The organism is Amycolatopsis silviterrae (assembly GCF_042684085.1).
Lineage (GTDB): Bacteria > Actinomycetota > Actinomycetes > Mycobacteriales > Pseudonocardiaceae > Amycolatopsis > Amycolatopsis silviterrae.
Genome location: NZ_JBHUKS010000040.1, coordinates 115344 through 172016, shown reverse-complemented (window position 1 = coordinate 172016; position 56673 = coordinate 115344). Strand labels below are relative to the sequence as shown.

Below are 56673 nucleotides of genomic sequence, written 5' to 3'. Positions count from 1 at the left end.
ACGCCGCCGTACGCCAGGCGCTCACCAGCCATTGCCGCTCCCCCGTCGCGTCCACGAGCACCGCTCCGTCCGCATCGGCCACTGTGGACCGCAGCCGGTCCACTGTGGAGCGCCGGATGCCGGGCAGATCAGCGGCCAGGAGCACGACGATCTCTGTGTCCCCGACGGCTTCCAGCCCCGCCGCCAGTGCGGCCACCGGCCCGGCGCCAGGAACTGCCTCGCGGGTCCAGACGACGCTGTCGTATCCCGGCCGCCGCGGCCCGCACACCACGACCGGGTCCGCTCCGGCCAGCGCCTCGACGGCCCGGCCCAGCAAGGACATCCCGCCGACCCGCAGCTCCGGCTTGTCCACTCCGGACAGCCGGCGCGCGGCTCCGCCGGCCAGCACGATCCCGGCGAACTGGTGAGTCATGGGACCAGCCTGCCTGCCGCCCACCTCGCGCGCACCAGGGGGTCGTGAGTGGCAATCCCGGTTAGAACCGTGATCGCCACTCACGAGAAACCCGCGCGCTCCGGGTCGGGCCGCGCTAGGTTGCCGAAGTGCCCGATGCCGCTCTGTTGCTCGCCGCTTACGACCGCGAGGTCCGGCAAGCCGAGCTGACCCAAGCCGAACCCGGACAGCAGCTGACGCTCGACGGCCCGCTCGCCCGCCTCACCGGCGGCCGCCGCGGGTTCGTCTCCGGACCGCCCGACCTCGGCGTGACCGGCGGCGCGCTCGACGAGCTGATCGCCCGCCAGCGCGCGTTCTTCGCCGCCCGCGGCGAGGAGTTCGAGTGGAAGACCCGCAGCCACGACCGTCCCGCCGAGCTTCCCGAGCGGTTGCTTGCCGCCGGATTCGCCCCGGAGGAAACCGAAACCGTCCTGGTCGCCCCGCTGGACGCCGTCGCCGCCTCGGCTCCCCCGTCGACCGACGTGGTCGTGCGCGAAGCCGACGGCCGCGACGATCTGCTGCGCATCGCGACGCTCTCGGCTTCGGTGTTCGGCCACGACGAGGCCGCCGTCGCCGCGGATCTGCTCGCCCGGGCGCGCGCCGATTCCGGGACCACCACACACGTCGTGGCTGAAGCGGAGGGCCGGTTCGTCGCCGCGTCCCGCCTGGAACTCGTGCCCGGCACCGGATTCGCCGGACTCTGGGGCGGCGCGACCCTGCCCGAATGGCGCGGCCGGGGCCTCTACCGGGCGCTCGTGGCGCACCGGGTCGGCACTGCCCGCGCGCGAGGGGTGTCCTATCTCCAGGTGGACGCGCTGCCGACCAGCCGCCCGATCCTCGAACGACTGGGCTTCACCGCGGTCACCGAAACGACGCCGTACGTGTGGAGCCCGCTCAGCCGATGAGGCGCGTCGCGTACGGCATGATCCCGCCGTAGCGGACCGACGTCACGCGCACGTACGAACCCGACTGCGGGGCCTCGACCATCTGCCCGTTGCCCAGGTACAGCGCGACGTGGTGGATGCCGCCCGAACCGCCCCAGAAGAGCATGTCGCCGCGGCGCATCTGCGACAGCGGCACCCGGCGGCCCGAGGTGTACTGGTAGCCGCTGAAGTGCGGCAGGCCCTGAACGCCGGCGAAGGCGTAGATCATGAGGCCGGAGCAGTCGAAGCCGATCTTGCGGTAGTCGCCGTAGCGGTCGGCCACGCCGCCGTCGCGGATGCCGCGGGTCGGGCCGCTGCCGTTGCCGCCGCCCCACGCGTACGGCATGCCCACCTTCGACAGCGCCCGCGCGATCACCGCTTCGATCGAGCTGCCCGCCGCCGGGGAAGGACGACGGCCGCCGCCCCCGCCGCCGTTGTTGTCGTTGTCGTGGCTGTTCGCCGCCGCCCGCAGCGCCGCCTGCCGCGCGCGCTCCTCGTCCTCGCGCTGCTTCTGCGCGAGCCAGTCCTGGTAGCGCTGGCGCTGCCCCTGCAGGCCGTTGACCTTCGCCTGCGCGGCGTACAGCTGCTGCTCGACGGAGTTCTTGTTGGCTTCCAGCAGCGTGTTCTGCGCGGCCTGGGACTGCTGCGCGGACACGGCGGCGGACTGCGCGGCGTCCGCGGTGCCCTTCGCCCGGGTGGCCGCGTTCTGCTTCTGCTCCGCCAGCTCCAGCGCCTTGCGCGCGGCCGAGTCCTTGTTGGCCTTCTCCGTCTGCGCCTGCTGGAGCCGGTCCATCGCGTTGAGCCGCGAGCCGCCGATGGCGTTGAGCAGCTGGGCGCGGGCGAGCAGGTCCTTCGGGCTGTCCGAGGTCAGGTACGCCGAGACCGACCCGATCGTGCTGCCCTGCTCGAAGCTCGCGGCGGCGAACTTCTTCGCGTCCGCGCGGGCCTTCTCGATCGCGCCGACCGCCGCGTCCGCCTCCTGGCGCGCCGACTTCGCGTCGTTCTGCGCCTGGGTGGCCTCGTCCTGCGCGGTCTGCAGGTCGACCAGGGCCTTCATGGCCTGTTCCTGCTTCAGCTCGACGTCGTCCTGCAGCGCGCTGAGCTTCTGCTCGGCCTGCGCGAGCTGGTTGGTGAGCCGGCCGACCTCGCCCGCCTTCGCGCTGGCGGCGCCCTTGGCCGAGTCGATCGAGGAGTCGCTGGGGTTCGGCGGCGGCGGGGGCACCGCGAGCCCGGTGCCGGTCGCGCCGAGCAGCGCCACCAGGGTGACCGTCGCGATCGTCAGGCCACGCCGCGCACCGGCGCCGCGCACCAGCGCGCCCGCCGTCCCGGACCGTCCACGCCGGACCATCACGCCCGCCACCTCCGCTTCCTGGCTGCCGTGCGCGGGCACACCGCGCACCACTGCAGTCACACCACTATCACAAGCCTCAGGAAGAACTTACACATCGCGGAGATCATTTCCCCTGTTCGGGGGACGTGGCGGCGCGGCGCGTCGGGATGGCGCACGTCACTCCGCGTGTCGTCTTGAACGAAATACAGGACACGCGTACTGTTTGGGGAGACGGACGAGGTGTGCCCTCCCGGTTCCGGTCCTACGGTGGGGGTGCGCAAGACTCGCCTGGGTCGACCCGACGACCCGGATTACGACACCGAACTGACCCGGGAGGACACGCCGGCGGCGGCGTGGAATCCATGCCACTGGAGTTAGACGTGACTGCACCTAGCAAGGACAGCTTCGGCGCCAAGGACACCTTGCAGGTGGAAGAGAACTCGTACGAGATCTTCCGCCTGGACAAGGTCGAAGGCGCCGCGCGGCTGCCCTACAGCCTGAAGATCCTCCTCGAGAACCTGCTGCGCACCGAGGACGGCGCGAACATCACCGCCGACCACATCCGCGCGCTCGGCGGCTGGGATCCGAACGCGGACCCGTCGATCGAGATCCAGTTCACGCCCGCCCGGGTGATCATGCAGGACTTCACCGGCGTGCCCTGCGTGGTCGACCTGGCCACCATGCGCGAGGCCGTGACCGCACTCGGCGGCGACCCGGACAAGGTCAACCCGCTCGCCCCGGCCGAGATGGTCATCGACCACTCGGTGATCATCGACGTGTTCGGCCGCGCGGACGCCTTCGAGCGCAACGTGGAGATCGAGTACGAGCGCAACCGCGAGCGCTACCAGTTCCTGCGCTGGGGCCAGGGCGCCTTCGACGAGTTCAAGGTCGTCCCGCCGGGCACCGGCATCGTGCACCAGGTCAACATCGAGCACCTGGCCCGCACCGTCATGGCCCGGGGCGGCCAGGCGTACCCCGACTCCTGCGTCGGCACCGACTCGCACACCACCATGGTCAACGGCCTCGGCGTGCTGGGCTGGGGCGTCGGCGGCATCGAGGCCGAGGCGGCCATGCTGGGCCAGCCGGTGTCGATGCTGATCCCGCGCGTCGTCGGCTTCAAGCTGACCGGCGAGATCCCGGCGGGCGTCACCGCGACCGACGTCGTGCTCACGATCACCGAGATGCTGCGCCGCCACGGCGTGGTCGGCAAGTTCGTCGAGTTCTACGGCGAGAGCGTCGCCCAGGTGCCGCTGGCCAACCGCGCCACCATCGGCAACATGAGCCCGGAGTTCGGCTCCACCGCGGCGATCTTCCCGATCGACGACGAGACCGTCCGCTACCTCAAGCTCACCGGCCGTTCGGCCGAGCAGGTCGCGCTGGTCGAGGCGTACGCCAAGGAGCAGGGCCTCTGGCACGACCCGTCGCACGAGGCGCAGTACTCCGAGTACCTCGAACTGGACCTGTCGACGGTGGTCCCGTCGATCGCCGGCCCGAAGCGCCCGCAGGACCGCATCGAGCTGTCCGACGCGAAGTCCTCGTTCCGCAAGTCGGTGCACGACTACGCCGAGGACGAGCAGCCCACCCCGCACACCAACGTCGACGAGACCGTCGAGGAGACCTTCCCGGCCTCCGACCCGGCCGCGCTGTCGTTCGCGGACGAGACCGCCGTTCCGGTGCAGTCCGCGGCCAACGGCGCCACCGGCCGGCCGAGCAAGCCGGTCAAGGTGTCCACCGCCGACCGCGGCGAGTTCGTGCTCGACCACGGCGCCGTGGTGATCGCCTCGATCACCTCGTGCACCAACACCTCCAACCCGTCGGTCATGCTGGGCGCGGCGCTGCTCGCGCGCAACGCGGTCGACAAGGGCCTCTCGGTCAAGCCGTGGGTCAAGACCTCGATGGCGCCGGGTTCGCAGGTCGTCACCGACTACTACAACAAGGCCGGTCTCTGGCCGTACCTGGAGAAGCTGGGCTACCACCTGGTCGGCTACGGCTGCACCACCTGCATCGGCAACTCGGGCCCGCTGTCGGACGAGATCTCCGCCGCGATCCAGGAGAACGACCTCACCGCGGTCTCGGTGCTGTCGGGCAACCGGAACTTCGAGGGCCGGATCAACCCGGACGTCAAGATGAACTACCTGGCGTCCCCGCCGCTGGTCATCGCGTACGCGCTGGCCGGCACGATGGACTTCGACTTCGCGACGCAGCCGCTCGGGCAGGACACCGACGGCAACGACGTGTTCCTGAAGGACATCTGGCCGTCGCCGCAGGAGATCCAGGAGACCATCGACTCCGCGATCACCCAGGAGATGTTCACGAAGGACTACGCCGACGTGTTCGACGGCGGCGAGCGCTGGAAGTCGCTCCCGACGCCGACCGGCAAGACCTTCGAGTGGGACGGCGAGTCCACCTACGTCCGGAAGCCTCCGTACTTCGACGGCATGACCGCCGAACCGGCCCCGGTGCAGGACATCGCGGGCGCCCGGGTGCTGGCGAAGCTGGGCGACTCGGTCACCACCGACCACATCTCCCCCGCCGGCGCGATCAAGGCCGACACCCCGGCCGGCCGCTACCTGACCGAGCACGGCATCGAGCGCAAGGACTTCAACTCCTACGGCTCGCGCCGCGGCAACCACGAGGTCATGATCCGCGGCACGTTCGCGAACATCCGGCTGCGCAACCAGCTGCTGGACGACGTGCAGGGCGGCTACACCCGCGACTTCACGGTCGAGGGCGCCCCGCAGGCGTTCATCTACGACGCGGCCCAGAACTACGCGGCGGCGGGCACCCCGCTGGTCGTGCTGGGCGGCAAGGAGTACGGCTCGGGTTCGTCGCGCGACTGGGCGGCCAAGGGCACTTCGCTGTTGGGCGTGCGCGCGGTGATCACCGAGTCGTTCGAGCGCATCCACCGCTCGAACCTGATCGGCATGGGCGTCATCCCGCTGCAGTTCCCGGAGGGCGAGTCGGCGTCGTCGCTGAAGCTGGACGGCACCGAAACGTTCGACATCAAGGGCATCACGAAGCTGAACGAGGGCGAAACCCCCCGCACGGTGCACGTGACCGCCACGAAGCAGGACGGCACGAAGGTGGAGTTCGACGCGGTAGTCCGCATCGACACCCCCGGCGAAGCGGACTACTACCGCAACGGCGGCATCCTGCAGTACGTGCTGCGCAAGATGACCCAGTCCTGACAGCCTGACCCAACAGCTGTGGCCCGCCCCCGTTCAACGGGGGCGGGCCACACTGCTTCCCGCCACCACCAGACCCACCCCAGCGAGGCACCCACACCACCCCCGCACCCCGATACGAAGCCTCCCTGCGGGCGGCGGGTGTTTGTCAAGGCATCTTTCCCGCCTTGACAAACACCCTCCGCCCGTCAGCACACTTGGGCTTCGGGGTGCCCCACGCAAGCTCTCGGTCGCAATGTCGCCGCCAGGCGACGAGCCGCCTACCCCACCACAGCCCCAGTCCGAGGATCCACCTTCACCGTCTTCGCCCGAGGATGCGAAAAGTCGAACATCCCGCCCAACGACCCCGCCATCACATCGAACGACCCGCCGCCAATCCGCCCCAAACGCCAGTTGTCCTCAACAAACCGCAACACCGAAGTCTGATCCGTCATCGTGTGATCAACATAATTCACCTTGCTGTACGGCGAAATCACCAGCAACGGCAACCGAGGCCCATACCCGCACCGATCCGCGAACCCGCCCAGCTTCACCGGCTTCGAGGTACAGACCGACGCATCCTGCCCCGAGTCATGGGACCCGTTCACGACCTTCGACGCGACGTGGTCGTACCACCCGTCCGAATCGTCATAAGCCAGCACAATCGCAGTGTTCTTCCACTGCGGCGAAGCCTGGATCCGGTTAACCTCCTCAGCCACAAACGCCTGCTCGTCCAACGGATCCGAATACCCAGCATGCCCGTCCTGATATTCAGGCGCCTTCAAAAAACTCACCGCAGGCATGACCCCCGCAGCAAGTGCGTCATTGAAGTCCCGAACGTCATACTGATGGTTAGCCTGATCCTGCTGCCCCACCGCATGCAACGACGACGGCGGCAGATGCTTCCGATTCGAAGTCGACTGGTAGTACTGGAACGGCTCGTGATGCGGGCTGTAGTCGACCGACGCCTGCCCACCCACATTAGGATGCTTAGTCCCGCAAACGGCATACCCGTTCGCCTCACCAGTAGGCCGGAACCCACCCTCGAACCAGCCCCACGTAACCCCACGCGCATTCAACAGATCCCCGACATTGCGGCCCTGGAACGCGCCGAGATTGTCCGTCGCGGTGTGGTTCTTGTCCGAGCAGTCGTCGAACGCCGGGTCGGGGTCGGTGATCATGGTGCCGACACCGTGGGAATCGGGCGACGCCGCGGTGTGCGGATCGACCTTCGGCTCACCAGTGACCGAATCGACCGGCTGCAGCCCATGCGTCTGCCCGGAAACAAGATTGATCGCACCAGGACTGGACGGTCCGAACACAGTGTTGAAGGAGTTGTCGCTCAGCGCGTAATGCTGAGCATAATTCCACATCGCGGTAACCGTATTACCGTCGAAGTAGTTCATCACCAGCCCAGGCTCACCGAACAACACTGGCTGCCCGGTGCACTTGTCCTTCTCGGTGTACTCGACGAACTTGTCCATCTTGCCGCCGTTGAACGCGGCCTGTTCCTTCTTGTAGTCGTGCGCCTGGTCGCAGGTGAGCGCCTGGTCCGGGCTGAGTCGCTTCGGGTTGTAGGCGTTCGGGTTGTGCTGCAACAGCTCCGGAGTCAGCCCGTTGACCTTCGGCGTACCCGGCGCCGCATGGAACGGAGTCCCGTTCTCATTCGTCGCATGAGGATAAGTCCCGAAGTAATGATCAAAAGAGATATTCTCGCCAAAGATCACCACCACATGCTTGATCGGCGTAGCAGTCCCGAACGTCTCCGCGGCGACAGCACTCCCCGGCACCGGAGTCGACGCCGAACTGCTCGCGCACGCCGCCGCCAGCGCCGCGGTCGCTGCCAGCGCGGCTGCCGCGGTGGCCCTCCTGGTCCGCATCACTCCGTGCTCCTTCCGCTCAGCCCAGCACCGCCCGGCCGTAGTGGTCGGCCGGACCCGTCACGCCCGGGAACAGGTGGAAATACCCGCCCCCGAACGGCGAGACGTAGTCGGTGAGCGGCTCGCCGGCGAGCCGCTTCTGCACGGCCTCGAACTGCTGCTCGAGATCGCGCTGGTAACAGGTGAAGACGAGGCCCATGTCGAGGTTGCCGTTGGCGTCCACGCCGCGGTCGTAGTTCACCGCGCGGCGCAGGATCCGCTGCCCGTCGGTCTGCGGGGTGCGCGGGTTCGCGAGCCGGATGTGGCTCGTCAGCGGGACGACGGTGCCGATCGGGTCCTCGCCGTAGCGCGGCACGTCCTGCTCGGCCGCACCGTCGAGCGGGGCACCGGTGTCGCGGCGGCGGCCGATCATGTTCTCCTGCTCCGACAGCGACACCCGGTCCCAGAACTCGACCAGCATCCGGATCAGCCGGATCACCTGGTAGCTGCCGCCGTCCTCGGTCCACACGAGACTGTCCGCTTCGGACGGTGCCGGGTTCGCGGTGCCGTCCTTGAAGCCGAGCAGGTTGCGCGGCGTCCCGGCCGGGCGCGGCGGCGAGCTGAACCCGTCGATCTTCCAGCGCAGCTGCATCCCGCCTCTGGTCGCGCGGGCGATGTCGCGCAAGGCGTGCAGCACGGTGTCCGGTTCGGCGGCGTTGAGCACGAGGCTCAGGTCGCCGTGGCACCACTGGGGATCGAGCGCGTCGTCCGGGAACATCGGCATCTGCTTGAGCTTCGGAGGCTTGCGCGCGGCGAGCCCGTACCGGTCGTCGAACAACGACGCGCCAGCGCCGACGAGCACCGACAACTGTCCTTTCGGGACTTCCGGGCCGAGGACGCCGGAGTCCGCAGGCGGTCCGGAGATCCCGACCGACGCGGGAGCGCCGCCGCTGGTGAGAAACCGCGCGCGATCGGTAAGGTCCTTGAGCAGGGCGGTGAGTTCGGTGCGAGTCTCGGCGACGACGTCGAACGCGGCGACCACCGAGTGTCGCGCTGGTTCCGCCAGTACAGCCGTCTGACGCGGACCGTGGAACGGGACCCCGGCCGCCGTCGCGCTGCCGGACAGCCCGAGCAAGCCCGCGCCCGCCCCGGCGGCGGCCGCTCCGCGCAGGAACGCGCGCCGTCCCAGCGTCACGACACCCTCCTCGGCTCCGCGATCGCCGCGACTGGCGCCAGCCGTTCGGTCAGCTCGGCGACGTCGGCGTTGATCCGCTGCCGCTGCTGCCGGTCAAGCGCGGAGAGCGGTTTCCCGGCGACCGCGTGCAGATCGCGATCGGTGCGGGCGATCCACGCGTCGAGGTCTTTCAGGCCCGGGAACCGGGTGGTCAGGAGGGGACGCAGCACGTCGAGCACGGCGCGGGTGCCGGTGAGGTTCGCGCCCGCGGTCGCGAGGTTCGAGCCGCTGCCGTAGTCGGTGCGGCCGGTCAGCTCGAACTGGAGGGTGTTCTCCATGATCTCGTGCGCGCGCAGGCCGAGGTCGTTCTGGTCGATCTGGGCGTCGGCGAACGAGGAGCGCAGTTTCTGAACGGCTTGGTCGAGCTGGTCGGCGACCGGAGCCAGCGCGGGCATCGATTCGTTGTGCCACAAGCCGTTCTCAAGTCGGTGGAAGCCGGTGAAGCCGGGATCCGCGGCCCCGTCGGGCAGCCCGGCGGTGGTGCCGTTGATCGCGCCGTCCGAGTCGCCGAAAGCGTCGTAGGCGGCGCCGAGCCGTTCGTAGGTGAGGTGTGCGGTGAGCCAGGCCTGCTGTGCCGCACCGCGATTCCCCGACCGGACGGCTTGGGCCAGCGCGGCGGTCTGGCCGGTGAGGGTGCCGAGGCCGTCGGCGACATAGCCGTGGTACTGCTTGAGCGGCCTGAGGAGATCGGCGTTGGTCACCGGCACCACCGCCGGCCCCGGCCGGTCCGCGCCGCCGGTGACCTGCACAGCCGGCCCGACGAACGGCGTGCCGTCCTCAGGCGCGCAACGCAGGGCGTACGCGCCGTTGCCGAGGTTCACCGGCAACGCGCGCGTCGTGCCCGGGCCGACGCCTTCCAGCTCCCCGAAAACCGTGCCGGTGGCCGGGTCGACGAGGTCGATCTCCATCGTGACGGCCGCGTTGTTGCGGACCTGGAGGGTCTGCGGCCCGGCCGGCGGCGCGGTCCAGCCGTCGCCGCAGGCCGAGCGCGAAACCTGGACCGGGCCGGACTGGGCGGGCGAGCCGGAGCAGCCGGCGAGCAGAGCGGTCCCGGCGAGGACCGCCGTCCACCTGGCCGCGCCGAACTCGCCCGCCCAGCGCCGCACGTCAACTCCCCTCAGGTGAACTTCTGGCGGACACTTTCACCGATCCGCCGACAGCTGACAAGAGGGTCGTGCCGTTATGCCCGGTTCCGGGCGGAAGATCAACCGATCAGCTCTGCGCGGGCGAGGTGAAGGGCTGCCGGTCCGGCTGGAACACCTGCCCGTCGGCGGGCACCTTCAGGTCGATCAGGTACGCGGCGGTCGCGTCGTCCACGCCCCGCGCCCGGCCGAGGATGCAGTGCCCGAACGAGTCGACCGACAGCAGCCGGGAGTTGCCCAGTTCCTCGGCCATCCGCTGGCCGTACCGGTACCGGGTGGCCGGGTCGTAGAAGTTGCTGACCACCAGCACCGGCGTCGCGGTGTTCGCCCGCCACGGCCCGCGGTACGGGTCGGACGTCTTCGCCGCGGGCCACACCGGGCAGGCGGCGATGTCGGAGAACACCTGGTAGCGGCCGAACGTCGGCGATTCACGGTCCGCCTTGGCCGCGATCCCGGGCACCTGCTCCTGCTTGATCCGCATCGGCTTGTCCGCGCAGTTCACCGCGAAGTAGGAGTCGTTGCCGGTGTACGGGCTGTCCGGGGCGAGGTCGACCAGACCGCCGCGGCCCGCGGAGAGCGTGCCCTTTCGCGCGGACTGGGCCTGCAACGACGGGTGCAGCACCGAGTACGCCTGCTGCAAGCCCGCGGCCAGATCGGCGAACCCGTCCGGCGAATACAGCGCGCTCGACGTCGCGCCGACGAGCGTGCCGAGATCGACCTTCGTGCCGTCCGGCAGCGTGATCGGGTCGGTGCGCACGTGCTCGCGCAGTTCGTCGTACTTCGCGCGCGGATCGCCGCCCGCACTGAACGCGCACTTGTCGCCGACCTGGGCACAGCGCTTGAGGAAGCCGTCGAGCGCGATCTCGAAGCCCTGCGCCCGCCCCAGGTCGTAGGTGACGCCGTCGTTGGTGCGCAGTTGCGGGTCGACGTTCCCGTCGATCACGATCGCCCGCGTCTGCTTCGGGAACATCGCCGCGTAGGTGGAGCCGACGAGGGTGCCGTAGGAGAAGCCGGTGTAGGTCAGCTGCTGGTCGCCGACCGCGGCGCGCAGCTTGTCGAGGTCACGCACGACGTCGCGGGTGGACATGTGGTCCAGCAGCGCGCCCGCGTTGCGGCGGCAGAACTGGCCGTAGTCGCGGTACCCGGCAAGCGTGCCGGAGATTTCCTTGCGCGACAACGGAACCGGCAGCAGCTGTCCCTGGACGTCCGCGGCGTCCTCGGCGGTGGTGAAGCAGCGCAGCGAGTTGCTGGCCCCGATGCCGCGCGGGTCGAACCCGACGAGGTCGAAGCGGTCCATCACCTGCGGGCGGAAGTAGCGGTCGCCGGAGATCGGCATCCGCAGCCCGGATCCGCCCGGACCGCCCGGGTTCAGGAACAGCGACCCGATCCGCTGCCCGGGCACCTTGGCGGCGCGCTTCATCAGCGCGATGTCGATGGTGCCGAGCGACGCGTCGTCGTGGTCGATCGGGACGCGGTACCGCGAGCAGCTGTACAGCTTCAGCTGGTCTTCCGGGACGCCGCGCAGCTGGTCTTTGGTGCACTCCTCCCACTTGACCGGCGCGGTGCGCGCGATCTCCGCGGGTTTGGCCTGCTGCGCCGCCGGGGCGGCGGGCGCCGCGACGGCGGTTCCGGCCAGCCCGGTCAGCGCGGTCGCGACTGCCGCGACCAGTGCTCCGGTTCGTGCTCTTCTCGATCCGCGCACGTGGATTCTCCCCTGTTTGCGCGCCCGCCTGATTACGGGGCGTCACCGAGACTGGCATAATCCGGCCAAGGCGGGCACCGGCCAAACGGAGGAACTCAGGGTTCCGACGGGCGATCGACGCGCGGCCGGGCTCCTGGGGAGACCAGGCCGGACCGCCGGGAAACCGGCGCGGCGCTCTCGCCTCCCGCCGCCACCCCAGGCATCAACGCCGCCGAAATGCCCGATTGACGCCCCGCCTGGCCGTATTCGCAGGTCCGCGAGGGCCGCCTTGAGGGAATCAGGTTCCCTCACGGACGGCAATCCGGCGTCGGACGCCGCGGTGCTCCGGAGCGTTCAGGAGCGGGACAGGACGAAGACCGGGAACTCCCGCCCCGCCTCGTTCCGTTCCATCTCGTAGCCCGGCCAGAACTCGAGCAGTTCCGCCCACATCCGGTCGTACTCCTCGCCTTCCAGCTCGCGCGCCTTGACCTCCATCTCGCGGCCGCGCAGGGCGACCGTCGCGCGCGGGTTCTCGCGCAGGTTGTGCGTCCACGCCGGGTTCTGCGGGCGGCCCCAGTTGGAGCCGGTGAGCACGAACTCGCTGCCGTGCGGGTAGTACAGCAAGTTCGTGCTCCTCGGCAGGCCGCTGCGCCGTCCGGTGGTGGTGAGCCGCAGCGACGGCAGCCCGGCGAGGCCGACCAGGGTGACCCGGCCGCCGAACCACCGGTGCAGCTGCCGGTCGGTCGCGATGATGGCGCGCGAGGCGCTCATCAGCAGGGGCTGGGTGCCGAGCTTGCGGGCGAGTGCCGCGAGAGGGTTACGCACGCTCTGATCTTGCCAAACTCACCCCGAACCGCTGCTGTGAGTCTGTCCACCATTGCTCCAGCGCGAACCCGGCGGCGTTGAGTTCCGCCTCGACGCCGTCCGGCCGGAACTTCGCCGACACCTCGGTGCGGACGTGCTCGCCCTCGGCGAACGGCACGATCAGGTCCGCGCCGGGGATGCGCACCTCCAGCCGATGCCGGGCGCGCAGCCGCATCTCGATCCACTCGTGGTCAGCGTCCCAGTACGCGACGTGCTCGAACTCGTCCGGGTCGAAGTCCGCGCCCAGTTCGGTGTTGATCACGCGCAGCACGTTGCGGTTGAACGCCGCCGTGACGCCGGCCGCATCGTCGTACGCCCGCTCCAGCGTTTCCCGGTCTTTCACCAGGTCGGTGCCGAGCAGCAGCCACTCCCCTTCGCCGAGCACGTCCCGCACCGAACGCAGGAACTCCGCGCGTTCGCCGGGCAGGAAGTTGCCGATCGTGCCGCCGAGGAAGGCGACCACCCTCGGCGCGGTGCCGGGCAGCAACTGCAGGTGCTGGGTGAAATCGCCGACGACGCCGCGCACGTCGAGCTTCGGGTAGTCCGCCGTGATCGCGGCGGCTGCCTCGGCGAGCGCGCTCTCCGACACGTCCATCGGCACGAACGCTTCGAGCGTGCCGTGCGCGGTGAGCGCGTCCAGCAGCAGCCGGGTCTTCTCGCTCGACCCCGAGCCCAGCTCGACGAGCGTGTGCGCGCCGGTGCGTTCGGCGACCTCGGCCGCCCGCCGCGCGAGCACCTCGCGCTCGCTGCGGGTCGGGTAGTACTCCGGCAGCGCGGTGATCTTCTCGAACAGCCTGCTGCCTTCGGCGTCGTAGAACCACTTGGGCGGCAACCACTTCTGGTCGGCCGTGAGCCCTTCGCGCACGTCCGCGCGCAGTTCGGCGGCCACGTCGCGGCGATGGCTCTCCAGGTCCGCTTCGGTCATCGGGCGGTGCTCCGTTCCAGGGTCAGGGGAAGGATGTCGACGCCGGCCGCGGTGGCGCGCACGGCGTGGTGGTCGGGCACGGCGGTCCAGGCCGGGTCCGGATCGCACGGCTCCGACGCCAGCACCACGCCGGTTTCCGTGCGGCGCACGGACAACGCGTGCGTCCAGGCGGTGCCGACGAGCAGTTCGCCGTCGGTGAGCAGGAGGTTCAGCCGGGAGCCCGGGGCGACCGCCTCGACCTCGCGCACGAGGGCAGTCACCGCTTCGAGCGGCTCTTCCCCCGCGCGCAGCCGGGCACGCAGCAAGGCCCACAGCAGCGCGGAATCCGTGGGCGCTTCGAGCGTGAACAGCTCGGTGACGTCCAGCCGTCCGGCGAGCCCGCGCATCGAACCGGGCCAGCCGCGCACCACGCCGTTGTGGCTGAACAGCCAGCGGTCCTGCGTGAACGGCGCGGCGGCCGCTTCGGTGACCGGCATCCCGGTGGTTCCATTGCGCACCGCCGCGACGAACGCCGTGGTGCGCACCGAAGCGGCCAGCGCGGGCAGCGTCTGGTCCGTCCACAACGGCTCGCGGCGGCGGTACCGCTGCGGCGGCGCGCCCGGCTCCGGGTACCAGCCGAGGCCGAAGCCGTCGGCGTTCACCGAACCGCCGCCGCGCATGTCGAGCGGCGCGTACGACTGCACGAGCAGCGCGTGCGGCGCGGCGAACATCAGCTCCGCCGGGGACACCGGCGCGCCGAGATAGGCGAGATGACGGCACATCCGGCTAGCCCGCCTCGCCCGGGCGCGGATCGCGCGCGCACCGGAAGCCGGAGAAGATCTGCCGCCGGATCGGGTAGTCCCAGTTGCGGAACGTGCCCCGGATCGCCGCCGCGTCGGTGCCGAACGACCCGCCGCGCAGGATCTTGTACTCCGGCCCGAAGAACACCTCCGAGTACTCCCGGTACGGGAACGGCGCGAAGCCGGGGTAGCCGTGGAAATCGGTGCTCGTCCACTCCCAGACGTCGCCGATCAACTGGTGCACGCCCAGCGGCGACGCCCCGGCCGGGTACGCGCCCGCCTCGGCCGCGCGCAGGTGGCGCTGCCCCAGGTTGGCGTGCTCGGCCGTCGGTTCCTCGTCGCCCCACGGGAATCGCCGCGACCGGCCGCTCGCCGGGTCGTGCCGGGCGGCCTTCTCCCACTCCGCCTCGGTGGGCAGCCGCTTGCCCGCCCAGCGCGCGTACGCGTCGGCCTCGTAATAGGAGACGTGCACGACCGGCTCGTTCTCCGGGACGCGCTCGCGCACGCCGAAGCGGACGCGCCACCAGCCGTCCGGTTCGCGGTGCCAGAACCGGGGCGCGGTGATGTCGTGCTCCTGGCGGTACGCCCAGCCGGGCTCGCTCCAGAACCGCCGGTCCTGGTAGCCGCCGGACTCCAGGAACTCGACATACGCCCCGCAGGTGACCGGGGCGGTGTCGAGGACGAAGGCGGGCACGTCGACCTCGTGCGCCGGGCGTTCGTTGTCCAGCGCCCACGGTTCGGCGGTGGTGCCCATGGTGAACCGGCCGCCGGGCACGAGCACCTCGGCGGGCAGCTTCCGGGCGGGCGCGCGCGGCGGCTCCGGCGCGTGCAGCACCGGTTCGCCCTTGCGCAGCTGGTGCGTGGCCAGCATGGTCTCGTCGTGCTGCTGCTCGTGCTGGGTGATCATGCCGAACGCGAACGCGCTCTCGGTGAGCCGCCGTCCGTCCAGCGGGGCGGTTTCCAGGACATCGAACGCCTTTTCGCGAACTTCCTTCACGTAGGCGCGGGCCTCGGCCGGGCCGAGCAGCGGCAGCGCCGGACGGTCCGCGCGGGCGTGCTGGAAGGCGTCGTAAAGGTCGTCGATGTCCGGCCGCAGCGGCTCCCGGCCGCCGACGTCGCGGACCAGCCACAGCTCTTCCTGGCTGCCGATGTGCGCGAGGTCCCACACCAGCGGCGACATCAGTTTCGAATGCTGCCGCACGAGGTCTTCGTCGTCGACCGCGTCGGTGAGGGCCACGCTGCGCTCGCGCGCCCGGGTGAGGGCGGCGGCCGCGTGCGCCCGCAGGTCCTGCGGGCTCAGCTCCAGCAACGGGTTCTGTTCGGGGATGGTGCTCATGGCTCCTGGCTCCTCGAGTCCGGTTCGCCGGGCGCCCGGCCCGGCGGTGATCTCGGTCCTGCTCATCGGTCCTGGCGCGGCACTCCGGCGGCCCGCGCCCGCAGCCGCGCGGCGAGCCCGGCGACGGTGTCGTCCGGGAGCCCGGTGGCGGGCAGCTCGGCGATGCCCAGCTCCACCAGCTCCCTGGCGGCCGCCGCCAGCTCCGCGTCGGCCATGCCGCACCGGGCGGCGTCGGCCCAGCGGTCCGCGACCGGCGCGCACCCCGCCCGCACCTTGTCCACAGTGGACTGATTCGCCAGCAGCGCGGTGACCAGCGCTACCGGCGGCAGCCATTCCCCCGGCGGCTGCCCGTCCAGGTACCTCAGCTCGAGGTAGCCCTGCGGCCGCACCGGGGTGAACATCGTGGTGAGGTGGTAGTCGAGGTCCGCCACCGTCGGGCGGCGCAGCATGGCGGCCGCGCCCCGGCCGGCGATCCAGTCGGCGAAGGTGAGCCCGTCGGGGGCATCCCACGGCAGTTCGCCGCGCGGGAACACCATCAGCGGGGTGTCCATCATCCGGCGGGCCCATTCGAGCGCCGGGTCCGCGCCGGGTTCGGGCGACTGGGTGCGCACCGGCTCGGTTTCCCGCACCGCGAGCCAGCGCGCCGACGCGAATCCGGTGTCCGCTCCGGCGTGCACGCGGGAATTCGCGAACAGCGCCAGCAGCGGCGGCCCCATCGCGTGCGCGGCCGCCCAGCGCGCGGCGGCCTCGTGCGCCTCGCCCGCGTCGACGCAGATCTGCAGGCCCGCGGTGCTGCACATCATGGTGATGCCGCCCGCCCCGATCGGGGCGAACCGGCGTTCCATGGCGGCGTAGCGGGGGGTGCGCAGAATGCGCCGGGGCGGACGGTGTTCGTCGATGCCCGCGGCCCCGAGTTCGAGGCCGTGGCGGGCGAGAAGACCGGTGAGATGAGCGAGATCGGCCTCGACAGCCGCGTGCAGCGCACGCAGCGAGGCCTGCGGCGGAGCGGAAATCTCCACCTGGCACCCGGGTTCCAGGCTCACCGGCGAACCGGCCGGGAGCGGGAGCGCGGGACTGTCGGGGCGCAGCGTCCGCGGGGTGTGCGGACCGAGCGCCGTGGCGAGAACGTCCGGGTCGAGCGGGCGGACCGGGTCGCCGGCGTGGTGCACGGTGAACTCCAGTTCCACCCCGAGCAGTCTCGGCGGGCCGTGCTTGAAACACACCGACGCTACGTACCGCTCTCCTTCCGCGCGGTCGGAGAGCACCCGCGCGGTCAGGTTCGCCGCACTCCCGGATCTGTCCGGAAAATCGTGCACTGCAGTCATCTGTAGCCGTCCACATCGGGAGGTCCGCGGGGCCGGACCTCGTCGCTTCGCGACGCTACACGCGGGGTCCGACAAAAACAGGGCCGCGAAGGCTCAGCGGCGATCGATAAGGATCCCGTAATCCATGTTGACCTGCGCGTTCACCGAACAGATCACCCTCGGCCCCGCTGCTCCATCCGGGGCGCCCCGTCACGGCAGCGCGGGTTCCGTGCCCAGCCCCAATTCGGCCGCGGCGTCCTGCACCGCGCCGACCACCAGGTGCAGCGCCGGACGCCGGATCTCGGTGCGGCGGTAGGCGATCGACACCGTCCGCAGCAGCGGCGGGGCGAGCGCGACGACGTCGATCCCCGGCGGGCGCAGCAGCCGCAGCCCGAGATCGGACACCAGGGTGACCCCGAGCCCGGCGCCCACCATCGCCATCGCGGTCGACTGCTCCTCGACCTCGTGATTGATTTTCGGCTGGAAACCGTGCCGCTGGCAGGCAATCCGGATCGCCCGGCCGAAATGGGACTTGGGGCTCGCCAGGATCCACGGATGCTCGGCCAGCGCGTCGAGCGGCACGGTGGCGGACGGCAGCGCGCCCGCCGGCACCGCCGCGTGCAGCCGCTCCACCGCGACGACCGCCCGTTCGAGCCCGTTGTCCCACTCCATCGGGGCATCGGAGTAGTCGATGACGAACGACAGGTCCAGCGTGCCGTCCCGGACGGCGTCCGCCGTCGCCTCCGGGGCGAGTTCCTTGGTCCGCACCTGAATTCCCGGGTAGTCGGCGGCCAGCGCGGTGAGCGCGGTGGGCAGCAAACCGGACGCGACCGACGCCCACACGCCCGCGGTGAGCCGCGCGGACATCGAGCCCTGTGCTTCCTCCAGCGCGAGCGTCGCGCGCTCGACCGAGCCCAGGATCTCCTCGGCGTGCTCGGTGAGCAGAATGCCGAGTTCGGTCAGCTGAACCCGGCGGCCGAGCCGCTCGAACAGCTTCGCGCCGACGTCGCGTTCCAGCTGCGCGAGTTGCTGCGACACCGCCGAAGCGGTGTAATGCAACGCCGCCGCGGCCGCGGTGACCGTTCCCCTGCGGCGCAGCTCGCGAAGCATCCTCAAGCGGTGCAACGAAAGCTCCATGTACGAACCCTAAACAACTTCGTCCAGATTCAGTAAATAGACGCGCGCCCCGAACGGGCAGCACCCTCGGAAGCAGGCGGCGAGACGCGCCGCCCGGGACTCGAGGAGGTGAGTGGCTCGATGGACACGCGGATCGCCGAACCGCTGATGAAGCTCACGTGGACGGACCCGGTCACGGGCGCGCGCGGCTACCTGGTCGTGCACAGCCTGGTTTCCGGCGTCGCCACGGGCGGAACGCGAATGCGCGCCGGCTGCACGGTCGACGAGGTCGCCGACCTCGCCCGCGGCATGGCGAACAAGACGGCCGCGTTCAACCTCCCGGTCGGCGGCGCGAAGGGCGGCATCGACTTCGACCCGAAGGACCCGCGCGCGACCGGCGTCCTCACCCGCTTCTGCGAGTTCCTGCGCCCGTGGCTGGACGCCAGCTGGGTGACCGCGGAGGACCTCGGTGTCCCCCAGCACCTCATCGACGAGGTTTTCGCGACGCTCGGTCTGGAGCAGTCGTACCACGCCGCGATCCGCCGCTCGGCCGATCCGGCGCGCACCCTCCGCCGCGTGCAGGCCGGGCTCAACGCCCCCGTCCCCGGCGGGCAGCTGCTCGGCGACGTCATCGGCGGCTACGGCGTGGCGCAGGCCTGCCTCGGCGCCGCGAACACGTGGGGCTGGGAGGTCCCCGAAACGACCGTCGCGATCCAGGGCATCGGCACCATGGGCGGCGGCGCAGCCTGGTACCTGCACGAAGCCGGAATGAAGGTCGTCGCGGTCGCGGACGCCGCAGGCACGCTGTACGACCCCGAAGGCCTGGACATCCCAGCGCTGCTGGACCTGCGCGACCGCTTCGGCGAGGTCGACCGGACCCGCCTGCCGGAAGGCGTCCAGTCCCTGCCGCGCGAAGCCGTCGTGTCCGCCGACGCCGACATCTTCGTACCCGCCGCGATTTCGTACGCCCTGCGGGTAGACAACGAAAACCTCGTCAAGGCGAAGGTCGTCGTAGAAGCAGCCAACGCGGCCACGACCCCGGAAGCTGAGGCGGCGCTGTCCGCACGCGGCGTCGCGGTGATCCCGGACTTCATCGCCAACGCCGGTGCCGCCGCCTGGGCTTGGTGGCTCCTTCTGGGTGAAGTCGGCGCAGACCCGGCTGACTCGTTCCTGCGACTGCGCAACGAAATGCAGGCAAAGGTCGCACTAGTCCTGGCCGAATGGCACCTGGACCGAGTCCCGCCACGCGTGACCGCCCTGCAGCAAGCCGAGGCGACGAGGGCAGCCCGCACCGCCGAATCCCTCAGCCCGCGCGGCGCCCCCGCACTCATGATCCCGTGATGGAGCCCGCTCCGCTCCGCCCACGCGGCGGTTTTCAAGTTCCGTGAGGGGAACCCAAGGGGAATCAGAGTCCCTCAGGGTTCCCCTCACGGACTTCTGCGATCCGTGAGGGGAACCCTTCACCGACCTAGATTCCAATGCCAGGGACTTAACCGGCAGCCTCAGCCTCCGACCGTCCATAAAGGACACCCACGTCAGCGATATGCCCGACCGATGCCCGCACGTCCGTTTCTTCAAGTCCGTGAAGGACTCCTTGAGGGAACCTGATTCCCTCAAGGAGTCCTTCACGGACCTTGGCCTGAACCACCGCCGACGCACCCACCGAACGAGGCACCCAGCCCCTCCCCCGCACCCCGATACGAAGCCTCCCTGCGGGCGGCGGGTGTTTGTCAAGGCATCTTTCCCGCCTTGACAAACACCCGCCGCCCGTCAGCACACTTGGGCTTCGGGGTGCCCCACGCAACCAAAGCCCCCGCTCACAAAGCGAACCGATCCGTAGCCGCAACCAACGCATCCTCCATCGAAGAAACCGCAGTAGTATGCCCAGCCCCACCCACCAAAACCAACTCCGCCCCCGGAATAGCCCGCTCCAGCAACCAAGGCGTCCCCACCAGATTCCCCAAATCCAGCACCCCCTGCACCAACACCACCGGAATCCCCGCCAACCGCCGAGCATCCCGCAAAATCCCCCCGTCCTCCAAAAAACACCCGCGCGAAAAATAATGCGTAACCAACCGCGCGAACCCCAACCGAAACCGAGGCTCCGCAAACCGAGGAGAAGGCGGCACCCCAGGCAACATCGCCTCCTCCCAAGCACACCACCCCCGAGCCGCAGCCTCATGCACCGCCGGATCCGGATCCACCAGCAACCGGCAGTAAGCCGCCGCCAAATCCCCTTCCCCCTCCGGCACCCCGTCCCGGAACCGCGCGAACGCCTCCGGAAACATCCCGCCCAGCCCGCCCGTCAACAGGTCAATCTCGACCTGCCGATCAGTAGCCAGCCCCATCATCACAATCTCGGAAACCCGCTCCGGATACCGCTCCGCATAAGCCAGCCCGAGCACACACCCCCACGACCCCCCGAACAACATCCACCGCGAAATCCCCAGCATCTCCCGCAGCAGTTCGAAATCAGCCATCAAATGCGCCGCCGTATTAGCCGCTAACGCATCAACGGTATCCCCGGCATGCGGCGTACTGCGCCCGCAACCCCGCTGATCCACCAAAACAACCCGGTACCGCGCCGGATCGAAGAACCGCCGCATCCCCTCGCTGCACCCCGACCCGGGCCCGCCGTGCAGCACCAGCACCGGTTTCCCGTCCGGATTCCCGCAGGTCTCCCAATACACCCGGTGCCCGTCGCCGACGTCGAGCAGCCCGCTGTCGTACGGCTCGATTTCCGGATAGCGCAACGCTTTCCCCTCAGTTCAGGGTGCGCTCCAGAGCCCGCAGCGCACCGCACAGCTCGGCCGGGCCGGCCGGCCCGATCCGGATTTCCGCGTCCGGCCCGGTCCCGACGGTGTAGCTGAGGTACCTGCCCCAGTCCGTGTCCGCGTAATGCAGGGGTTCTTCCAGCCGGACGTACCGGCCGACGTCGTCGCGTCGTCCCGCGTACAGCTCTCCGCTGCCGTGCACCGGACGCTGCACCAGGGTTAGCACGTCCGACAGCACCGGGTCCAACGGAAAAGCGTCCTCGCCGCGGCGGGCGGCTTCGGTGAGGTCCGCGACGCGCACGCTGCGGACGAACCCGCCGCCCGGGCCGACCGCGGGCAACTGGTCGACGAGCGTTTCCAGCACGCGTTCGCGGTCGATCTCCTGGACGCCGACCTGTTCGCCGTCGGACACCGCGAGCACCGCCTGCAGTCCGCTCGCCGCGGCGAGCACGCCGTACGTGCGATCGCCGGTCGCGACCCATCCGTAGTACTCGATTACCGGGCGCACGAGCAGCGGCAGCCAGTCGAGGAAGTCCACGGTGGCCCTGCCCCGCGAGTCGACCAGGCCGGCCAGCGCCAGCGCGTCGTCCACCCGTTTGGCCGCTTCGTCGTGCTCGGTTTCCGACAGCCACGCCGGATCGGGCCGCAGCGTCACGTGCAGCCGCCCCACCTGTTCGCGCTCGGCGAGCGCGGCGAGCGCTTCGACCGGGACATCCACCCGTCCCGCCGGATCGGCCACCGGCTACTCCTCCTCGTCGCCGAGAACCGGCTGGGCCGCCGAGCCGCCGGGACCGAACGCCCCTTCGGGATCGGCCTCGAGGAGATAGTCCGGCCGCCGGTGCAGCCCGTCGCCCGGACCGCCCTGCACTCCCGGGGCACCGCCGACCGCCGCGCCCGAGCCGCGCTGGGACGGTTCGCTCACCGCCGTCGGCAGCACCGCGGCCCCGGGGCCGTTCCGGTCGTGGCTCGCGGCGGCCTGCGTGGTCGTGCCGTCCGAAGTGGTCCGGCGGACCGGGGCGCCGTCCGGGACGACCGGGCCGTATTGCTTCGGCAGCACGCGTTTCGTGTTCGCGGTGACGCCGTGGTACTGCTCCATCACCCGGACGTTGTTCTCGTTCGCCCCGTGGAACCGGTCGATTCCGTCCTGAAAGGACACTGGCGCGGCCGACGCGGGCAGCACCGCCTGCAGCGGACCGGCCCACGGCTGCGGCCGCTCCGGGCGCGGCGGCACGTCGACGACCGCGTGCCGGGAGCTTTCGAAGCTGCTGGCCTGGGTGTCCATGGACGCGCTGGTGAGGTCGAGCGGATCGGCGGACTCCCGGAATCCCGCCTCGACCGGTCCCGCGCCCGCCTTGGCCGCGTCCGCGGTGTCGCCGGTCCACGAGCGCGCCATCCGCTCCTGCAGGTCCTTCACGCTCTGTGCGCGCTCCAGATAGGCCGCCGAAAGCTCCTGGACCTTCGCCGCCGCGGCGCGCAGCCCGGACGTGTCGCCGCCGCGGAAGTTGTCGAAGATCTGCTTGCCGTCCACCTGGTTCCCTTCGTGCGCAGCCGGGTCCGCCCGGCTACCGGCCGCCGCTGAGGCCGGCACCCGCCTGGTCCGCCTCGGCTGTCCGGTCCCGCGCGGTGCGCAGCTTGTCGAGGTATCCGGCGGCGTACCGGCGCAGCGCCTCGTTCTGCTCGCGCAGCGTGCGCAGGGATTCCGCGCCGGCGGCGGCGTACTCCGCGCTCGCCGGATCAGTGCCGGGAGCGGCGAAGACGGCGAGGATCTCGTCGATCGCGCGGCCGTCGGCGGTGATCTTGCCGAGCTGGTCCTCCCACAGCCGGATCACGGCGGTCAGCTCGGCCGCGTCCATGGCGAACCCGCCCCGCGCACGGCCCGACTCGCCGATGACCAAGGCCGCTCCCTTTCCGGTGCTCCACGTCCGTTCACGTCGTGATGTGCACAGCGTAGTCAACCGGCACGGTCGTGTCAGCCGAGAACCCGGCAGTGTGACGGCGCGCATTTCACCCGGCGGGATGTCACAGTACGTACGTACGGATTGCGAGAACCCGGTCCGCGATGTCAGGATTTCAGGATGCCACGGGTCAGCCAGGATCACCTCGACGCACGCCGGCGCCAGATCCTCGACGGCTCGCGCGTGTGTTTCGCACGCTACGGCTACGAGGGTGCCACGGTACGCCGCCTCGAAGAAGCTACCGGCCTCTCGCGCGGAGCCATCTTCCACCACTTCCGCGACAAGGAGTCGCTCTTCCTCGCCCTCGCCGAGGACGACGCGGTGCGGATGGCCGACGTCGTCGCCGAACAGGGCCTGGTCCAGGTCATGCGCGACCTGCTGGCCGGGAACAGCGAGCACCCGGCGGACTGGCTCGGCACCCGGCTGGAGGTGTCCCGGCGGCTGCGCACCGACCCGGAGTTCCGCGGCCGGTGGGCGGAACGCTCGCAGCAGCTGACCGAGGCCACCCGCGACCGCCTCGAATGGCAGCGCAAGGCCGGCAACCTGCGCGACGACGTCGACGTCAGCGTGCTGACCGCGTTCCTGGAGCTGGTCCTCGAAGGACTGGTCTCGCACCTCGCGATGGGCCTGCCCGGCGACGATCTCGGCCCGGTGCTGGACCTGGTCGAGGAGACCGTGCGGCGGCACCGGCCCGGCGCGCGGGCGTAGGGTCCGACGCGATCGGCCGGGTTCGTGTTCAATGTGCCCCGTGGATCTCCTCGCCGCCCACGGCAGCGCACTCGACGTGTTCGACGCGGCCGTGCGCGCGGCCGGGCCCGGAGACTGGTCGCGCGGCACGCCGTGCGCCGAGTGGTCGGTACGCGATCTGGTGAACCATCTGGCGGCCGAACAACTCTGGGTACCGCACTTGCTCGCCGGGGCGACGCTCGACGAGGTCGGCACCCGCTACGAGGGCGACGTCCTCGGCGACGACCCGCTCTCGGTGTGGGAGAAGTCTTCCGCCGCCGCCCGGGAAGCGTGGCTCGCGCCGGGCGCGCTGCGCCGCACCGTGCACGTGTCGTTCGGACTGGTGCCCGCCGAGGAATACGCCTGGCAGATGACGCTCGACCTCGCCGTGCACGGCTGGGACCTCGCCACGGCGCTGGGCAGGCCGAACCCGGTGCCGGACCGCCTCGCCGGGCGGCTGCTCGACGTGCTGCGCCCGATGATCGACGACTGGCAGGGGCTCGGCCTGTTCGACCCGCCGGTCGCGGCGGGCCGCAACGCCGCCGCGAAGGACCGGCTGGTCGCGCTGCTCGGCCGCCGTCCGCGCTGAACGCCACTGTGGACAAAGCCGATTCGGCTGTCCGTGAAGGGAACCCGGATAGCCGCTGAGTCCGTCGGGGTTCCCTTCACGGACGGCGGCGGGAGCGAAAAACCCGGGCCGGATTCGCGTCCTGTCGCGGCGCGGCCGCCCGGACCCGGTACGATTGTCGGCATCGTCGCAGTACAAACCAGTTTTGCCCGAGGAGTGACTTCCACCCGTGCGCGCTGCGCCATCGCCCGGTGACAGTACCGGGCCGGGTCTCCGACGACCCGGCTTCCCGTCCGCCGTCCGTTTCGCCGTCCCGGACGGTGCGGCATGATCCACGTCCTGCTTTCCGTGCTCGGCGTGCTGCTCTTCCTTCTTCTCACGATCGGCACCGGCCTCGCCGTGGCCGCCGAGTTCTCGCTGACCGCGCTCGAGCGCAGCACCGTCGACGCGGACGTCCGCCAGGTCGGTGACAAGCGTTCGCGCACCGTCCAGAAGGCGCACCGCACGCTGAGCTTCCAGCTGTCCGGCGCGCAGGTCGCGATCACGCTCACCACGCTGATCACCGGTTTCCTCGCCGAACCGCTCATCGGCGACCTGGTCCGCCCGCTGCTCGACGCGACCGGCCTCCCGGCTTCGGCGACGTCCGGGGTCTCGGTGGCGGTCGCGCTGGTGCTGGCCACGTTCCTGTCGATGATCCTCGGCGAGATGGTGCCGAAGAACATCGCGATCGCGCGGCCGCTGCCGACCGCGCGCGCGGTTTCCGGGTACCACGCCCGGTTCTCCGCGCTGTTCCGCTGGCTCATCACGCTGATGAACAACAGCGCCAACTTCCTCGTCCGCAAGTTCGGCATCGAGCCGCAGGAGGAGCTGCGCTCGGCGCGGTCGCCGCAGGAGCTGGGCTCGATCGTCCGCTCCAGCGCGGAAAGCGGGAAGCTCGACACGTCCACCGCGGAGCTGCTGGACCGCTCGCTGCGCTTCGGCGACCGCACCGCGGACGAGCTGATGACGCCGCGCGTGCAGGTCGAATCGCTCACCGTGGACGACACGATCGACGACCTCATCGACATCTCCCGGCGCACCGGGTTCTCGCGGTTCCCGGTCTACACCGAGGATCTCGACGACGTCCAGGGCGCGGTGCACGTCAAGCAGGCGTTCGCCGTCCCCGCCGCCGACCGCGCGACCACCCGGATCCGCTCGGCGATGCGGCCGGTGCCCACGGTGCCGGAATCGCTGCCCGGCGACGATCTGCTGAACCGGCTGCGCGATTCGCGCTACCAGCTCGCGATCGTGGTCGACGAGTACGGCGGCACCGCCGGGCTGGTCACGCTGGAGGACGTGGTCGAGGAGATCATCGGCGACGTCCGCGACGAGCACGACGACCGCGAGGCCCCGGCCGCGCAGCAGCTCGGCGCGGACCGCTGGCTCGTGTCCGGGCAGCTGCGCGCGGACGAGGTCCGCGACATCACCGGCTTCCGGATGCCCGAGGGCGACTACGAGACCATCGCCGGGCTGATCCTGGAACGGCTCGGCGCCATCCCGGCCGAGGGCGACGAGGTCGAGGTCGACGGCTGGCGGCTCGCGGTCACCAGCATGGACCGGCACCGCGTCGCCGAGGTCCAGGTCCGCCCGGCCGAACGCGAGGTGACCGCGTGAGCGACTGGCTGAACATCGCGCTCGTCGTGGTCCTGCTGCTGGCCAACGCGTTCTTCGTTGGCGCGGAATTCACCCTGATCTCCTCCCGGCGCGACCGGCTGGAAGCGTTGCTGGAGCAGGGGAAGACCCGCGCGCAGATCGTCATCAACGCGAGCAAGCACGTGTCGCAGATGCTCGCCGGGGCGCAGCTCGGGATCACCATCTGCTCGCTGCTGCTCGGCCGGCTCGGCGAGCCCGCGGTCGCGCACCGGCTGTCCGGGTTCTTCGACCTGCTCGGCCTTCCCGACCAGCTGCTGCACCCGATCTCGTTCGCGATCGCGCTGGCGTTCATCACGATGCTGCACGTGCTGATCGGCGAGATGGTGCCGAAGAACCTCGCGATCGCCGAGCCGGAGCGGCTGGCGCTGTGGCTCGTGCCGGTGCACGTGGCGTGGGTGAAGCTGGCGAACCCGGTCATCGCGTTCCTCAACTTCGTCGCGAATTCCTTGCTGCGCCTGATGAAGGTGGAGCCGAAGGACGAGCTGGAGACCGCTTACAGCTCCGACGAGCTGGCCGAGCTGCTCAGCGAATCGCGCCAGGAGGGGCTGCTCGACCAGTCCGAGCACCGGCGGCTTTCGCAGACGCTGTCGTCGGTCGCGAAGACGGTCGCCGACGTGCTGGTGCCCACTTCGGAACTCACCACGCTCCCCTGCGGGCCGACGCTCGGCGACGTCGAGCGCGCGGTGTCCACCACCGGGTTCTCGCGGTTCCCGGTGTGCACCGACGACGGTTCGCTCACCGGCTACATCCACGTGAAGGACGTCCTGGATCTTGTCGGCCAGGACCCGGCCACGGTGGTGCCGGACGACAAGACGCGGCCGCTCACCGAACTGCGCTCGGACGCCCGGCTGGACGTCGCGCTTTCGGCCATGCGCAAGGAAGGCAGCCACCTCGCGCGGGCGCTCGACGCTTCCGGCGCGGCCGTCGGCGTGGTGGCGCTGGAAGACCTTGTCGAGGAGTACGTGGGGACTGTCCGCGACGGCACCCACGTGGCGGCATGAGCGCGCCAGTTGTGCTCGCCGAGGCGGACTGGAAGGCCCGCGAAGCCGCGCACGTCGAGCGGATGCGCGCGTGGACCGGGCCGCACCAGGAACGCCGGGCGCGGGGCGAGAAACATCCCGTGCTGGACTTCCTGTTCACCTACTACTCGCACCGGCCCGGCCATCTCGAACGCTGGCAGCCGGGTCCGGGAGTGGCGCTCGCGGGCGCGTCCGCGCGGCGGTTTCTCGACCGTCCGGCCTACGTCGAGACCGAGGCGGGCGTCATGCTCGACCCGGCGGCCTTCACCGGCCGCCGGGCGCGCACCGCGGAGTTCGTGCTGAAGCTGCTGACGGCCACCGCGTCCCGGTCGCCGCGGCTGAGCTGCTTCGGGCTCCACGAATGGGCCATGGTCTACCGCGAGCCCGCGGACTCGGTGCGGCACGCGCAGGTCCCGCTGCGGCTCGGGTCGGCCGGGACCGACGCGGTCGTGGAATCGATGGACATCCGGTGCGGGCACTACGACGCGTTCCGGTTCTTCACCGATCCCGCGCGGCCGCGCAACACGCTCGCGCCGACCCGGGAATCCCAGGTTGAGCTGGAGCAGCCGGGCTGCCTGCACGCGAACATGGACCTGTTCAAATGGGCCTACAAGCTCGATCCGTTCGTGCCCGCCGAGCTGGTCGGAGACTGTTTCGCGCTCGCGGCGGACGTCCGTGAACTGGACATGCGGGCCAGCCCGTACGATTTGGCGGACTACGGCTACCGGCCAGTGCCGATCGAGACCGCCGAAGGGCGGGCCTCCTACGCGCGCGCTCAGGCCGGATTCGCCGAGCGGGCCGCGCCGCTGCGGGCCCGCCTGATCGGCCTCTGCCGCGACCTGCTCGCCGGTCCGGCCCCCGTGCCGAAGCCGCCCGGTCGGCGGGCCGACCACCCTGCGTAACAGTATTCACTGCAGGTCGCTGGCCTGATAGAGTGATAACGGTTTGGTTGCATGACAGAGCGTGTTGTGCACATCACGAAAGGACAACGATGGGGCGTCACAACCTGCCCGAGGAGCCGGTGCCGCACCCCCTCGATCCGCCGAAGCGGTCCCCCGGCCGCAGCGAGACGACCGGATCGCACCGGATCGTCGCCAAGAAGGCTCCGCGCAGGCGGATCGCGAAGTGGCCTCTCGTGGCACTCGGGCTCGTCGTGCTGGCGACGCTCGGGGTGGTCGGCTGGAACTGGGCCGACAGCGTGCTCAACAACCGCGCCGAAGCGCAGGCCGCGAGCTGCAACGGCGGCCGCACCGACATCCGGATCGTGGTGACCCCGCAGATCGCCAAGCCGGTCGAGGCCGCGGCGACGCGCTGGAACCAGGACCTGACGCAGGTGCACGGCAGCTGCGTGCACGTGGCGGTGCAGAGCAAGCCCGCCCCCGACGTGCTGAACGCGCTCACCGGCAAGTCCTCGCTCGACGCCATCGGCGGCCTGCCGGACGGCTGGATCCCGGAATCGTCGTACTGGGTCACGCAGCTGTCGAAGGCCAAGCCGGACGTCATCGGCTCGCCCCCGATGCCGATCGGCTCGGGCCCGCCGGCGGACTACCCGTTCGTCGGGCTGTCCGGCGCGTCGATCGACGAGACCCAGCAGCGCGGCACGCAGAGCTTCCGCGCGTTCCTCAAGGAACCGGCCCAGCTGGCCGACTTCGCGGCGGCGGGGATCCGGGCGGCTTGATCCTGGCCTCTCGTGAGTGGTGGGCCGGTTAGAACCGGCGTGCGCGCTCACGAGCTTCACGGCCGCAGCGGGGGCCTTTCGCGCGCGCCGACGGGTGACAGCGCATCGGTCCCGCGCCGACGGGGGTCGTGAGTGGCAATCGCGGTTCTAACCGGGATTGCCACTCACGACCCCCGTCCAGGCGCTAGCGCTCACGAGTCGAGTTCGGCCAGGGCCAGCAGGTCGTCTTCGGCCAGCTCGAAGTCGAAGACCTCGGTGTTCTCGCGGATCCGCGACGGGGTCGCCGACTTCGGGATCGCGATGATGCCCTGCTGCAGGTGCCAGCGCAGGACGAGCTGGGCGGGCGTCTTGCCGTACTTCGCGGCCAGTGCGGTGATCACCTGGTCGTTCAGGTTCCGGCCGCGGGCCAGCGGGCTCCAGGCCTCGGTCGCGATGCCGTGCTCGGCGTGGAACTCGCGCAGCGGGGCCTGCTGCTGCCACGGGTGCAGTTCGACCTGGTTGACCACCGGCACCACGTCGGTCTCGTCCAGCAGGCGGCGCAGGTGGTCGATGCCGAAGTTCGAGACGCCGATCGCCCGGACGCGGCCCTCGTTCAGCAGCAATTCCAGGGCGCGCCAGGTTTCGACGTAGCGGTCCAGCTCCGGTTTCGGCCAGTGGATCAGGTACAAATCCACCGGGCCGAGTCCGAGAGCCTCGGCGCTGCGGTCGAAGGCGCGCAGGGTGTTGTCGTAGCCGTGGTCGGTGTTCCAGACCTTCGTGGTGACGAAGACGTCCTCGCGCGGCAGCCCGGACTCGCGCACGGCGGTGCCGACCTCGGCCTCGTTGCCGTACATCGCGGCGGTGTCGATGCTGCGGTATCCGGCTTCGAACGCCGTCGCGACGACCTTCGCGACTTGGTCGGGCCGGACCTGGTACATGCCGAGTCCGAGCTGCGGGATGGTGACCGAGTTGTTCAGCGTGAGCAGGGGCGGCACAGCCATGCGGCGATCCTCACTGCGGTGTCCGGGGAACGGGTGTCGGTGAAGAACACCGCAGATCTTGCCAGTCCCGGCCCGCCGCCGCTGTCACACCCCGCTGTGCACGCCCGAACGGACCGCCTCCGTCACCCGTCCGGCCCGTTCGGCTACCGCGTCCGCGCCGGCCGCGAAACCGTTTCGCGCTTCGACCGCGACGCGGGCCGTCAGCGCGGAGGAACGGGCTATTTCCGCCGCCGCGCACACGTCCGGCAGCGCCGAAGGGTCCACAGTGGACAGCAGGCGTTCCGCCAATCGGACCACGTCCGCCGCGGCGGCGACCACGTCCGCGGCGGGTTGTGCGCGGTCGGGGACGTCGTGGGTGACGGCGTGGGCGTCGATCTCGGCCAGCCGCAACGCTTGCCGTGTCAGGTGGTCCGCCTCGGCGTCGCCGCCGGCTGACCGGCTCAGCAGCGCGGCGGCTTGTGCGAGCGCGAGGGCCGCGACGGTCGCCCCGGCCGGAGCCGGGATCGCGGGCCGGGCGAGGGTGTTCAGGAAATCGCTCACGATCTGGTCCCGCATGACGGGTCTCCTTCTCACTCAGCGCCGGATGCGCTCCATCCCGGGGTCTACCAGCGGTTCCGCGGCCACGGTCGCGGGCACGCGCCGTCCGAAGTACTCGATCTCCACCGTGGCGCCGATCTCCACGGAGCCCGGCAGCCAGCCGTACGCGATGGGGCGGCCGATCGTGTAGCCGTAGGCGGCGCTCGTGACGTAGCCCGCCGCGACGCCGTCTACGAACACCGGCTCCTTGCCCAGTACGACGGTCCGGCCGTCGTTCACGGTGAGGCAGCGCAGCCGTCGGGCGGCGGTGTCCTCGCTGCGGCCGTCGATCGCGTCGCGGCCGACGAAGTCGCCCTTCGCCGGGCGCACCGCGAAACCGACGCCGGCCTCGTACGGGTCGTGTTCGGTGGTCATATCGGTGCCCCACAGCCGGTAGCCCTTCTCCAGGCGGAGGCTGTTGAACGCGCCCCGCCCAGCGGCGATGACGCCCAACGGCTGACCGGCGCGCCACAGTGCGTCCCACAGACGCTGGCCGTTGTCCGCGGAGGTGTAGATCTCCCAGCCGAGTTCGCCCACATAGGACAGTCGCAGGATGGTCACCGGGACTCCGGCGATCCGGGCCCGGCGGCCGCGGAAGTACTTGAGTCCGGTGTGCGAAAGGTCTTCCGCCGACAGGGGTTGCACCAGGTCGCGGGCGAGCGGGCCCCACACGCCGACGCAGCAGGTGCCGCCTGTGGTGTCCGCGACCCGAACGCCTTCGGGGGCGCGGCTGCGCAGGTACGCGACGTCGATGTTGCCGTTGATGCCGACCTGGAACAGCTCCGGTTCCAGCCGTGCCACGGTGATGTCGCTGCGGACACCGCCGGCGTCGTCGAGCATCAGCGTGTAGGTGACGGAGCCGACCGACTTCGCCAGCTGGTTCGTCGTGAGCCCCTGCAGGAACTCCAGCGAGCCCGGGCCGCTGACCTCGACGCGCTTGAGCGGGGTCATGTCGTACAGCGCGACGCGGTTTCGGGTGTGCCAGGCCTCCGCTGCGACGATCGGCGAGTGGAACTGGCTGGCCCAGGCGTCGCGCGCGGGCGGGAGGAAGTCGTGCGGCAGGTCCTTCAGCAGATGAGCGTTGGACTCGAACCAGTGCGGCCGTTCCCAGCCGCCCGCTTCCAGGAATACCGCGCCCAGCTCGCGCTGGCGGGCGTGGAACGGGCTCACCCGCAGGTCGCGCGGCGAAAGCCGGGGCTGCAGCGGGTGCAGGACGTCGTAGATCTCCACGAAGTTCTGCTGCGCGGTCTCGCGGACGTACTCCGGGGCCAGCTGGACGTCCTCGAAGCGGTGCACGTCCAGTTCGTGCAGGTCGGTCTCGGCGCGACCGTCCACAATGGATTCCGCGACCGCCTTCGCGATGCCCGCGGAATGCGTGACCCAGATGGCCTCGGCGATCCAGAATCCGCGGACGTCGCTCGATTCGCCCACGAGCGAGCCGCCGTCCGGGGTGAAGGAGAAGATGCCGTTGAAGCCCTCCTCCGCCTTCGTCTGGCCGAGCGCGGGCAACAGGAGCTTACTTTCCTCCCACGACGGCGCGAAATCGTCCTCGGTGAACGGCAGCATCGACGGCATCGCGGACGCGGTAACCTCGCCGGGTTCGGCGAATTTGTCCACCGGCATCGGGCGGTGCGCGTACGAGCCGATGCCGAGCCGGTCGCCGTGCTGGCGGAAGTAGAGGTCCTGGTCCTGGTGGCGCAGGATCGGCAGCGCGGGAGTCGCCGGATCGGCTCCGGCGAGTTCGGCGAGCTGGCCGGTTTTCGCGTATTGGTGCGCCAGCGGCAACAACGGCACGGTCATGCCGACCATCTCGCCGATCTCCCGGCCCCAGAATCCGGCGCAGGACACCACGATGTCGGCCGGGATCACGCCGTCGGCCGTCTCGACGCCGGTGACGTGCCCGTGCGCCTGCTCGATGCCGGTCACCCGGGTGGAGCCGACGAACTGCGCGCCGCGTGAGGTGGCCCGGGTGATCAGCTCCGACACCGCGCGCGAGGCGACGGCGAGGCCGTCGGTCGGGACGTAGAGCGCGCCGAAGATCTGGTCCTGGTCGAGCATCGGCCAGCGGCGGACGCATTCGTCCGGGTCGATCAGGTGCGCTTCGACGCCCCACGACGTCGCCCAGCCGTGCTTGCGTTTCAGGTCCGCCCAGCGGGCTGCGGTGCTGGCCACCTCCATGCCGCCGACCTGGTGGAAACAGCCGAGGTCGAGCAGCTTGCGGACGGTGTAGCCGGCGAATTCGGTCATCGCCTTCGACGGGTTGGTCTGGAACACCAGACCCGGCGCGTGCGACGTCGAGCCGCCGGTCAGCGGCAGCGGGCCCTGGTCGAGCACGGTGACGTCGGTCCAGCCGCGCAGGGTCAGCTCGTCGGCGAGGTTCGCGCCCACGATTCCGGCGCCGATGATCACGACACGGGTCATGAGAACTCCCTGGGATAGGTCAGCGGAAGACGACGGTCCGGGTGCCGTTGAGCAGGACGCGCCGTTCGCAGTGCCAGCGCACCGCGCGGGACAGCGCCAGCGCTTCGGCGTCGCGGCCGACGGTCGCGAGCGCGCGCGGCGAGTGCGAGTGGTCGACCCGCTGCACCTCTTGCTCGATGATCGGGCCCTCGTCGAGTTCGGGGGTCACGTAGTGCGCGGTCGCGCCGACGTACTTCACGCCCCGGTCGTAGGCCTGCGCGTACGGTTTCGCGCCCTTGAAGCCGGGCAGGAACGAGTGGTGGATGTTGATCGCGCGGCCCTGCAGCTTCTGGCACAGCTCGTCGGACAGCACCTGCATGTAGCGGGCCAGCACGACGAGGTCGATGTCGTGCTCCCGCACCAGGTCGAGCAGCCGCTGTTCAGCTTCCGGTTTGGTCGCGGGCGTCACCGGGATGTGCTCGAACGGCAGCCCGGCGGCCTCGGCCATCGGGCGGAGGTCCTCGTGATTGGACGCCACGAGCGCGATTTCCGCGCCGAGTGCGCCCGCGCGCCAGCGGAAGAGGAGGTCGTTGAGGCAGTGCCCGGCCTTCGACACCATGACCAGCAGGCGGTCCGGGGTGCGGTCGGAGAACCGGTACCGCATGGCGTAATCGCGGGCGACGAGGTCGAACTCGCGGGTGAGATCGTCCACTGTGGCCGGTCCGGCGCAGGTGAATTCGGTGCGCAGGAAGAGTTCTCCGTGGACGTCGTCGTCGAACTGCTGGTGCTCGACGATGTCGCAGCCGTTCCCGACCAGGAACGTCGTCACGGCGTGCACGATCCCGGAGCGCTCGGGGCAGTGCAGGGTGAGGGTGAACTGGGTCAAGACTCCTCCTCTCGGTATTCGAGCGCCGCGTCGGCGAGCCAGGCGGCGAAGTAGGGGGCGAACGACTGGCGCACGAGGACGGTGAACTCCCCCGCTTCCCGTGCCAGCAGGATGATTCCAGTGCGGGCCAGCAAGGTCTGGACGCAGGTGCCCGGCAGGGCGGCTTTCGGGTGGAGGTCGATCGCGCAGCCGTGTGCCAGGACGTCGCGGGCCGCCGCTCCGGCCAGCCGCACCGTGGTGCGCTGTGCGGACACGTCGGTGACCGCGCCGACGGTGATCGCGTCTCGTAGTGCGGCTTCGGTGCCTTCGGGTGCGCCGAGGACGAGGTACTCGTCGGGGCCGAGCCACAGGATGTCGCCGATGCCGGTGGTGAACCGGCACGGTTCCGGCAGCGCGACGCCGAGGACTGCTGCGGCGGCGTCGTGGCCTTCGCGGATGCGGACGTTGAGCTGCGAGACGAACGGGCGTTCTTCAGCGCGCACCGCGGGTGCGCAGCTGGCGAGCAAGCCCGCGTGCTCCGCGAGCGGAGACAGGGTTTCAGCCGTCACGACGGGTCCCCTCCTTGTCGTAGAGCACGGATTCGGTCACCGTCACCGGCACCACCTCGTCGCCGACCGGGACGTACAGCGTCTCCCCGATCCGTTCCCCGCCGGAGCGGACGAGCGCGAGCGCGAAGGTGCGGTCCAGCGCGGCGCTCGGGTAGCTGGAGGTGACGTGGCCGAGCATCCGCACCGGCGGCCGCGGTACGTGCGCGGTCTCGATGACCTGCGCGCCCTCCGGCAGCAGCACGGTGGGATCGACCGGCAGCAGGCCGACGAACTGCTTGCGGTCCGGCCGCAGATTTTCCGCCCGCGAGAACGACCGTTTGCCGATGAAGTCGACCTTCTTTTTGGACACCGCCCAGCTCATGCCGAGGTCTTGCGGAGTGACCGTGCCGTCGGTGTCCTGGCCGATGATCGGGTAGCCCTTCTCCGCGCGCAGGACGTGCATGGTTTCGGTGCCGTACGGCGTGATTCCCTGCTCCGCCAACGCTTTCCAGAGCGCGAGGCCGTACCAGGACGGGACGTTGATCTCGTACGCCAGCTCGCCGGAGAAGCTGATCCGGCACACCCGCGCGGCGATCCCGGCGACCTCGGCGTCGCGCCAGGTCATGAAGCCGAAGGCGCTGACGTCCAGCTCCGGCGCGAGCCCGGCCAGCACCTCGCGCGAACGCGGGCCGACGAGCGCCACGGTGGCCCAGTGCTCGGTGACCGAGGTGGCGAACACGCGCAGGTGCGGCCACTCGGTTTGCAGCCACTCCTCCATCCAGTCCAGCACAATCGCGGCGTTGCCGGTGGTCGTGGTGACGAGGAAGCGGTCCTCGGCGACGCGGATGACAGTGCCGTCGTCGATGACCATGCCGTCGACGCCGCACATCACGCCGTAGCGGATGCGGCCGACTTTGAGCGTGCTCATCAGGTTCGTGTAGAGCATGTCGAGGAACTCGGCGGCGTCCGGGCCCTGGACGTCGATCTTGCCGAGGGTGGAACCGTCCATCATGGCCACGTCGGTGCGCGCGGCGAGGCATTCGCGCCGGACCGCGGCGTGCAGGTCTTCGCCGGGCTGTGGGTAGTACCACGGGCGCTTCCACTGGCCGACGTTCTCGAACTCCGCGTCGTGCTCGACGTGCCAGGAATGCAGGGCGGTGACGCGGATCGGATCGTGCAGCTCGCCGCGGTTCCGTCCGGCCAGCGCGGCGAAGGCGACCGGCGTGTACGGCGGGCGGTAGGTGGTCGGGCGGCGGTCTGCGAGGTCGACGCCGAGGGCTTCGGCGGTGATCCCGGCGGCGAGCATGCCGGAGGTTTTGCCCTGGTCGTGCGCGGTGCCGATGGTGGTGTAGCGCTTCACGTGCTCCAGCGAACGGAGGCCCGCGCCGGTCGCGCGGAGGACGTCGGACACGGTGGCGTCGCGCTGCAGGTCCACGAAACGGGTGTCCACTTCGGACTCTGGGCCGGGGATCTGCCATTCGACCGCGGAGGCCAGTTCGCGCGGTCGTGCGTCGGAGACCGGGATCTCCCCTGGCGTTTTCGCCACAGCGGCGCGGCCTTCCCGGACGCAACCGGCGAAGTCGAAGGTGCCGTTCGCGCTGCCTGCCACCCGCGCGGCCGGGAGGTCTCCGTCGGGGAGGTACGCGCCGAGGGCGGGTTCGTAGCGCAAGGCGCCGCGCAGCTGGCTGAACAGGTGCACCGCAGGGGTCCAGCCGCCCGAGACCAGGAGCGTGTCGCACGGGATCAGGTCCCCGGCGACGCGCACGCCGGTGACGCGTTCGGTGCCTTCGGTGCCGGTCACCGCAGTGCCGGTGCGGACTTCGATCCCCCGTTCCGCGCAGGCGGCGGCCCAGTTTTCCGGGGCGGCTGCGCGGACGTCGGCCACCAGCGGGACCTCGACCCCGGCGTCGGCGAGGTCGATCGCGGTGGCGTAGGCGGAGTCGTCCATGGTGAACACCACGGCGCGGCGGCCGGGCAGGACGCCGTACCGGTGCAGGTAAGTCCGTGCGGCGCCGGCGAGGAGGATGCCGGGACGGTCGTTGTCCGGGAACACGATCGGGCGTTCGTGCGCGCCGGTCGCGAACACGGTCCGCGCCGCGCGGATCCGCCACACGCGCTGCCGGGCCGCACCGGAGGTCCGGTTTTGCACGGCGAGGACGAAACCGTCGTCGTAGGCGCCGAACGCGGTGGTCCGGTCGAGGACGTGCACGTCCGGGGTCGCGCGGAGTTCGTCGGCGATCGCGCGGGCCCATTCGACGGCGGGCTTGAGGTCCACGTACTCGTTCGAGCCGAGCAGCGAACCGCCGGGCTCCGGCTGGTCGTCCACCAGCACGACCCGCGCTCCCGTCTGCGCGGCCGTGCGAGCGGCGACCAGGCCAGCCGGTCCCACGCCGACTACCAGCACGTCGCAGTGCAGGTGTTTCGCGTCGTACCGCGCCGGGTCCGGTTCGGCCGCCAGCCGGCCTTGCCCGGACAGGCTGCGCGCGACCAGGCCGTCGAACAGCTCGACGGTGGTGGCGGTCTGCATGGGTTCGGGGAACGGCTTTTCCAGCTGCACCACCGCGTTCGGCTCTTCGACGCCCGCCGCCATGATGCCGCGCGGGCGGCCGAGCTTGACGCTCCTGGCCACCTGGTGCACGCCGTTGGCCAGCAGCGCGGAGGCGAGCGTGTCGCCGGGGTGCCCGGTAAGGACGCGGCCGTCGAAGGTGAAGTGGAGGAGGGTGTCGCGGTCGAGGTGACCGCCGCTGGGGAGGCGGAAGGTCATGGGATCACCGGCCGGGGTTCGTCGAGGCGGTAGACCGCCGCGAGTTCGTGGGTGCGGGTGTCGCGGACGGCGTTGAACCAGCGGCGGCAACCCGCGCTGTGCGTCCAGCGCTCGGCCAGCGGGCCGCTCGGGTTGGCGCGGAAGAAGACGTACTTCGCCCACTCCTCGTCGGACAGTGCCGCCGGGTCCTGCGGGTACGCGACGTGGGCTTGGCCGCCGTAGTGGAATTCGGTCTCCTCGCGGGGACCGCACCAGGGGCACGGGATGAGCTGCACAGTGGGCTCCTAATGCGCGACGGCGGCGGCGCCGTGCTCGTCGACGAGCGCGCCGGTGGTGAACCGGTCGAGGGTGAACGGTTCGGCGTACGGATGCGGCTTGCCCTTCGCGACGGTGTGCGCGAAGCAGTCGCCGACGCCCGGCGTGGCCTTGAACCCGCCGGTCCCCCAGCCGCAGTTGAGATAGAGGTTCTCCACCGGGGTCAGCCCGATGATCGGCGACGCGTCCGGGGTCACGTCGACGATGCCCGCCCAGGTCCGCAGGAGATGCGCCCGCGCGAACACCGGGAACAGCTCCAGCGCGGCGGCCATCTGGTCCTCGATGATGTGGAAGGCGCCGCGCTGGCCGTAGCCGGCGTAGGAGTCGATGCCCGCGCCCATCACGAGTTCTCCCTTGTGCGCCTGGGAAACGTAGACGTGCACGGCATTCGACATCACCACCGTCGGGTGCACCGGTTCGAGCAGTTCCGACACGAGCGCCTGCAGCGGATGCGACACCAGCGGCAGGTCGATCCCGGCCATCTTCGCCAGCACCGAACTGTGCCCGGCCGCGCACAGCGCGACCTTCCCGGCGGCGATCCGGCCCCGGCTCGTCTCGACCGCGACGACCTTGCCGTCCCGCGTCTCGATGCCGGTGACCTGGCAGTTCTGGATCAGGTCGACGCCCATCCCGGCCGCCGCGCGGGCGAAACCCCAAGCCACGTAATCGTGTTTCGCGATCCCGGCGCGCGGCTGGTAGGTCGCGCCGAGCACCGGGTAGCGCACGTCCGGGGAGGTGTTGACGATCGGGCAGAGTTCCTTGACCCCGTCCGCGTCGACCCATTCCGCGTCGATCCCGTTGAGCCGGTTGGCGTTCACCCGGCGCACGCTGTCGCGGACGTCCTGCAGGCTGTGCGCGAGGTTGAGCACGCCGCGCTGGCTGAGCAGGATCGGGTAGCCGAGGTCTTCTTCGAGGCCTTCCCACAGCTTGAGCGAGTGTTCGTAGATGCCGGAGCTTTCGTCCCACAGGTAGTTGGAGCGGATGATCGTCGTGTTGCGAGCCATGTTCCCGCCGGCGAGCCAGCCCTTCTCCAGCACCGCGACGTTCGTGATGCCGTGCACCTTCGCGAGGTAGTACGCGGTCGCGAGGCCGTGCCCGCCGCCGCCCACCACCACGACGTCGTACGCGCGCCGCGGCTCCGGGTCGCGCCACAGGAAATCCGGGTGCTCCGGCAGGTCCGCGCCCGGGGGACGGGGCTGGTCCGTCGTGGTCATTCCGGCTGGCCTCCCGCGTGCGACAACTGGTCGACTACTGATATATCAATCTGCGCTGTAGAGTAGGGCGGGTGAGCACCCCGGTCAACCACGTCATCCCGGCCGCCGCCCCGTCGCTGGCCGAACGCGCCTACGAGTTCCTGCGCGACCGTCTCGTCATGCTCGACATCAAGCCGGGCGACCCGATCAACGAGGAATGGGCGGGCACCGCGCTCGGCATGGGCCGCACGCCGATCCGCGAAGCGCTGAAACGCCTGGAGACCGAGCGCCTGGTGGTGGCGTACCCGCGGCGCGGCACGTTCGCCACCGACGTCAACATCTCCGACCTCGCGCACATCTCCGAGGTCCGGCGCACCCTCGAACCGACGGCCGCCGCGTCCGCCGCCACCCGCGCGACCGACGCCGACCGGGCGCGCCTGGCGGAGCTGCGCGATCAGCTGGATTCCGCGCCGTCGAAGGAAAACGCCGAACTGCTGCGGACGGACCTTGAGCTGCACCGCGCGATCTACGCCTGCGTGCACAATCCGTTCTTCGAGGACACGCTGATCCATTACGACAACCTCGCCACGCGGATCTGGTGCGTGTTCCTCCCCCGGCTGCGCGGCATGGCCGGGCACGTGGACGAGCATTCGCCGCTGCTGACGGCGATCGTCGAGGGGGACGCGAAGAAGGCTTCGGCGCTGACGCTCGACCACGTGACCGGCTTCGAGAAGGCGATCCGCGCGCTCATCTAGGACTCCCCGGCCTTCGAGCGCACCCAGTCGTGGAACTCGCCGATGTGGTGTTCGCTCGGCACCAGCACGCCGCCCTTGGCGTACGCGCGGGAGCCCATCGCTTGCTGACATCGTTCGCACGCCTCGAAATCCTGCTGGTTGACCCGGTGGAACAGTTCGACCGACCGGTCCAGGTCCGCACCCGAGGCGACCACCTCCGGCAGGTACAGCCAGTCGCAGCGGACCAGCGTGCGGTCCGGGGCCAGCGGGAACATCCGGTGCACGATCACGTGGTCGGGCACCAGGTTCACGAATACCTGCGGCCGGATCGTGATCGCGTAGTACCGCCGGTCCTGGTGCTCGCCGACGCCCGGCAGCCGCGGCAGCCCGTCGCCTCCGTCTACAGTGAACCCGGTGACGTCCGAGCCGAATTCCGCGCCGTGGCCGACGTAGTACTGCGCGGCGTACCCGTCCGCGAACTCCGGGAGCACCTCGGTGAGTTCAGGGTGGATGGTCGCGCAGTGGTAGCACTCCATGAAGTTCTCGATGATCTGCTTCCAGTTCGCGCGCACGTCGTACTCGATCCGCCGGCCCAGCGCCAGATTCTCGATGCCGTACGCCTCGATCTCGCCCGGCCCGCCGAGCCGGGCGCTCACGTCGGCGAGCACAGTGTCCGCAAAGGACGGTGGGTCCTCGGCGAGGCAAACCCAGGCGTAGCCAAGCCATTCGCGCAGGTGCAGCCGGGTCAGGCCGTACTCGACGCGGTCGACGTCCGGCATTCCGGTGAGATTCGGCGCGGCCACTAGCTTTCCGTCGAGGCCGTAGGTCCAGGCGTGGTACATGCACTGGAACGCGCGCTTCACCGAGCCTTTCTCGTCGGTGCACAGCCGCGCGCCCCGGTGGCGGCAGACGTTCAGGAACGCGCGCAGGGCTCCGTCGCGGCCGCGGGCGATCAGCACGCTTTCGCGGCCGATCTGCACGGTCTCGAACGAACCGGGCGACGACAGGTCGGCACTGCGCACCGCGCAGAACCAGCCCGCTTCGAAGATCCGCTCCTGCTCCCGGGCGAAGACCGCCGGGTCGGTGTAGTGCGGCCCGGGCAGAGTCGGCAGCAGGCTCTGCGGGAGGTCGATGGCGGTCACCGGCAGGGCTCCTCTCGAACACGGTCGATGTTGCGTATTACGCGTCTTGTTGCCCTCTCCGGAACAAGATGCGGGTCCGCCGGGGCGCTGTCAAGCACCCTTCCGTGGCCCGCACCCGTTCGCCGGAACCGCCTTCGACCACGGCATTCACCCGGAACGCCGCTCCGCAAAACTCGACCCCGGAACCTCTTGACGGCGCCCCTCCGGCGCACTCAGACTCTGTTGCGTATCACGTCGGGTGTTCCTCAATACGCAACAGTCCCAGCTTTCGGAGGAATCAATGCTGCGCGCGTGCACTGTGGACGAACTGCCCCCGGGCGAGTCCGTCCGGATCGCGGGGCCCGAGCCCATCGCCGTCTTCAACGCCGACGGCGAGCTGTATGCGATCGGGGACACCTGCACCCACCAAGACGCGTCACTGGCCGACGGCTGGCTCGAAGGCTGCTTCGTGGAGTGCCCGCTGCACGCGGCGCTCTTCGACCTGCGCACCGGGATGCCGTCCTGCCTGCCCGCCAAACAGCCGGTGCGCACGTACGAGGTGCAGGTCGACGCGGGCGTGATCTACGTGCTCGCCGACGCCGCCGAGGACGCTGCGTGAAAACGGTCGCGATCGTCGGCGCTTCGCTCGCCGGCGCCCGCGCCGCGCAGGAACTGCGCGCACAGGGGTTCGACGGCCGGGTGGTGCTCGTCGGCGAGGAGCCGCATCTCCCCTACGACCGGCCTCCGCTGTCGAAGGCGTTCCTGGCCGGCACCGCGTCGCGCGAGTCGCTGGACCTGCTCGACGCCGACGATCTCGCCTCGCTGGACGTCCGGCTCGGCACCCGCGCGGAACGGCTCGACCCGTCGACCGGGCGCCTGGTCCTCTCCGACGGGGAGCTGGAAGCAGACGGCGTCGTCCTCGCGACCGGCGGCCGTGCTCGCGCCTTGCCGGGGACGGAATCCGTTGCCGGAGTTCATGTTCTGCGCACTCTCGACGACGCGCTCGCCCTCCGCGAGGAGCTGGTTCCTGGCGCGCGCGTGGTGATCGTCGGCGGCGGCTTCATCGGGGCCGAGGTGGCTTCGACGTGCTGCGGCTTGGGTTTGGACGTCACCGTTTTGGAGGCGCTGCCGACGCCGATGGCGCGCGTGCTGGGTCCGGAACTCGGGTCGATCTGCGCCCGGCTGCACGGGCGGAACGGGGTCGCTCTTCGCTGCGGCGCTTCGGTCGCCGGGCTTTCCACGCTGGACGGCCGCGTCACCGGAGTGCAGCTGGAGACCGGCGAGGTGCTGCCCGCTGACATCGTCGTCGCCGGGATCGGCATGGTCCCGGCGGCCGACTGGCTCGACGGCTCCGGGCTGGCGGTCGGCAACGGCGTGCGCACCAATGCCGGTCTGGTCACTTCGCTGCCGAATGTGGTCGCCGCGGGCGACGTCGCGGCGTACGGACCGGCGGGCACCCGGCACGAGCATTGGACGAACGCCACCGAGCAGGCTTCGGTCGCGGTCGCCAATCTGATGGCCGGGCAGGTGGTCCGGGAGTACGAGCCGAGCGGCTACGTCTGGTCCGATCAGTACGCGGGGACTCTCCAGCTCGCCGGGCACCCGTCCCCCGAAGACGAGGTGCGCTTCGCCGACGGCGGCCCGGACGACGAGTCCTTCCTCGCCACCTACCACCGCGACGGCCGGACGGTGGCCGTGTTCGGGCTCAACAACCCGAGGGGATTCGGCCGCCTGCGCAGGCAAGCACTGCGGCGGCCGGTCCCTGTCGGGTGATTACCGCACGACCTGGACCACGTCGCCCGGCTGCAACGTGTTGAAGAAGGCCACCGCGTCGGCGTGCGACAGGTGGACGCAGCCGTGCGACTGAACCTTCAGGCTGCCCTGGTGGAACGCCACCCCGGTCTTCGTGAAGAAGACCGAGTACGGCATCGGGCCGTTGAACTGCTTGCTGTAGTGGTCGATGTCCTTGTACTGCACGCGGAACGTGCCGACCGGAGTCGGGTACGCGGGCTTGCCGACGGTCACGCGCACGCCGCCGCGGGTGACCTTGCCGTTGTTCATCAGCCACGCCGTGTTCGCGGACAGCTTCAAGCAGGCTTTCGCCTTGGCGCCGCACGGGGGCCCCGCCGCCTCCGCACTCGCCGCGAATCCGATCGTCGCCGCCATCGCCGCGATACTGGCCAGCACTGCCGTGATTTTCCGGTTCATCCGGTGCCTCCCCGAGACGGTCGTACTTTGGATCTTTCCCAGGGAGGACAGTTTTAAACCAGAAATGCGCCCATGTGGGTGATAGTTAACGAGACCGCCACGCCAGCGGCGACGTCGCCAGCGCGGCCTCGGCGACGCGACGCGCGGTCTCGGTGAAGAGCCCGGCCTGCGCCGAAGCGAGCCATTCGTCCACTGTGGATACTCCGGTCGCCCGGTATTCGAGCGCCTGGAACAACATTTCGAGTTTGTCGGCGTCCTTCGCGCAGCGGGCCTCGGGCGATTCGCGCGTTTCGTACTCGTCCACCGCCGCCCGCACGGTTTCCGCCGCCGCATGCGGGAGGCTCGCCGTCTGGTCCGCCGTGATCGCCCTCGGCTGCGGCTTCGTCAGGTACGGCGCGGCGGTGTGCGGCAGGTCGCCGGTGCGGGTCTCCTGGGTGTCGTGCCACAGCGCGAGATACGCCGCGCGCTCGGGAACCGCGCCTTCCTCGGCGGCGAGCAGCGCGGCCAGCTGCGCCGCCCGGAGGCTGTGCTCGGCCACCGATTCCGGGTCGCGGACCCCGGCCTGCCACCAGCCCGCGCGGCGCACCCGCTTGAGCACTCCCAGCTCGAACCCGAACGCGGCCAGGCTTTCGGCGTCCATTCCGCAGTTCCCTTCCCGTGCCGATCTCCCCGCCGGAGCCTACGGGGCGTTGGCATGCTGCCGGGACACCCGCTTCTTCCCGAGGAGGCCGGCCCGGTCACCACTATCGGCATCAACCGGCCGGAGCGGCGCAACGCCGTCGACCGCGCGACCGCCGAGGCGCTCGCGGACGCGTTCCGGGAGTTCGACGCCTCGGACGCCTCGGACGCGGTGCTGTACGGCGTCGGCGGGACCTTCTGCGCCGGGGCCGATCTCAAGGCGGTGAGCGAGGGCCGCGGCAACCGGACCGAACCGGACGGCGACGGCCCGATGGGCCCGACCCGCATGCGGCTGCGGAAGCCGGTGCTCGCGGCGGTGTCCGGGCACGCCGTCGCGGGCGGGCTGGAACTGGCGATCTGGGCCGACCTGCGGATCGCGGACGAGACAGCGGTGTTCGGCGTGTTCTGCCGCCGCTGGGGAGTCCCGTTGATCGACGGCGGCACCGTCCGGCTGCCCCGGCTGATCGGCCGGAGCCACGCGCTCGATCTGGTGCTGACCGGACGTCCGGTGGACGCGGCGGAGGCGCACCGGATCGGATTGGCGAATCGCGTCGTGCCCGCCGGGCAGGCGCTGCCCGCCGCGATCGCGCTCGCCCGGGAACTCGCCGCGTTTCCGCAAACGTGTTTACGCCCGGAAACTCGGCATCGCCGGCAATGTCACCTTCGCCGGAAATCTCAGCGGTGCGGCGAAATTCCGGGCCCTGCGGAGCGCTCGGTCGGTCGTCCTCTGTCCCACCAGCCCGAACGACGCCTTCCCGACCGTGCTGCTCGAAGCGTGGGCGAGCCGGGTGCCGGTTATCGCCACGGCCGTCGGCCCGCTCGCCTCGCTGGTGGACGACGGCGGCACCGGGCTCCTCGCCGCCCCGCGGTCCCCCGCGGCGCTGGCGGACGGATTACGCCGCCTCGAAAGCGACCCGGCGCTGGCGGAGGCGATCCGGGGGAACGCGTACGAGCTGGTGCGCAGCCGGTACACGTGGGGACATCGGGTCACGGACTTCATCCGGCAGCTGGAGGCGCTGCCTCGGTGACGCCTGCGGTCAAGGCTGGAGGGCGCTCGGCAAGCGCTGCCGCGTCTCGGACACTGCCTCGTCGGCGTCCCCTCTCGGCCGCACCGAATCCCGTCCCGCCGCCCCGGCTTCCCCCGGATTCCGGACCGCACCCGCGGTTCCGGCCCGTTTTCCTTCCCCGAGGGCGAAATCTCCGGTTGGCGTCCCGGTCATCGGCACGACCCCCGATCGTGGCCGCGCGCGGTCCGCCGTCCGGCGCGCGGATCTGGGTAGCCTGGCGGCGTGGCCGACCCGATCCCCCATTCCCCTGCCGCCGGCGAGCCCGGATCCGAGCGTCCCGAAGCGGGCGAGCCGCCCCGGAAGGGCAGGCGGAAGCGGCCCTTCTGGCAGGAGCTGCCGATCCTGATCGGGATCGCGCTGGTGCTGACGATCCTGATCCAGCAGTTCGTCGCGAAGGTGTTCCTGATCCCGTCGGCGTCGATGGAGTCGACGCTGCACGGATGCGACGGCTGCTTCGGCGACCGGGTCGTCGTGGACCGCGTCACCTACGATTTCACCGACCCGTCGCCGGGCGACGTCATCGTGTTCCGCGGCCCGCAGTCGTGGAACGCGAACGAGATCGCCCCGCAGGAGTCGGGCAACTTCTTCACGAAGACGGTGCGCGGCCTCGGTTCGCTCATCGGCTTCGCGCCGCCGGACGAGCGCGACTTCGTGAAGCGAGTGATCGCCGTCGGCGGGCAGACCGTGCAGTGCTGCGATCCGCAGGGCCGCGTCCTGGTCGACGGCAAACCCCTCGACGAGCCCTACATCCACTGGCTCGACCAGCCGCCGTCGGTGCGGCAGACGTTCGCCCCGGTCACCGTCCCGCAGGGCAGCCTGTGGGTGATGGGCGACAACCGCGAGAACTCGTGCGACTCCCGCTGCCAGGGCGGCGGCGGGCTGAACGGCACCGTCCCGGTGGACGACGTCATCGGCAAGGCCCGGGTGATCGTCCTGCCGCCGTCGCGCTGGGGCGGGGTCAGCGACCACGACCCGCAGGCCGCGCCCGCCGTGCCCGCCGCGCTCGGCGCACCCGCGTGGCAGCAGGGAATCCCGCTCGGGGCGGGCGCGCTGCTGGCCTTCCCGACGCTCGCCGCCGGGCGGGGGCTGCGGCGGAAGCTCGGCAAACGGGACTGAGTTTCCGGTGCGGGGCCGCGGTCCCGTTGCGGGCGTTTTCGGTGCGCGGGCGGCGGTCCCGTTGTCGGCCGGCGGGCCGGGCAGGAGTGCGCGCCGCCCGCTTGGCACCGGAACGCCCCAATGTGGCATTGGGTGCGTCAGATGCACCCAATGCGGCGTTCGGTGCGTGCCACGCACCCAATGTGGCATTGGGGCGGTTCCGCGGGGACCGGAGCGGTCCGGTCGAGCGGATCTCCCGCCAGCTCTCCCGTGACCGGCGAGCGTTTCTCGTGCCCGGCGCGAAAACCGCCCGTTCAGCTTCCGGAACCGGCCGCCCGCACCACCTCCATCCGGAGGTGCCGCGTCAGGTCCCCGGTCAGGTGCAGCACCGGCGTCCGTTCCGCGAACCGCCACTCCCCGTCGCGCCGCACGAACCGGTCGTCGTAGTGCCCGGCCGCGATCGGCTGCAGCGGAAGTCCTTCCGCGGCTTGGAAAACCGTGAAATAGCTGTGCGCCGAGGCCGTGTCCTCGCCGGCCGTGATCCGGACGTTCGTCGTCACGTGCCGGGTCCTCGGGGTGCCGTCCGGGTGGATGACCAGGATGGCGCGGAACCAGTTCTCCACCGCCTCCCGTCCGGTCCGGGCGCCGCCGCTGTGCAGGGTTCCCTCGCGGAACAGCTCGCCCACCCCGGCGAGGTCGCCCGCGTCGATGCGCGCGGCGTAGGTCATGATCAAGTCCTGGATCGCCCACCGGGCCGACTCTGCCGACATCGGCTCAGCATAGGAGTTCCACAGTGGACGCCGTGACCTGCGGTTCTCCCCTACACCGCCCTCCCGCCGCAGAGCGGTCCGGCGGCGGTGGCATGATGCCCGCACGGTCCCGGCCGATCGGACCGCTCGCCGAGGAGGAAGGTGACGCTTGAGCACGCGCACTACCCAGGTGGACGACCTCCGGCTGGTGGCGCAGCCGAGCGCGGTCCCGTGCACCGAGCTGTTCGTCCGCCTGATCCTGACCGACTGGTCCCTGATGCCGATGCTGGACCAGGTCACGAACGCCGCCGTGCGGCTGGTCGGGGACGTCGTCGACCAGAGCAGCCCGTCCGCGCCCGCCTTCGTGACCGTCCGGCTGCAGCTGCGCGGCGACCGGCTCGTCGTCGAGGTGGACGACGACCTCGTCGCCCCGAGCCCGCCGCGCGACGAGCGGATCGGTGTGCGGCCCGGGCCGCGCGGGCGCACCACGTGGTGCGAACTGCCGCTGCCCGGCGGGATTTCGGCCGGGCAGGTCCGGCTGCCGCGCCGGGGCGACCGGCGCACGCTGGTCGACGAGCCCGTCTCCGGCGAACCCGTCACCGCCGACCCGCAGGTGCTCGAACGGCTGCTGAACCGGCTCAGCAAGTTCGAGTAGCGCCTCAGGCGGAAGCGGCCTCCCAGGCCTGTTCCAGCGCCTGCGCGAACACCTCCACCGACTGCCCGCCGGAGACGCCGAACCGCCGTCCCAGCACGAAAAACGGCACCCCGGACGCGCCCAGCTGCGCCGCTTCCCGCTCCTCGGCGCGGACCGCGTCCGCATAGCGCGCCGGGTCGGCCAGCACGGCTTCGGCCTCGGCGCGCGGCAAACCGGCTTCCTCGGCGACGTCGGCCAGCACACTGCTGGTGAACACCGCGCGGGCTTCGGCGAAATTCGCGCGGAACAACGCCGACACCATCTCGTTCTCCAGGCCCTTTTCGCGGGCAAGGTGCATCAGCCGGTGCGCGTCGAAGGTGTTGCCGATCTCCCGGTCGGTCCGGTAGCCGAGCCCTTCCGCCTCCGCGAGCCCGGCGACCCGCTGTTCCATTTCCGCGGCCTGCGGCCCGTACTTCGCGGTGAGCATGTCCAGCAACGGCTCGGTCCCGGTCTTCCCGGGGTCCAGCTCGAACGACCGGTACGTCACGGTCACCTCGTCCCGGTGCGCGAACCCGGCCAGCGCCTTCTCGAACCGCGCCTTCCCGAGGTAGCACCACGGGCACACGACATCGCTCCAGATCTCCACCTGCATGCCGCCAGCGTAAACGTCGTGAGTGGCGATGCCGGTTAGAACCGGCATTGCCACTCACGACACCGCTACTGGTTCCCGCGCCCCGGTCCGTTCCGCGCCGATGCCCGCGGCCACCACGAATGCGACCCCGGCCACCGCGGCCACGTTCGGCACCTGGTGCAGCACGATCAGCCCGAGCGCCAGCGCGATCGCCGGTTCCAGGCTCATCAGCGTCCCGAACGCCGAGGCCGTCAGCCGGCGCAGCGCCAGCATCTCCATGCTGAACGGCACCACCGGCACAAGCACCGCGAGCCCGAGCCCGGCGAGCACCAGCGGCCAGGTCACGTGGCTGACCACAGCGGGACCGTGCACGGCCGTGGCGACCAGACCGGCCACCGGCATCGACACTGCCAGCCCGCGCAGGCCCGACACCTCGTCGCCGACCCGTTGCGTCAGCACGATGTAGGCGCCCCAGCAGACCGCCGCCGCGAGCGCGCAGCCGATGCCGATCAGGTCGGTCCCGCCCTGCCACGGCTGGGTCAGCAGCACCACGCCCGCCGCCGCCAGCACCGGCCACAGCCGGGTTCCGCTGCGGCCTCGCACGATCGCGACGGTCAGCGGGCCGAGAAACTCCAGCGCGCTCGCCGTTCCGAGCGGCAACCGGGTCGCGGCGACCATGAACAGGATCGTCATCCCGGCTGTGGCGACGCCGAGCACGAGACAGGCCAGCAACGCCGGGCGACGGAACGCCGACGGCCGCGGCCGTACGAGCACCAGCAGCAGCACGCCGGCCCACGCGAGCCGCAGCCACGCGACGCCAGTCGGCCCGATCTGGTTGGCGAGACTGACCGAAACCGCCATGCCGAGCTGGACGGACAACATGGCGCCGACGGCGAGGACGACCCCGGTCCGGGGAGTGGAGGGAAGCACGCCGACCAGGAGAACCCATCCAGACCGTTCGTGTCCACGTGCCAATCCTGGACGTACCGTCCAGGAATCGTGAACAATGACCGGGTGGAGACTCGCAGGCTGCAGTTCCTTCTCGAGTTGTCGCGGCTCGGCTCGATGCGCGCGGTCGCGGACGTGCTCGAAACCACAACGTCCACCGTCTCCCAGCAGATCTCGGTCCTGGCCAAGGAAACGGGCGTCGCACTGCTCGAACCGGACGGCCGCCGCGTGCGGCTCACTCCCGCCGGGCGACGGCTCGCCGAGCACGCCGTCACGATCCTGGCCGCCGTCGAGGCCGCCCGGGTCGACCTCGATCCCGAAGCCGAGCCCGCCGGAACCGTGCGCGTTGCCGGATTCGGGACCGGCGTGCGGCACGCCGTCCTCCCGGTCGCGGATCTGCTCGCCCAACGGCACCCGCAGGTGCGCCTGACGATCAGCGAGCACGAACCCGCGGAAGCGCTGGCACAGCTGAGAACCGACGACATCGACCTCGCCCTCACCTACGACTACGACCTCGCCCCCGCGACCGCGGATCCGTCGCTCGCCGTCCGTCCGCTGTGGGCGGAGCCGTGGGGCCTCGCCGTGCCGCGCGCGGAGGCGAACCGGGTGCGAGGCGACGGAGCTTTGGCGGTGGTCGCCGCGTTCCGCGACCACGACTGGATCGGCAACTCCCGCAACGGCGCGGACGAGACGGTCGTCGGGACACTGGCGTCGATGGCCGGTTTCGCGCCGCGGTTCACCCACCGCGCGGACAACCTCGACCTGGTGCAGGACCTGATCGCGGCGGGCGGCGGGGTCGGCCTGCTGCCCGAGTCCTGGCCGACCCGCCCCGACGTCACCGTCCTGCCACTGACCGGGCCCGACGTCCGGCTGCGGGCCTTCGCCTGCACCCGGCGCGGCCGGGACGCGTGGCCGCCGCTCGCCCTGGTCCTGGGGCTGCTGCGCGGCGACTAGCATGGGACGGAAGCTCGAGCACGGAGGAGGCGGCATGGCAACGGAAAAGGCAATCCTGGCCGGCGGATGTTTCTGGGGCATGGAGGAGCTGTTCCGCCACCAGCCCGGCGTCACCGCGACCCGCGTCGGCTACAGCGGCGGCGACGTCCCGAACGCCACCTACCGCAACCACGGCACCCACGCCGAAACCATCGAAGTCACCTACGACCCCGCGCAAACCGACTTCCGCGCCCTGCTCGAATTCTTCTTCCAAGTCCACGACCCCAGCACGAAGAACCGGCAGGGCAACGACATCGGCGCCAGCTACCGCTCCGCCATCTTCTACACGACCGACGAGCAAAAGCGAATTGCTGAGGACACCATCGCGGACGTCGACGCCTCCGGCCTCTGGCCCGGCAAAGTCGTCACCGAAGTGACCCCCGCCGGCGACTTCTGGGAAGCCGAGCCGGAGCACCAGGACTACCTGCAGCACTACCCCAACGGCTACACCTGCCACTTCCCGCGGCCCGGCTGGAAACTCCCGAAGCGCGCCTGACCCCGCCGCCAGCTACCCGCCTTCCGGTCCGTGAGGGGAACCCTGAGGGAATCAGAGTCCCTCAGGGTTCCCCTCACGGACGGACAGTTCCTGGCAGCGGCCCTCAGCGCGCCATCGCGGCCTCCGCGTCCTTGAACGCCGCCGCCGACAACCGCCGCCACACCAGCGACGTCCCCAGCAGCTGCACCGCCGCGGCCATCACCCACACGCCCCGCAGGCTCCAGTGCACCGCCACGAAACCGCCGGCGAGCGCACCCAGCGGGGTCAGTCCCCACGCCAGCGCGCGATGGCTGGTCAGCACCCGGCCGAGCAGCTCCGGCGGCGTGAACCGCTGGCGGCTGGACTGCGAGCAGACGTTCCAGATCAGCGTCGTCCCGGTGAGGAACATCAGCACCGCCCCGACCAGCACCGGCCACGGCGGCACGATCGCGATCAGCAGCTGGCTCAGCACCGCGCAGGCCTGCGCGACCCGCATCGACGCCGAGTAGCCGAAGCGCCGCACGAACCCGTCCACGAAGAACGACGACACCACCCAGCCGACCGCCAGGCAGGCCAGCAGCAGGCCGTAGCCGATCGGGCCGAGGTGCAGTTCCTTGGTGGCGTAGAGGACGAGCATCGAGTTGCCTGCCGCAGCCGCGAACGACCCCAGCCCGACCGTGATGGTGATCGACCGCAGCAGCGGCGTGCCCACCAGATAACGCAGCCCGGCAGTGGCGTCCTTCAGTGGATGCGCGGGCGTGTACACCGGCTTCGCCGACGGAATCCCGCGCGCCAGCAGCAAAGCCACGAATGCGGCGGCGGCGGCCAGCCACGCGGGCAGTCCCGCACTGATCCCGATCAGCAGCCCGGTCGCGGGCGGAACCACGAACTGGACCAGGCCGCGGTCGATCACCAGCAGCCGGGAATTGGCCATGTTGAGCCGATCCGGCCCGACGACCTCGGGCACCACCGAACCCGCCGCACCGTCGCCGAATACCTGCGCCGTCGTGAGCACGAACGCCACCGCCAGCAGCGCGGGGAGGCTCAGCGAGCCAGTGGAACCCAGCAGCGCCAAGGTGAGCGCGGCGGCGATCTGCACCGCGTAGGCGGAAGCGAGCACGGTGGTCCGGCGGACCCGGTCGATCACTACTCCGGCGAACAGCGAAAGCAGCAGCCACGGTGCCTGCCCGGCCACGTTCACCAAGGACACCGCACGCGGGTCGGTGGTGATCGAGACGGCCAACAAAGGCAGCGCCGCGAGCAGAAGCCCTTCACAGGTTGAACCGGACACCGCCACCGCTTGCAGCCGGACCCAAGCCGACCCGCCCCCACCCATACCCTCCAGTCTTCGGCACCGCGCAACTGGTTTTCCGCTGTGTGTTCCCGCCCTCCGGACCTCCTCGCCGAACAAAAGCCCACCGGCTATCACGCGGGCGCGGGCCACGCTTTCCCTTGTGCGTCAACCGGAATCCACGCGAGCGGCCGGATCCCGGGAACGCGGTTCACCTGATGGGACGGGCTTCAGCGAACCGCCGCGAACGGTTGAGCTGGACACGTCCGTCCCGTCCCCGCTGGAGGAATCCCGTGCCCCGCCACACCCCGTCCCGGCTTCCGCGTCCTGCCCGCGCGCGGTCCCGTCTCGCCGCCGCGCTGGCCCTTCCGCTGCTGCTCGCCGCTTGCGGCACGGCGGGCGGCACCGGCCAGCAGGACGCCGGTCCCCCGCGCCCGGGCGGCACGCTGCGGCTGGGCATCTCGTCCAATCCGGACTGCATCGACCCGCAGCAGGTCAGCACCAACGCCTCGGTCAACGTCGGCCGCCAGCTGGTCGACTCGCTCACCGACCAGGACCCGAAGACCGGCGCGATCACGCCCTGGCTCGCCGACCGCTGGACTGTCAGCCCCGATTCCACGAGCTTCACCTTCCACCTCCGCTCCGGCGCGACGTTCTCCGACGGCTCCCCGGTGGACGCCGCCGCGGTGAAGACCAGCTTCGACGGCATCAAGGCGCTCGGCGCGAAGGCCCTGCTCGGGTCCAGCTACCTGGCCGCCTACCGCGGCGCGACGGTGGTCGACCCGACGACGGTCCGGCTGGACTTCAGCCAGCCCAGCGCGCAGTTCCTGCAGGCCAGCTCCACGATGTCGCTCGGCGTGCTCGCGCCCGCGGCGTTCCGGCACACCGCCGAGCAGCGCTGCCAGGGCATCGGCCTGATCGGCTCCGGTCCGTTCGTGTTCACCAGCCTGAAGCCGAACCAGAACATCCTGCTCAGCAAGCGGACCGGCTACCGCTGGGGTTCGCCGTTGTGGCGGCATCAAGGCGAGGCGTACGTCGACAAGATCGACTTCCGCGTGGTGCCCGAGCCGGGCGTGCGGTCGGGCAGCCTGACGTCCGGGCAGCTGGACGCGATCACCGACGTCCAGCCGGTGGACGAACCGCAGTTCTCCGGCAACGGGTTCTCCGAACCGGTGCGGCCGAATCCGGGCATCGTGTTCAACCTGCACGCGAACGTGACCCGCGGCGTCCTCACTGATCAGAAGGTGCGCCAGGCGGTGTCGAAGGGCGTGAACCGGCCCGAGGTCACCAGCACCGTGCTCACCCCGAACTACAAGCCCGCCACGAGCATCCTCGGTTCCGCGACGCCGCTGTACACCGATCTGTCGAAGGAACTCGCCTACGATCCGGCCGGCGCGCAGGCGCTGCTGCAGTCCGACGGCTGGGTGCCCGGCCCGGACGGCATCCGGACGAAGAACGGGCAGCGGCTGTCCGCGTCCGTGCTGTTCTCCGCGGTGTTCAACCAGAACCAGAGCGTGCTGGAGCTGCTCCAGCAGCAGCTGCGCAAGATCGGCTTCGACCTGAAGATCGAGCTGCACACCAACTCCGAGGTCACCCGGCTGCAGCAGGCAGGCCAGTACGATTTCCTCTGGTACAACGTCACCCGCGCCGATCCGGACATCCTGCGCCAGCAGTTCTCCACGAAGACGAACAACCGGAGCAAGCTGCCCGCCGACAACCCGCTCGACGCGTCGCTGGCCGAACAGTCGGCCACCGTCGACGCCGTGAAACGCAAGCCGGCCGCGGAAAAAGCGCAGCGGACCATCGTGGAGCAGGCGTACTCGATCCCGGTGTTCGAGCTGACGCAGGTGCTCGGCGTCGGCCCGAACGCGCATGACGTCGGCTTCGAGGCTTCCTCGCGGCTGCAGCTGTTCGACGCCTGGGTTTCGGGCTCGTGAAAGGCTTTCCGCTGCTTCGCCGCCTCCTGCAGGCCGTAGTGGTGCTGTGGGCGGCGTTCACGCTGTCGTTCGTCATCCTGTACCTGCTGCCCGGCGACGCGGTGCTGACCAAACTCGGCTCGGCCGAGGGCGGGCCCAGCGCGTCGCCGGAGCAGATCGCCGCTCTGCGCGCCGAGTACGGGCTGGACGATCCGGTCCTCGTGCAGTACGGCAAGCACCTCTTCGCCGCGCTGCACGGAGACTTCGGCACCTCGGTGGCCACCGGCGACGACGCGACGCACCAGGTGCTCAGCGCGTTGCCGCCGACGCTCGCCGTGTCCGGGCTGGCGCTGGTGCTCGCGATCGTCTTCGGCGGCGGGATCGCGGTGCTCGGCACGTTCACCCGCGCCCGCTGGGTGAGCCAGGCGCTGCTTTCGCTGCCGCCGCTGGGCACCTCGCTGCCGACGTTCTGGGTCGGGCTGCTGCTGATCCAGCTGTTCTCGTTCCAGCTTCGGCTGTTCCCGGCGCTCGGGTCGACCGGCTTCGCGTCGCTGATCCTCCCGGCGGTCACGCTCTCGCTGCCGACCGGGGCGATCATCGCGCAGGTGCTGGCGAAGAGCCTGCGAACGCAGCTGGCCGAGCCGTACGTCGAGGTGGTGCGGGCGAAGGGCGCGAGCCGCAGCCGGGTCCATTTCGGACACGCGCTGCGCAACGCCGGGCTGCCCGCGCTCACCCTGGTAGGCGTCGTCGCGGGCAATCTGCTGGCCGGTTCGGTGGTGACCGAAACGGTGTTCTCCCGCGACGGTCTCGGCCGGGTCACCGCGTCGGCGGTCACCGCGCAGGACGTTCCGGTGGTGCAGGCGGTGATCGTGCTCGCCGCGTTCTTCTTCGTGGTGCTCAACCTGGTCGTCGACCTCGTGTATCCGCTGCTGGACCCGCGCGTCTCGGTGCGCAAGGAGGTGCCCGCGCATGTCTGAAGCCGTGCTCCCCCAACGGTTCCTGATCCGCCGACCGGGCCTCATCCTCTCCGGGCTCCTCCTTGCCGCCGTGCTCATCGCCGCCTTCGCGCCCGCGCTGTTCACCGGGCAGGACCCGATCACCGGCGTCCCGTCCGAACGGCTCCAAGGCCCGTCGCTCGCGCACCTGTTCGGCACCGACGAAACCGGCCGCGACGTGTTTGCCCGCGTCGTGCACGGAGCCGGGCTCTCCCTGCGCGCGACCGTGCTCGCCGTCCTCGTCGCGTTCGCCGCCGGATCCGCGCTGGGGCTGCTCGCCGGATTCCGCGGCGGCTGGCTCGACGCGGTCGTGATGCGGATCGTCGACGTGCTCCAGGCGGTTCCGGCGATCCTGCTGTCGCTGGCGCTGGTGACCGCGCTCGGGTTCGGGACCACGAACGTCGCGATCGCCGTCGGGGTCGCGAACCTCGCCGCGTTCGCCCGGCTGATGCGGGCCGAGGTGCTGCGGGTGCGGTCCGGGGTGTTCGTGGAGGCGGCGCGGGCGTCCGGGGTGCGCTGGGCCGGGGTGCTCGGGCGGCACGTGCTGCCGAACGCGCTCGGGCCGGTCCTGGTGCTGGCGACGGTGACGGTCGGCACGGCGGTGCTCGAAGTGTCCGCGCTCAGCTTCCTCGGCTTCGGCGCGAGCCCGCCGACCCCAGAGTGGGGCGCGCTGGTGGCCGGCGGACGCAATTTCCTGGCCACCGCTTGGTGGATGACCACGTTCCCGGGCTTGACCGTCGCGGCCGTCGTGCTGGCCGCGAACCGCGTGTCCCGGGCTCTCGACGGCGAACGGAGCTGACAAGTGCTGGAGATCAGCGAGCTGGCGGTGTCGTACCGCACCTCAGGCGGCGTGGTGCCCGCCGTGCGGGACGTGAGCCTGCGGGTCGGAGCGGGCGAGATCGTCGCGGTGGTCGGCGAATCCGGTTCGGGGAAGAGCACCACGGCGCACGCCGCGATCGGGCTGCTCCCGCGCGGCGGGTTCGTCCATCGTGGACAGATCACCTTCGACGGGCGGGACCTGACCGCACTGTCCGAAAAGGACTGGCGACGAGTGCGCGGCACCGGGATCGCGCTCGTGCCGCAGGATCCGACGGTGTCGCTCAACCCGGTCCGGCGGATCGGCGAACAGGTGGCCGAGGTGCTGCTGATCCACCGGCTGGCCGCTCGCGGCGAGGCCGCCGCCCGTGCGGTGGACCTGCTGCGGAGGGCTGGCGTCGACCGGCCCGAGCTGCGCGCGCGGCAGTATCCGCACGAACTGTCCGGCGGTCTTCGGCAGCGGGTGCTGATCGCCATCGCGCTCGCGGGCGAACCGCGGCTGATCATCGCCGACGAGCCGACCAGTGCGCTCGATGTGACCGTGCAGAAGGAAATCCTCGACCATCTGGCTGGCCTGGCCGCTGACGACGGCACCGCGATCCTGCTGATCACGCACGATCTGGGCGTCGCGGCCGACCGGGCCGCACGGATCGCGGTGCTGTCCGAGGGGCGGCTGGTCGAGGAAGGACCAGCCCGCGAACTCCTCGCCGCGCCGACCCAGGACTACACGCAACGCCTGCTCGCCGCCGCGCCGAGCCTGGCGCGCGAACCGCTGCGCCCCCGCCGCGCCGAGGGTCCGGAGGTCCTGCTGTCGGTCGACTCGGTGTCGAAGACCTTCACCTCCTCCCGTGCCGGCTCGGTGCGCGCGGTGAACGGCGTGTCGTTCCAGCTCACTCGCGGCCGGACCCTCGCGCTGGTCGGCGAATCCGGCTCCGGCAAGACGACCACCGCACGGATGGCAGTCGGCCTGGAAACCCCGACTACCGGCACGGTCAGCTTCGACGGCCAGGACGTCACCCGCCTCCCGGCCGCCGAACTGCGCCGGCTCCGGCGTCGCTTCCAGCTCGTCTACCAGAACCCGTACGCCTCGCTGAACCCGCGGTTTTCCATCGCCGAGGTGATCGGCGAACCGCTGCGCGCGTTCCGGGTCGGCGGCCGGGCTTCGCGCGTGGCCGAGCTGGCGGACCAGGTCGCGCTGCCGTCGTCGGTGCTGCGCCGGAAACCGGCCGAGCTGTCCGGCGGCCAGCGCCAGCGCGCGGCGATCGCCCGGGCGCTGGCGCTCCGGCCGGACCTCGTCGTGCTGGACGAGCCGGTGTCCGCTTTGGACGTTTCGGTGCAGGCGCAGATCCTGAAGCTGCTCGTGGACCTGCAGGACGAACTCGGCCTGACGTACCTGTTCATCACCCACGACCTGGCCGTGGTGCGGGAAATCGCCGATCAGGTCGGGGTGATGCGCGAGGGCGGGCTGCTCGAATCCGGCCCGGCCGACGACGTCCTGCTGCGCCCGCGCGAGCAGTACACCCGCGACCTGCTGGCCGCGATCCCGGGCGGCGAGCAGGTCAGCGCGTGACCTCAGGTTCTCCGTCCGTGAGGGGAACCCTCACGGCCCCAGATTCCCTCAGGGTTCCCCTCACGGACCTTCGGATACGGCCATCCGGGCATCAATCGGGCAATCCGGTGGCGCTGGCGTCCCTTGTGGACGGTCCAGCAGGCGTGCCGTCACGCAGATTAGGCGCCTGGCATGGGAATCCGTTCCGCTCAAGGTACCCTTCACGGCCCCAAGGCCTGGCGTTGACCTCAGGAGTTGGCGAGCACCAGCCGCCCGACCGCCTCGCCCGCGTCCATCCGGCGGTGCGCCTCGCGCGCCTGCGCCATCGGCAGGACGGTGACCGGCAGCCGGATCCGGCCCTCGGTGTACAGCGGGAGGACGGCTTCCGCGGCCGGGCGGGCGGGTGCGGTGTCCGCGGACAGGAAGCCGCCGACGTTGAAGCCGACCACGCCGATGTTCTTGCCCCACACGGCGTTCGAGTCGATCATCGGCGCGGTTTCGCTGCCCGCGCTGCCGACGACGAGCATCCGGCCCATCGGCGCGAGCAGGTCGAGCGACGCGACGCGCAGGTCGCCGCCCACCGGGTCGACGATCACCTCGAACCGCTCGTCCCGCAGCTCGCCGAGTTCGCCG

The 56673-nt window shown here is 70.7% G+C and carries 53 protein-coding genes and 1 pseudogene (2 of these 54 running past the window's edge); 22 read left to right on the top strand and 32 right to left on the bottom strand.

What is annotated here, in order from left to right:
• A protein-coding gene (gene mobA / locus ACFSVL_RS45405; RefSeq protein ID WP_378314186.1) for a molybdenum cofactor guanylyltransferase crosses the window boundary here: on the bottom strand, nucleotides 1-412 show its 5' portion. 140 nt of this gene lie to the left of the window's left edge; only the first 412 of its 552 coding nucleotides appear in the window; it begins with the start codon at nucleotides 410-412; the stop codon falls past the left edge of the window.
• Nucleotides 413-540: 128 nt separating this feature from the next.
• On the opposite strand from mobA, the gene ACFSVL_RS45400 reads away from it, so the two are divergent.
• A complete protein-coding gene (locus ACFSVL_RS45400; RefSeq protein ID WP_378314184.1) occupies nucleotides 541-1335 on the top strand; it encodes a GNAT family N-acetyltransferase in 795 nt (264 codons plus the stop codon).
• Here the strand turns inward: ACFSVL_RS45400 and ACFSVL_RS45395 are convergent.
• Nucleotides 1325-2701 carry an NlpC/P60 family protein gene (locus ACFSVL_RS45395; RefSeq protein WP_378314213.1) on the bottom strand — a complete coding sequence of 459 codons (1377 nt, stop codon included), beginning with the start codon at nucleotides 2699-2701 and terminating at the stop codon, nucleotides 1325-1327. The genes ACFSVL_RS45400 and ACFSVL_RS45395 overlap by 11 nt on opposite strands.
• A gap of 362 nt (nucleotides 2702-3063) precedes the next feature.
• Between ACFSVL_RS45395 and acnA the strand changes: the two genes are divergently transcribed.
• Nucleotides 3064-5871: an aconitate hydratase AcnA gene (gene acnA, locus ACFSVL_RS45390; RefSeq protein ID WP_378314183.1), complete on the top strand. Its 2808-nt coding sequence runs from the start codon at nucleotides 3064-3066 to the stop codon at nucleotides 5869-5871.
• Nucleotides 5872-6128: 257 nt separating this feature from the next.
• On the opposite strand, the gene ACFSVL_RS45385 is transcribed toward acnA, so the two are convergent.
• From ACFSVL_RS45385 to ACFSVL_RS45340, 10 genes are all read right to left on the bottom strand, one after another.
• Complete coding sequence (locus ACFSVL_RS45385; RefSeq protein WP_378314211.1) at nucleotides 6129-7727, bottom strand: phospholipase C; 1599 nt, start codon at nucleotides 7725-7727, stop codon at nucleotides 6129-6131.
• Between the two features lie 19 nt (nucleotides 7728-7746).
• Nucleotides 7747-8901 (bottom strand): Dyp-type peroxidase, encoded by a 1155-nt coding sequence (locus tag ACFSVL_RS45380; protein WP_378314182.1) that lies wholly within the window; start codon nucleotides 8899-8901, stop codon nucleotides 7747-7749.
• Entirely contained in the window at nucleotides 8898-10046 is a 1149-nt protein-coding gene (locus ACFSVL_RS45375; RefSeq protein WP_378314180.1) for an EfeM/EfeO family lipoprotein, read from the bottom strand. The genes ACFSVL_RS45380 and ACFSVL_RS45375 overlap by 4 nt, the downstream gene beginning before the upstream one ends.
• Nucleotides 10047-10152: 106 nt before the next feature.
• Nucleotides 10153-11784 carry an alpha/beta hydrolase gene (locus tag ACFSVL_RS45370; protein WP_378314178.1) on the bottom strand — a complete coding sequence of 544 codons (1632 nt, stop codon included), beginning with the start codon at nucleotides 11782-11784 and terminating at the stop codon, nucleotides 10153-10155.
• A 333-nt stretch (nucleotides 11785-12117) separates the two neighbouring features.
• Nucleotides 12118-12588, bottom strand: a complete 471-nt coding sequence (locus ACFSVL_RS45365; RefSeq protein ID WP_378314176.1) for a nitroreductase family deazaflavin-dependent oxidoreductase — start codon at nucleotides 12586-12588, stop codon at nucleotides 12118-12120.
• Complete coding sequence (egtD, locus tag ACFSVL_RS45360) at nucleotides 12581-13552, bottom strand: L-histidine N(alpha)-methyltransferase (RefSeq protein WP_378314175.1); 972 nt, start codon at nucleotides 13550-13552, stop codon at nucleotides 12581-12583. Before egtD ends, ACFSVL_RS45365 begins: the two co-directional genes overlap by 8 nt.
• The gene (gene egtC / locus ACFSVL_RS45355) at nucleotides 13549-14313 is read right to left on the bottom strand and encodes an ergothioneine biosynthesis protein EgtC (RefSeq protein WP_378314174.1); all 765 of its coding nucleotides are present in this window, start codon (nucleotides 14311-14313) and stop codon (nucleotides 13549-13551) included. The genes egtD and egtC overlap by 4 nt, the downstream gene beginning before the upstream one ends.
• A 4-nt stretch (nucleotides 14314-14317) precedes the next feature.
• Nucleotides 14318-15667, bottom strand: a complete 1350-nt coding sequence (gene egtB, locus ACFSVL_RS45350; protein ID WP_378314172.1) for an ergothioneine biosynthesis protein EgtB — start codon at nucleotides 15665-15667, stop codon at nucleotides 14318-14320.
• 62 nt (nucleotides 15668-15729) lie between these two features.
• Nucleotides 15730-16992: a glutamate-cysteine ligase family protein gene (locus tag ACFSVL_RS45345; protein WP_378314171.1), complete on the bottom strand. Its 1263-nt coding sequence runs from the start codon at nucleotides 16990-16992 to the stop codon at nucleotides 15730-15732.
• A 189-nt stretch (nucleotides 16993-17181) separates the two neighbouring features.
• Entirely contained in the window at nucleotides 17182-18108 is a 927-nt protein-coding gene (locus tag ACFSVL_RS45340; RefSeq protein WP_378314169.1) for a LysR family transcriptional regulator, read from the bottom strand.
• A gap of 120 nt (nucleotides 18109-18228) precedes the next feature.
• Here ACFSVL_RS45340 and ACFSVL_RS45335 point away from each other — a divergent pair, with 120 nt between their 5' ends.
• Complete coding sequence (locus ACFSVL_RS45335; protein ID WP_378314167.1) at nucleotides 18229-19428, top strand: Glu/Leu/Phe/Val dehydrogenase dimerization domain-containing protein; 1200 nt, start codon at nucleotides 18229-18231, stop codon at nucleotides 19426-19428.
• Between the two features lie 476 nt (nucleotides 19429-19904).
• Here ACFSVL_RS45335 and pip read toward each other — a convergent pair whose 3' ends face one another.
• The 4 genes from pip to ACFSVL_RS45315 are packed head-to-tail and all read right to left on the bottom strand — an operon-like array spanning nucleotide 19905 to nucleotide 22756.
• On the bottom strand, nucleotides 19905-20840 hold the full coding sequence (pip, locus tag ACFSVL_RS45330) for a prolyl aminopeptidase (protein WP_378314165.1): 936 nt from the start codon (nucleotides 20838-20840) through the stop codon (nucleotides 19905-19907).
• Between the two features lie 10 nt (nucleotides 20841-20850).
• Nucleotides 20851-21579: an ESX secretion-associated protein EspG gene (locus ACFSVL_RS45325; RefSeq protein WP_378314209.1), complete on the bottom strand. Its 729-nt coding sequence runs from the start codon at nucleotides 21577-21579 to the stop codon at nucleotides 20851-20853.
• A 24-nt stretch (nucleotides 21580-21603) separates the two neighbouring features.
• Nucleotides 21604-22389: a WXG100 family type VII secretion target gene (locus ACFSVL_RS45320; RefSeq protein ID WP_378314163.1), complete on the bottom strand. Its 786-nt coding sequence runs from the start codon at nucleotides 22387-22389 to the stop codon at nucleotides 21604-21606.
• 34 nt (nucleotides 22390-22423) lie between these two features.
• Nucleotides 22424-22756, bottom strand: a complete 333-nt coding sequence (locus ACFSVL_RS45315) for a hypothetical protein (protein WP_378314161.1) — start codon at nucleotides 22754-22756, stop codon at nucleotides 22424-22426.
• A gap of 180 nt (nucleotides 22757-22936) precedes the next feature.
• Here ACFSVL_RS45315 and ACFSVL_RS45310 point away from each other — a divergent pair, with 180 nt between their 5' ends.
• The 6 genes from ACFSVL_RS45310 to ACFSVL_RS45285 all read left to right on the top strand — a co-directional run bounded on the left by ACFSVL_RS45310 (nucleotide 22937) and on the right by ACFSVL_RS45285 (nucleotide 28499).
• The gene (locus ACFSVL_RS45310) at nucleotides 22937-23524 is read left to right on the top strand and encodes a TetR/AcrR family transcriptional regulator (protein ID WP_378314160.1); all 588 of its coding nucleotides are present in this window, start codon (nucleotides 22937-22939) and stop codon (nucleotides 23522-23524) included.
• A gap of 31 nt (nucleotides 23525-23555) precedes the next feature.
• Nucleotides 23556-24131 (top strand): TIGR03086 family metal-binding protein, encoded by a 576-nt coding sequence (locus ACFSVL_RS45305; protein ID WP_378314158.1) that lies wholly within the window; start codon nucleotides 23556-23558, stop codon nucleotides 24129-24131.
• A 306-nt stretch (nucleotides 24132-24437) separates the two neighbouring features.
• Nucleotides 24438-25763 carry a hemolysin family protein gene (locus tag ACFSVL_RS45300; protein ID WP_378314157.1) on the top strand — a complete coding sequence of 442 codons (1326 nt, stop codon included), beginning with the start codon at nucleotides 24438-24440 and terminating at the stop codon, nucleotides 25761-25763.
• Nucleotides 25760-26803: a hemolysin family protein gene (locus ACFSVL_RS45295; RefSeq protein ID WP_378314155.1), complete on the top strand. Its 1044-nt coding sequence runs from the start codon at nucleotides 25760-25762 to the stop codon at nucleotides 26801-26803. The genes ACFSVL_RS45300 and ACFSVL_RS45295 overlap by 4 nt, the downstream gene beginning before the upstream one ends.
• Complete coding sequence (locus tag ACFSVL_RS45290) at nucleotides 26800-27723, top strand: 3-methyladenine DNA glycosylase (protein ID WP_378314153.1); 924 nt, start codon at nucleotides 26800-26802, stop codon at nucleotides 27721-27723. The genes ACFSVL_RS45295 and ACFSVL_RS45290 overlap by 4 nt, the downstream gene beginning before the upstream one ends.
• An 89-nt stretch (nucleotides 27724-27812) precedes the next feature.
• Complete coding sequence (locus ACFSVL_RS45285; protein WP_378314151.1) at nucleotides 27813-28499, top strand: hypothetical protein; 687 nt, start codon at nucleotides 27813-27815, stop codon at nucleotides 28497-28499.
• Between the two features lie 191 nt (nucleotides 28500-28690).
• On the opposite strand, the gene ACFSVL_RS45280 is transcribed toward ACFSVL_RS45285, so the two are convergent.
• The 8 genes from ACFSVL_RS45280 to ACFSVL_RS45245 form a co-directional block, all read right to left on the bottom strand.
• Nucleotides 28691-29479 carry an aldo/keto reductase gene (locus tag ACFSVL_RS45280; RefSeq protein WP_378314149.1) on the bottom strand — a complete coding sequence of 263 codons (789 nt, stop codon included), beginning with the start codon at nucleotides 29477-29479 and terminating at the stop codon, nucleotides 28691-28693.
• 84 nt (nucleotides 29480-29563) lie between these two features.
• On the bottom strand, nucleotides 29564-30034 hold the full coding sequence (locus ACFSVL_RS45275; protein ID WP_378314147.1) for a hypothetical protein: 471 nt from the start codon (nucleotides 30032-30034) through the stop codon (nucleotides 29564-29566).
• An 18-nt stretch (nucleotides 30035-30052) separates the two neighbouring features.
• Nucleotides 30053-32476, bottom strand: a complete 2424-nt coding sequence (locus ACFSVL_RS45270) for a GcvT family protein (RefSeq protein WP_378314145.1) — start codon at nucleotides 32474-32476, stop codon at nucleotides 30053-30055.
• Nucleotides 32477-32495: 19 nt separating this feature from the next.
• A complete protein-coding gene (gene purU, locus ACFSVL_RS45265; RefSeq protein ID WP_378314144.1) occupies nucleotides 32496-33341 on the bottom strand; it encodes a formyltetrahydrofolate deformylase in 846 nt (281 codons plus the stop codon).
• Nucleotides 33338-33889: a sarcosine oxidase subunit gamma gene (locus tag ACFSVL_RS45260; RefSeq protein ID WP_378314142.1), complete on the bottom strand. Its 552-nt coding sequence runs from the start codon at nucleotides 33887-33889 to the stop codon at nucleotides 33338-33340. The genes purU and ACFSVL_RS45260 overlap by 4 nt, the downstream gene beginning before the upstream one ends.
• The gene (locus ACFSVL_RS45255) at nucleotides 33879-36632 is read right to left on the bottom strand and encodes a 2Fe-2S iron-sulfur cluster-binding protein (protein ID WP_378314140.1); all 2754 of its coding nucleotides are present in this window, start codon (nucleotides 36630-36632) and stop codon (nucleotides 33879-33881) included. Before ACFSVL_RS45255 ends, ACFSVL_RS45260 begins: the two co-directional genes overlap by 11 nt.
• Nucleotides 36629-36907, bottom strand: a complete 279-nt coding sequence (locus ACFSVL_RS45250) for a sarcosine oxidase subunit delta (RefSeq protein WP_009078042.1) — start codon at nucleotides 36905-36907, stop codon at nucleotides 36629-36631. Before ACFSVL_RS45250 ends, ACFSVL_RS45255 begins: the two co-directional genes overlap by 4 nt.
• Before the next feature lie 9 nt (nucleotides 36908-36916).
• Complete coding sequence (locus ACFSVL_RS45245) at nucleotides 36917-38161, bottom strand: sarcosine oxidase subunit beta family protein (RefSeq protein ID WP_378314138.1); 1245 nt, start codon at nucleotides 38159-38161, stop codon at nucleotides 36917-36919.
• A 71-nt stretch (nucleotides 38162-38232) separates the two neighbouring features.
• Here ACFSVL_RS45245 and ACFSVL_RS45240 point away from each other — a divergent pair, with 71 nt between their 5' ends.
• A complete protein-coding gene (locus ACFSVL_RS45240) occupies nucleotides 38233-38895 on the top strand; it encodes a GntR family transcriptional regulator (RefSeq protein ID WP_378314137.1) in 663 nt (220 codons plus the stop codon).
• Here the strand turns inward: ACFSVL_RS45240 and ACFSVL_RS45235 are convergent.
• A complete protein-coding gene (locus ACFSVL_RS45235; protein WP_378314136.1) occupies nucleotides 38892-40016 on the bottom strand; it encodes an aromatic ring-hydroxylating oxygenase subunit alpha in 1125 nt (374 codons plus the stop codon). The two genes, ACFSVL_RS45240 and ACFSVL_RS45235, sit on opposite strands and share 4 nt — an antisense overlap.
• Before the next feature lie 280 nt (nucleotides 40017-40296).
• Here ACFSVL_RS45235 and ACFSVL_RS45230 point away from each other — a divergent pair, with 280 nt between their 5' ends.
• Together ACFSVL_RS45230 and ACFSVL_RS45225 are read left to right on the top strand one after the other, a co-directional pair.
• Nucleotides 40297-40614, top strand: coding sequence for a bifunctional 3-phenylpropionate/cinnamic acid dioxygenase ferredoxin subunit (locus ACFSVL_RS45230; RefSeq protein ID WP_378314134.1), 318 nt, complete (start codon nucleotides 40297-40299; stop codon nucleotides 40612-40614).
• Nucleotides 40611-41768, top strand: a complete 1158-nt coding sequence (locus tag ACFSVL_RS45225; protein ID WP_378314132.1) for an NAD(P)/FAD-dependent oxidoreductase — start codon at nucleotides 40611-40613, stop codon at nucleotides 41766-41768. Before ACFSVL_RS45230 ends, ACFSVL_RS45225 begins: the two co-directional genes overlap by 4 nt.
• Here the strand turns inward: ACFSVL_RS45225 and ACFSVL_RS45220 are convergent, their stop codons facing one another.
• Nucleotides 41769-42203 carry a L,D-transpeptidase gene (locus ACFSVL_RS45220; RefSeq protein ID WP_378314130.1) on the bottom strand — a complete coding sequence of 145 codons (435 nt, stop codon included), beginning with the start codon at nucleotides 42201-42203 and terminating at the stop codon, nucleotides 41769-41771.
• An 85-nt stretch (nucleotides 42204-42288) separates the two neighbouring features.
• Nucleotides 42289-42843 (bottom strand): HD domain-containing protein, encoded by a 555-nt coding sequence (locus tag ACFSVL_RS45215; protein ID WP_378314128.1) that lies wholly within the window; start codon nucleotides 42841-42843, stop codon nucleotides 42289-42291.
• A 54-nt stretch (nucleotides 42844-42897) separates the two neighbouring features.
• Here ACFSVL_RS45215 and ACFSVL_RS45210 point away from each other — a divergent pair.
• The 3 genes and pseudogenes from ACFSVL_RS45210 to lepB form a co-directional block, all read left to right on the top strand.
• Nucleotides 42898-43518, top strand: a pseudogene (locus ACFSVL_RS45210) (crotonase/enoyl-CoA hydratase family protein); the annotation flags it as partial.
• Nucleotides 43427-43909, top strand: a complete 483-nt coding sequence (locus ACFSVL_RS45205) for a glycosyltransferase family 4 protein (RefSeq protein ID WP_378314208.1) — start codon at nucleotides 43427-43429, stop codon at nucleotides 43907-43909. The pseudogene ACFSVL_RS45210 and the gene ACFSVL_RS45205, both read left to right, overlap by 92 nt.
• A gap of 261 nt (nucleotides 43910-44170) precedes the next feature.
• The gene (lepB, locus tag ACFSVL_RS45200) at nucleotides 44171-45064 is read left to right on the top strand and encodes a signal peptidase I (RefSeq protein ID WP_378314126.1); all 894 of its coding nucleotides are present in this window, start codon (nucleotides 44171-44173) and stop codon (nucleotides 45062-45064) included.
• A 293-nt stretch (nucleotides 45065-45357) separates the two neighbouring features.
• Here lepB and ACFSVL_RS45195 read toward each other — a convergent pair whose 3' ends face one another.
• On the bottom strand, nucleotides 45358-45813 hold the full coding sequence (locus tag ACFSVL_RS45195; RefSeq protein WP_378314125.1) for a nuclear transport factor 2 family protein: 456 nt from the start codon (nucleotides 45811-45813) through the stop codon (nucleotides 45358-45360).
• Nucleotides 45814-45961: 148 nt separating this feature from the next.
• Between ACFSVL_RS45195 and ACFSVL_RS45190 the strand changes: the two genes are divergently transcribed.
• Nucleotides 45962-46447, top strand: coding sequence for an ATP-binding protein (locus ACFSVL_RS45190; protein WP_378314123.1), 486 nt, complete (start codon nucleotides 45962-45964; stop codon nucleotides 46445-46447).
• A gap of 4 nt (nucleotides 46448-46451) precedes the next feature.
• Here ACFSVL_RS45190 and ACFSVL_RS45185 read toward each other — a convergent pair whose 3' ends face one another.
• Nucleotides 46452-47078, bottom strand: coding sequence for a DsbA family oxidoreductase (locus ACFSVL_RS45185; RefSeq protein ID WP_378314121.1), 627 nt, complete (start codon nucleotides 47076-47078; stop codon nucleotides 46452-46454).
• A 54-nt stretch (nucleotides 47079-47132) separates the two neighbouring features.
• Nucleotides 47133-47987: an EamA family transporter gene (locus tag ACFSVL_RS45180; protein ID WP_378314119.1), complete on the bottom strand. Its 855-nt coding sequence runs from the start codon at nucleotides 47985-47987 to the stop codon at nucleotides 47133-47135.
• Between the two features lie 84 nt (nucleotides 47988-48071).
• Between ACFSVL_RS45180 and ACFSVL_RS45175 the strand changes: the two genes are divergently transcribed.
• Both ACFSVL_RS45175 and msrA read left to right on the top strand, forming a co-directional pair.
• Nucleotides 48072-48959 (top strand): LysR family transcriptional regulator, encoded by an 888-nt coding sequence (locus ACFSVL_RS45175; protein ID WP_378314117.1) that lies wholly within the window; start codon nucleotides 48072-48074, stop codon nucleotides 48957-48959.
• 34 nt (nucleotides 48960-48993) lie between these two features.
• The gene (gene msrA / locus ACFSVL_RS45170; RefSeq protein WP_378314116.1) at nucleotides 48994-49494 is read left to right on the top strand and encodes a peptide-methionine (S)-S-oxide reductase MsrA; all 501 of its coding nucleotides are present in this window, start codon (nucleotides 48994-48996) and stop codon (nucleotides 49492-49494) included.
• 103 nt (nucleotides 49495-49597) lie between these two features.
• On the opposite strand, the gene ACFSVL_RS45165 is transcribed toward msrA, so the two are convergent.
• Nucleotides 49598-50809: an MFS transporter gene (locus tag ACFSVL_RS45165; RefSeq protein ID WP_378314115.1), complete on the bottom strand. Its 1212-nt coding sequence runs from the start codon at nucleotides 50807-50809 to the stop codon at nucleotides 49598-49600.
• A gap of 314 nt (nucleotides 50810-51123) precedes the next feature.
• On the opposite strand from ACFSVL_RS45165, the gene ACFSVL_RS45160 reads away from it, so the two are divergent.
• Genes ACFSVL_RS45160 through ACFSVL_RS45145 form a run of 4 tightly spaced genes read left to right on the top strand, consistent with a single transcriptional unit; the run spans nucleotide 51124 to nucleotide 56061 of the window.
• Entirely contained in the window at nucleotides 51124-52701 is a 1578-nt protein-coding gene (locus ACFSVL_RS45160; protein ID WP_378314206.1) for an ABC transporter substrate-binding protein, read from the top strand.
• The gene (locus ACFSVL_RS45155) at nucleotides 52698-53657 is read left to right on the top strand and encodes an ABC transporter permease (protein WP_378314113.1); all 960 of its coding nucleotides are present in this window, start codon (nucleotides 52698-52700) and stop codon (nucleotides 53655-53657) included. The genes ACFSVL_RS45160 and ACFSVL_RS45155 overlap by 4 nt, the downstream gene beginning before the upstream one ends.
• The gene (locus tag ACFSVL_RS45150; protein WP_378314111.1) at nucleotides 53650-54474 is read left to right on the top strand and encodes an ABC transporter permease; all 825 of its coding nucleotides are present in this window, start codon (nucleotides 53650-53652) and stop codon (nucleotides 54472-54474) included. The genes ACFSVL_RS45155 and ACFSVL_RS45150 overlap by 8 nt, the downstream gene beginning before the upstream one ends.
• A 3-nt stretch (nucleotides 54475-54477) precedes the next feature.
• Nucleotides 54478-56061 carry a dipeptide ABC transporter ATP-binding protein gene (locus ACFSVL_RS45145; RefSeq protein ID WP_378314110.1) on the top strand — a complete coding sequence of 528 codons (1584 nt, stop codon included), beginning with the start codon at nucleotides 54478-54480 and terminating at the stop codon, nucleotides 56059-56061.
• A gap of 227 nt (nucleotides 56062-56288) precedes the next feature.
• On the opposite strand, the gene ACFSVL_RS45140 is transcribed toward ACFSVL_RS45145, so the two are convergent.
• Nucleotides 56289-56673, bottom strand: partial view of a quinone oxidoreductase family protein gene (locus ACFSVL_RS45140; RefSeq protein ID WP_378314108.1) — the final stretch only. Its footprint extends 590 nt past the window's final position; only the last 385 of its 975 coding nucleotides appear in the window; its start codon lies beyond the right edge, outside the window — the gene reads right to left on this strand; it ends in the stop codon at nucleotides 56289-56291.

Bases quoted from the DNA above. Each gene is read 5' to 3' on its own strand.
- ACFSVL_RS45395 (WP_378314213.1), bottom strand. From the start codon at position 2,701: ATGGTCCGGCGTGGACGGTCCGGGACGGCGGGCGCGCTGGTGCGCGGC.
- ACFSVL_RS45385 (WP_378314211.1), bottom strand. From the start codon at position 7,727: ATGCGGACCAGGAGGGCCACCGCGGCAGCCGCGCTGGCAGCGACCGCG.
- egtD (WP_378314175.1), bottom strand. From the start codon at position 13,552: ATGACCGAAGCGGACCTGGAGAGCCATCGCCGCGACGTGGCCGCCGAA.
- egtC (WP_378314174.1), bottom strand. From the start codon at position 14,313: ATGTGCCGTCATCTCGCCTATCTCGGCGCGCCGGTGTCCCCGGCGGAG.
- egtB (WP_378314172.1), bottom strand. From the start codon at position 15,667: ATGAGCACCATCCCCGAACAGAACCCGTTGCTGGAGCTGAGCCCGCAG.
- ACFSVL_RS45345 (WP_378314171.1), bottom strand. From the start codon at position 16,992: ATGACTGCAGTGCACGATTTTCCGGACAGATCCGGGAGTGCGGCGAAC.
- ACFSVL_RS45340 (WP_378314169.1), bottom strand. From the start codon at position 18,108: ATGGAGCTTTCGTTGCACCGCTTGAGGATGCTTCGCGAGCTGCGCCGC.
- ACFSVL_RS45335 (WP_378314167.1), top strand. From the start codon at position 18,229: ATGGACACGCGGATCGCCGAACCGCTGATGAAGCTCACGTGGACGGAC.
- ACFSVL_RS45310 (WP_378314160.1), top strand. From the start codon at position 22,937: ATGCCACGGGTCAGCCAGGATCACCTCGACGCACGCCGGCGCCAGATC.
- ACFSVL_RS45305 (WP_378314158.1), top strand. From the start codon at position 23,556: ATGTGCCCCGTGGATCTCCTCGCCGCCCACGGCAGCGCACTCGACGTG.
- ACFSVL_RS45300 (WP_378314157.1), top strand. From the start codon at position 24,438: ATGATCCACGTCCTGCTTTCCGTGCTCGGCGTGCTGCTCTTCCTTCTT.
- ACFSVL_RS45290 (WP_378314153.1), top strand. From the start codon at position 26,800: ATGAGCGCGCCAGTTGTGCTCGCCGAGGCGGACTGGAAGGCCCGCGAA.
- ACFSVL_RS45285 (WP_378314151.1), top strand. From the start codon at position 27,813: ATGGGGCGTCACAACCTGCCCGAGGAGCCGGTGCCGCACCCCCTCGAT.
- ACFSVL_RS45280 (WP_378314149.1), bottom strand. From the start codon at position 29,479: ATGGCTGTGCCGCCCCTGCTCACGCTGAACAACTCGGTCACCATCCCG.
- ACFSVL_RS45275 (WP_378314147.1), bottom strand. From the start codon at position 30,034: ATGCGGGACCAGATCGTGAGCGATTTCCTGAACACCCTCGCCCGGCCC.
- ACFSVL_RS45270 (WP_378314145.1), bottom strand. From the start codon at position 32,476: ATGACCCGTGTCGTGATCATCGGCGCCGGAATCGTGGGCGCGAACCTC.
- ACFSVL_RS45255 (WP_378314140.1), bottom strand. From the start codon at position 36,632: ATGACCTTCCGCCTCCCCAGCGGCGGTCACCTCGACCGCGACACCCTC.
- ACFSVL_RS45245 (WP_378314138.1), bottom strand. From the start codon at position 38,161: ATGACCACGACGGACCAGCCCCGTCCCCCGGGCGCGGACCTGCCGGAG.
- ACFSVL_RS45230 (WP_378314134.1), top strand. From the start codon at position 40,297: ATGCTGCGCGCGTGCACTGTGGACGAACTGCCCCCGGGCGAGTCCGTC.
- ACFSVL_RS45220 (WP_378314130.1), bottom strand. From the start codon at position 42,203: ATGAACCGGAAAATCACGGCAGTGCTGGCCAGTATCGCGGCGATGGCG.
- ACFSVL_RS45215 (WP_378314128.1), bottom strand. From the start codon at position 42,843: ATGGACGCCGAAAGCCTGGCCGCGTTCGGGTTCGAGCTGGGAGTGCTC.
- ACFSVL_RS45195 (WP_378314125.1), bottom strand. From the start codon at position 45,813: ATGTCGGCAGAGTCGGCCCGGTGGGCGATCCAGGACTTGATCATGACC.
- ACFSVL_RS45185 (WP_378314121.1), bottom strand. From the start codon at position 47,078: ATGCAGGTGGAGATCTGGAGCGATGTCGTGTGCCCGTGGTGCTACCTC.
- msrA (WP_378314116.1), top strand. From the start codon at position 48,994: ATGGCAACGGAAAAGGCAATCCTGGCCGGCGGATGTTTCTGGGGCATG.
- ACFSVL_RS45165 (WP_378314115.1), bottom strand. From the start codon at position 50,809: ATGGGTGGGGGCGGGTCGGCTTGGGTCCGGCTGCAAGCGGTGGCGGTG.
- ACFSVL_RS45150 (WP_378314111.1), top strand. From the start codon at position 53,650: ATGTCTGAAGCCGTGCTCCCCCAACGGTTCCTGATCCGCCGACCGGGC.